This is a genomic window from Microcystis aeruginosa LEGE 91341, from assembly GCF_015206885.1.
In the GTDB taxonomy this organism is placed as follows: Bacteria; Cyanobacteriota; Cyanobacteriia; order Cyanobacteriales; family Microcystaceae; genus Microcystis; species Microcystis aeruginosa_H.
In genome coordinates, this window is record NZ_JADEXY010000014.1 from 1 (window position 1) to 44,443 (window position 44,443).

Annotated in this window: 42 protein-coding genes and 2 CRISPR repeat arrays; of the genes, 23 read left to right on the plus strand and 19 right to left on the minus strand. The window is 43.4% G+C overall.

Going from position 1 to position 44,443, the window contains the following annotated elements:
- Positions 1-240: 240 nt before the first annotated feature.
- The 3 genes from IQ234_RS03860 to IQ234_RS03870 form a co-directional block, all read right to left on the minus strand.
- Positions 241-1,935, minus strand: a complete 1,695-nt coding sequence (locus IQ234_RS03860; RefSeq protein WP_193956109.1) for a Cas10/Cmr2 second palm domain-containing protein — start codon at positions 1,933-1,935, stop codon at positions 241-243.
- A 288-nt stretch (positions 1,936-2,223) separates the two neighbouring features.
- Positions 2,224-3,214: direct repeats of the CRISPR family, unit length 35 nt; unit sequence GTTTCCATTCATACGCTTCACGAATTGGAAGCAAG.
- A gap of 451 nt (positions 3,215-3,665) precedes the next feature.
- Positions 3,666-3,851 carry a type II toxin-antitoxin system RelE family toxin gene (locus IQ234_RS03865; RefSeq protein WP_223210821.1) on the minus strand — a complete coding sequence of 62 codons (186 nt, stop codon included), beginning with the start codon at positions 3,849-3,851 and terminating at the stop codon, positions 3,666-3,668.
- Between the two features lie 72 nt (positions 3,852-3,923).
- Positions 3,924-4,139, minus strand: coding sequence for a hypothetical protein (locus IQ234_RS03870; RefSeq protein WP_002732549.1), 216 nt, complete (start codon positions 4,137-4,139; stop codon positions 3,924-3,926).
- 234 nt (positions 4,140-4,373) lie between these two features.
- Here IQ234_RS03870 and IQ234_RS03875 point away from each other — a divergent pair, with 234 nt between their 5' ends.
- Complete coding sequence (locus IQ234_RS03875; protein WP_002753712.1) at positions 4,374-4,592, plus strand: type II toxin-antitoxin system HicB family antitoxin; 219 nt, start codon at positions 4,374-4,376, stop codon at positions 4,590-4,592.
- 95 nt (positions 4,593-4,687) lie between these two features.
- A complete protein-coding gene (locus IQ234_RS20950; RefSeq protein ID WP_228008365.1) occupies positions 4,688-4,831 on the plus strand; it encodes a type II toxin-antitoxin system HicA family toxin in 144 nt (47 codons plus the stop codon).
- A 52-nt stretch (positions 4,832-4,883) separates the two neighbouring features.
- Here IQ234_RS20950 and IQ234_RS21905 read toward each other — a convergent pair whose 3' ends face one another.
- On the minus strand, positions 4,884-5,054 hold the full coding sequence (locus IQ234_RS21905) for a hypothetical protein (protein ID WP_416209667.1): 171 nt from the start codon (positions 5,052-5,054) through the stop codon (positions 4,884-4,886).
- Between the two features lie 61 nt (positions 5,055-5,115).
- Positions 5,116-6,100: a CRISPR direct-repeat array (repeat unit 35 nt; unit sequence GTTTCCATTCATACGCTTCACGAATTGGAAGCAAG).
- A gap of 237 nt (positions 6,101-6,337) precedes the next feature.
- Entirely contained in the window at positions 6,338-8,506 is a 2,169-nt protein-coding gene (gene ppk1, locus IQ234_RS03885) for a polyphosphate kinase 1 (RefSeq protein WP_193956110.1), read from the minus strand.
- Between the two features lie 701 nt (positions 8,507-9,207).
- Between ppk1 and IQ234_RS03890 the strand changes: the two genes are divergently transcribed.
- The 7 genes from IQ234_RS03890 (at position 9,208) to tnpA (ending at position 13,943) form a co-directional block, all read left to right on the plus strand.
- The gene (locus IQ234_RS03890) at positions 9,208-9,441 is read left to right on the plus strand and encodes a type II toxin-antitoxin system Phd/YefM family antitoxin (protein WP_110578697.1); all 234 of its coding nucleotides are present in this window, start codon (positions 9,208-9,210) and stop codon (positions 9,439-9,441) included.
- Between the two features lie 173 nt (positions 9,442-9,614).
- Entirely contained in the window at positions 9,615-10,415 is an 801-nt protein-coding gene (gene cobA, locus IQ234_RS03895; RefSeq protein ID WP_193956111.1) for a uroporphyrinogen-III C-methyltransferase, read from the plus strand.
- A 10-nt stretch (positions 10,416-10,425) separates the two neighbouring features.
- Complete coding sequence (locus IQ234_RS03900; RefSeq protein ID WP_193956112.1) at positions 10,426-10,845, plus strand: secondary thiamine-phosphate synthase enzyme YjbQ; 420 nt, start codon at positions 10,426-10,428, stop codon at positions 10,843-10,845.
- Between the two features lie 132 nt (positions 10,846-10,977).
- Positions 10,978-11,472, plus strand: coding sequence for a Photosystem I reaction center subunit III (locus IQ234_RS03905; protein WP_193956113.1), 495 nt, complete (start codon positions 10,978-10,980; stop codon positions 11,470-11,472).
- A gap of 45 nt (positions 11,473-11,517) precedes the next feature.
- A complete protein-coding gene (psaJ, locus tag IQ234_RS03910) occupies positions 11,518-11,646 on the plus strand; it encodes a photosystem I reaction center subunit IX (protein ID WP_002738148.1) in 129 nt (42 codons plus the stop codon).
- A 166-nt stretch (positions 11,647-11,812) separates the two neighbouring features.
- Complete coding sequence (locus IQ234_RS03915; RefSeq protein WP_193956128.1) at positions 11,813-13,411, plus strand: peptide ligase PGM1-related protein; 1,599 nt, start codon at positions 11,813-11,815, stop codon at positions 13,409-13,411.
- Between the two features lie 88 nt (positions 13,412-13,499).
- Positions 13,500-13,943, plus strand: coding sequence for an IS200/IS605 family transposase (tnpA, locus tag IQ234_RS03920; protein ID WP_002740761.1), 444 nt, complete (start codon positions 13,500-13,502; stop codon positions 13,941-13,943).
- A 124-nt stretch (positions 13,944-14,067) separates the two neighbouring features.
- Here the strand turns inward: tnpA and sipA are convergent, their stop codons facing one another.
- The gene (gene sipA, locus IQ234_RS03925; protein ID WP_043995397.1) at positions 14,068-14,280 is read right to left on the minus strand and encodes a regulatory protein SipA; all 213 of its coding nucleotides are present in this window, start codon (positions 14,278-14,280) and stop codon (positions 14,068-14,070) included.
- A 189-nt stretch (positions 14,281-14,469) separates the two neighbouring features.
- Between sipA and IQ234_RS03930 the strand changes: the two genes are divergently transcribed.
- The 3 genes from IQ234_RS03930 (at position 14,470) to IQ234_RS03940 (ending at position 16,508) form a co-directional block, all read left to right on the plus strand.
- Positions 14,470-15,651 carry a PEP-CTERM sorting domain-containing protein gene (locus IQ234_RS03930; protein ID WP_193956114.1) on the plus strand — a complete coding sequence of 394 codons (1,182 nt, stop codon included), beginning with the start codon at positions 14,470-14,472 and terminating at the stop codon, positions 15,649-15,651.
- Positions 15,652-15,873: 222 nt separating this feature from the next.
- On the plus strand, positions 15,874-16,167 hold the full coding sequence (locus IQ234_RS03935; RefSeq protein WP_193956115.1) for a nucleotidyltransferase family protein: 294 nt from the start codon (positions 15,874-15,876) through the stop codon (positions 16,165-16,167).
- Positions 16,164-16,508: a DUF86 domain-containing protein gene (locus tag IQ234_RS03940; RefSeq protein WP_002790755.1), complete on the plus strand. Its 345-nt coding sequence runs from the start codon at positions 16,164-16,166 to the stop codon at positions 16,506-16,508. The genes IQ234_RS03935 and IQ234_RS03940 overlap by 4 nt, the downstream gene beginning before the upstream one ends.
- 108 nt (positions 16,509-16,616) lie before the next feature.
- Here IQ234_RS03940 and IQ234_RS03945 read toward each other — a convergent pair whose 3' ends face one another.
- Together IQ234_RS03945 and IQ234_RS03950 are read right to left on the minus strand one after the other, a co-directional pair.
- Complete coding sequence (locus tag IQ234_RS03945; protein ID WP_193956116.1) at positions 16,617-17,516, minus strand: amino acid ABC transporter substrate-binding protein; 900 nt, start codon at positions 17,514-17,516, stop codon at positions 16,617-16,619.
- A gap of 41 nt (positions 17,517-17,557) precedes the next feature.
- A complete protein-coding gene (locus IQ234_RS03950) occupies positions 17,558-17,764 on the minus strand; it encodes a hypothetical protein (RefSeq protein WP_110578704.1) in 207 nt (68 codons plus the stop codon).
- Between the two features lie 414 nt (positions 17,765-18,178).
- Between IQ234_RS03950 and IQ234_RS03955 the strand changes: the two genes are divergently transcribed.
- From IQ234_RS03955 to IQ234_RS03970, 4 genes are all read left to right on the plus strand, one after another.
- Entirely contained in the window at positions 18,179-18,805 is a 627-nt protein-coding gene (locus IQ234_RS03955; RefSeq protein WP_193956117.1) for a TenA family protein, read from the plus strand.
- 15 nt (positions 18,806-18,820) lie between these two features.
- Positions 18,821-19,228 (plus strand): DUF2605 domain-containing protein, encoded by a 408-nt coding sequence (locus tag IQ234_RS03960; RefSeq protein ID WP_193956118.1) that lies wholly within the window; start codon positions 18,821-18,823, stop codon positions 19,226-19,228.
- 99 nt (positions 19,229-19,327) lie between these two features.
- Entirely contained in the window at positions 19,328-19,633 is a 306-nt protein-coding gene (locus IQ234_RS03965; protein ID WP_002732775.1) for a DUF2973 domain-containing protein, read from the plus strand.
- A gap of 11 nt (positions 19,634-19,644) precedes the next feature.
- Positions 19,645-20,292, plus strand: coding sequence for a YqiA/YcfP family alpha/beta fold hydrolase (locus tag IQ234_RS03970; protein ID WP_193956119.1), 648 nt, complete (start codon positions 19,645-19,647; stop codon positions 20,290-20,292).
- 124 nt (positions 20,293-20,416) lie between these two features.
- Here the strand turns inward: IQ234_RS03970 and IQ234_RS03975 are convergent, their stop codons facing one another.
- Together IQ234_RS03975 and IQ234_RS03980 are read right to left on the minus strand one after the other, a co-directional pair.
- On the minus strand, positions 20,417-20,983 hold the full coding sequence (locus IQ234_RS03975; protein ID WP_193956120.1) for a hypothetical protein: 567 nt from the start codon (positions 20,981-20,983) through the stop codon (positions 20,417-20,419).
- 224 nt (positions 20,984-21,207) lie between these two features.
- Positions 21,208-22,785 (minus strand): hypothetical protein, encoded by a 1,578-nt coding sequence (locus IQ234_RS03980; protein ID WP_193956121.1) that lies wholly within the window; start codon positions 22,783-22,785, stop codon positions 21,208-21,210.
- Between the two features lie 467 nt (positions 22,786-23,252).
- On the opposite strand from IQ234_RS03980, the gene psaA reads away from it, so the two are divergent.
- The 4 genes from psaA (at position 23,253) to IQ234_RS04000 (ending at position 29,177) form a co-directional block, all read left to right on the plus strand.
- Positions 23,253-25,502 carry a photosystem I core protein PsaA gene (gene psaA, locus IQ234_RS03985; RefSeq protein ID WP_228008366.1) on the plus strand — a complete coding sequence of 750 codons (2,250 nt, stop codon included), beginning with the start codon at positions 23,253-23,255 and terminating at the stop codon, positions 25,500-25,502.
- A gap of 178 nt (positions 25,503-25,680) precedes the next feature.
- Positions 25,681-27,894, plus strand: a complete 2,214-nt coding sequence (gene psaB, locus IQ234_RS03990) for a photosystem I core protein PsaB (RefSeq protein WP_002757218.1) — start codon at positions 25,681-25,683, stop codon at positions 27,892-27,894.
- A 289-nt stretch (positions 27,895-28,183) separates the two neighbouring features.
- Entirely contained in the window at positions 28,184-28,657 is a 474-nt protein-coding gene (locus IQ234_RS03995) for a DUF4164 family protein (RefSeq protein WP_193956122.1), read from the plus strand.
- 112 nt (positions 28,658-28,769) lie between these two features.
- Positions 28,770-29,177 (plus strand): DUF4164 family protein, encoded by a 408-nt coding sequence (locus tag IQ234_RS04000; protein ID WP_147073155.1) that lies wholly within the window; start codon positions 28,770-28,772, stop codon positions 29,175-29,177.
- A gap of 103 nt (positions 29,178-29,280) precedes the next feature.
- On the opposite strand, the gene IQ234_RS20955 is transcribed toward IQ234_RS04000, so the two are convergent.
- The 5 genes from IQ234_RS20955 to IQ234_RS04035 form a co-directional block, all read right to left on the minus strand.
- Positions 29,281-32,085: a tetratricopeptide repeat protein gene (locus IQ234_RS20955; RefSeq protein ID WP_416209668.1), complete on the minus strand. Its 2,805-nt coding sequence runs from the start codon at positions 32,083-32,085 to the stop codon at positions 29,281-29,283.
- A 162-nt stretch (positions 32,086-32,247) separates the two neighbouring features.
- Positions 32,248-32,652, minus strand: coding sequence for a hypothetical protein (locus IQ234_RS04020; RefSeq protein WP_002765230.1), 405 nt, complete (start codon positions 32,650-32,652; stop codon positions 32,248-32,250).
- Between the two features lie 209 nt (positions 32,653-32,861).
- Positions 32,862-33,782, minus strand: coding sequence for a hypothetical protein (locus tag IQ234_RS04025; protein WP_193956130.1), 921 nt, complete (start codon positions 33,780-33,782; stop codon positions 32,862-32,864).
- A gap of 76 nt (positions 33,783-33,858) precedes the next feature.
- On the minus strand, positions 33,859-34,662 hold the full coding sequence (locus IQ234_RS04030) for a type 1 glutamine amidotransferase (RefSeq protein WP_193956123.1): 804 nt from the start codon (positions 34,660-34,662) through the stop codon (positions 33,859-33,861).
- A gap of 161 nt (positions 34,663-34,823) precedes the next feature.
- A complete protein-coding gene (locus IQ234_RS04035) occupies positions 34,824-36,161 on the minus strand; it encodes a Mur ligase family protein (protein WP_193956124.1) in 1,338 nt (445 codons plus the stop codon).
- A 163-nt stretch (positions 36,162-36,324) separates the two neighbouring features.
- Here IQ234_RS04035 and IQ234_RS04040 point away from each other — a divergent pair, with 163 nt between their 5' ends.
- From IQ234_RS04040 to lptC, 3 genes are all read left to right on the plus strand, one after another.
- Positions 36,325-37,515 carry an HhoA/HhoB/HtrA family serine endopeptidase gene (locus IQ234_RS04040; RefSeq protein WP_193956125.1) on the plus strand — a complete coding sequence of 397 codons (1,191 nt, stop codon included), beginning with the start codon at positions 36,325-36,327 and terminating at the stop codon, positions 37,513-37,515.
- Between the two features lie 493 nt (positions 37,516-38,008).
- Complete coding sequence (locus IQ234_RS04045; RefSeq protein WP_193956126.1) at positions 38,009-39,727, plus strand: DUF262 domain-containing protein; 1,719 nt, start codon at positions 38,009-38,011, stop codon at positions 39,725-39,727.
- A 308-nt stretch (positions 39,728-40,035) separates the two neighbouring features.
- Entirely contained in the window at positions 40,036-41,184 is a 1,149-nt protein-coding gene (gene lptC / locus IQ234_RS04050) for an LPS export ABC transporter periplasmic protein LptC (protein ID WP_193956131.1), read from the plus strand.
- A gap of 67 nt (positions 41,185-41,251) precedes the next feature.
- Here lptC and nuoK read toward each other — a convergent pair whose 3' ends face one another.
- The 4 genes from nuoK to nuoH form a co-directional block, all read right to left on the minus strand.
- Entirely contained in the window at positions 41,252-41,557 is a 306-nt protein-coding gene (nuoK, locus tag IQ234_RS04055; RefSeq protein ID WP_197533180.1) for an NADH-quinone oxidoreductase subunit NuoK, read from the minus strand.
- 25 nt (positions 41,558-41,582) lie between these two features.
- The gene (locus IQ234_RS04060; RefSeq protein ID WP_002734810.1) at positions 41,583-42,179 is read right to left on the minus strand and encodes an NADH-quinone oxidoreductase subunit J; all 597 of its coding nucleotides are present in this window, start codon (positions 42,177-42,179) and stop codon (positions 41,583-41,585) included.
- Positions 42,180-42,279: 100 nt separating this feature from the next.
- A complete protein-coding gene (ndhI, locus tag IQ234_RS04065) occupies positions 42,280-42,852 on the minus strand; it encodes an NAD(P)H-quinone oxidoreductase subunit I (RefSeq protein WP_193956127.1) in 573 nt (190 codons plus the stop codon).
- A 42-nt stretch (positions 42,853-42,894) separates the two neighbouring features.
- A complete protein-coding gene (gene nuoH, locus IQ234_RS04070; RefSeq protein WP_002780019.1) occupies positions 42,895-44,013 on the minus strand; it encodes an NADH-quinone oxidoreductase subunit NuoH in 1,119 nt (372 codons plus the stop codon).
- Positions 44,014-44,443: the final 430 nt, after the last annotated feature.

Consider the following 44,443-nt stretch of genomic DNA (forward strand, 5'->3'; position numbering starts at 1 on the left):
GGTGTGGGGTGTGGGGTGTGGGGTTTTACCAGTTTTGAGGTGGCCAATTACCTAATTTTCAGGGAAAAAGTCCAGGAATTTTACCCCCGATCACTACAATGGTTGGCACTTTTTGAGGGAAAAAAAGTCTAAAAGGTTTACCCAACAAGGTTTTTAGATTTATTCAGCAAACCCTAAGTAGTCGTGCAAAATTAATTTCTTGGTTAGGATAGGCAATAGGCAATAGATTCGGATTTAGGATTATTTTTTGATCGTTTCCCCGATCGAGAGATGCCAACCGATCGCGATCAGTTCGTCTATCCAGCGAATGATCGCCCTAGCGTAATCGGCATTGCCATTGCCGCCCTCTGGGAGGGAGACGATCTGATCATCTTCTTTTTCTAAAATTTTTTTATAGCCGCTAAAGTATAGATCGAAAAACTGTAGGAGTGTGGAGAGGTTATCGAGGATTTTCGAGTCTGCGCCATCGGAATGGCTTCTAGGGTTATCGAGATAGCCCAGACCAAAAGCGTGACGGGCTTTTAGTCGGGCAAAGTCGCCATAGATATGACCCCAATTTTTCCCGCCGTCCCGATCTCGATAGTGGTTTAGGGTGTTCAAGTATTTCCATCTGGTTGTCCATTGAACATATTGCCCGTTGTTAAATAAAACGCGGATGGTCAGGCGATCGCGTCCCAGTTTTTTCGAGCGCTGTTCTGCTTCCCGACAGTGCTGTAAAACGTCTCTCTGGGGAATGCTGTGGGCTGCCCAAACGAAGCCGAGACTTAGAGTCACCCGTTGATTGATTTCTTCAGTTTTTCCAGTTTTCCACTGTTGATCGAGGGTTTGTAGCCAGTGAAAAACTCGATCGAGATCGATCGAGTCGAGTTGTGGATCGGGAAATTGGCTATTATAAACGATGCCCAAAAAATCATCTCCTCCGGCGTAAATTATTCTGCCGAGTTCGGTCTGGTTAAAGTCCCTCTGAAATTGTTGTCCCCACCGACGCATAATCTCGCTGAAATCTCGGATTTTTTGGTCTGAGCCGAGGTTTTTCAGGTAATCGCCCACTTTATCGCCATCTCCCATGAACCAGCCTGTTTTTTGTCCCACTGAGGCGGGGTTATCTTGCGGTCTCCTGATCAGATCTCGAAATCCTCGCTGGCGAAGTTCTTCGGGAAGTTCGATTCCTAGAGAGCGGGCGATATGTGGGAGAGTGATCAACCGTTTGGTTAATTCGGGAATATTCAATCTTTCGTTTCCATCGATGTATTTGCCTTCTGGTTGTTTATCTTTGGGTTGGCCGTCAGGATCGTTAACTCCATCGAGTAGGAGGGCTAATCTTCGGTAGAATAGGGCGATATGTCGGTTTTCTTCGCTCCAGTCAAGCGTTTTCATGTCTTGGTTTTCCCGATCCATCCCGTACCAAGCGATCGCGTCAGTCCCGGACAGACTAGAGCTTTCCCCGACCCAATTCACCCCTTGCCAATTGCGGGCGAGTTTACGATTTTCCAGATCGACCATGGCGGACTCTAGATTGTCCCCTATGCCCCAGAAAAATTCCCAGGTGCGTCTTTCCCACTTTTTCCAGCTTTTTTGCCAATTCCATTCTGAGGATCGATAGTAAGGCGCGAGGGCGTTTTCGACCCATTTTCTACAGGTTGCGAGAATATTTTTCCAACGATTTAAAAAGGCTCGTTGCAGTTCCGCAATGATGTCCTCGGAGGAGGAGGACTGTATTTCGCTATCGATTTTCAGGAGAACACGGTTGGGCATTCCCTGTGGGGAGTTTAGCAGTCCGGGGCTAATTAGGTGGTACTGCTCAGGCCGGTGGGTGACGATTGTACTGGTCAGATCCGAGAGAATCTGAGAGGCTCCGTACAGGTCCCTCAATTTGCGGGATTTTTCAATAAAGCTTTGCACGGGGGAGAAGGTGATGGCTATATATTTGGGCATAAAGCTATAGAAAACTCGATTGTTTAAGAGGTATATTCAACAGCCTTGAAAAGACCTAGAAAGGACTTATCTCTGGCTAAAAAAATAGGATTGTTAGATTAATTGGCTCTTTTGTACTTTTATATCTATCACTAAATTTCTAATTATTGTGTTAATTTTAAATAATTTTTCTTAAACAATCTTTATTTTTATTGATTTTTCTTAATTAAGTATCGTTTCTATTCAGGCACTTAACTAATTGGAATTAAAAAAATTGTAGGGTCAATTCATGAGTTAACCCTACACATTATTTCCATTCATACGCTTCACGAATTGGAAGCAAGAATTTCTCTTTTGAGCCTTTGATTTCGATTATTCTGTTTCCATTCATACGCTTCACGAATTGGAAGCAAGTCTTAGCAGTGATAGCACCGGTCGCGGTCGTATTTAAGTTTCCATTCATACGCTTCACGAATTGGAAGCAAGACGGTTCCACAGAACCCGCTGATATCGTGCTAACCACGATGGTTTCCATTCATACGCTTCACGAATTGGAAGCAAGTTGGCGATTGTTTGTAGTGCTTTGGTGATTGGCTTTTTGGGGTTTCCATTCATACGCTTCACGAATTGGAAGCAAGTCTGTAGATAACATGACCTTAATCGGAGGACTTCTTGGTTTCCATTCATACGCTTCACGAATTGGAAGCAAGGCTACGATTACTGGAACAGCGCCAAGCCAAACACTGTTTCCATTCATACGCTTCACGAATTGGAAGCAAGTTCACTTGTGTATTTTTCAACATGAAAAACATTACCGGAGTTTCCATTCATACGCTTCACGAATTGGAAGCAAGTTTAATTTCAATGTTTCTGGCGTTCCTACAATCAAGCTCGGTTTCCATTCATACGCTTCACGAATTGGAAGCAAGTATCGTTTTATCGTTCGCTTCCTAAAAAAACAGGAAGTTTCCATTCATACGCTTCACGAATTGGAAGCAAGCTTCGGGTTGCCTTTGGGATGGACAGACCCTTGGGAGCAGCGGTTTCCATTCATACGCTTCACGAATTGGAAGCAAGCAGATAACAGTTTTAAACGAATCTGTTACTCAGTCGTTTCCATTCATACGCTTCACGAATTGGAAGCAAGAAGATATGGATGAGTTAGACCGGCAAGTCTTCTATACAAGGGTTTCCATTCATACGCTTCACGAATTGGAAGCAAGCACGACCACCCCCTTGGTCAGTACGTATGGCTGACTGACAAAGTTTCCATTCATACGCTTCACGAATTGGAAGCAAGACTAGCTTTGCAAAACTAGGCCGTACAAGGATTGTACAACGATTTTTCGTGGGATACTGAAAAGCATAGACATTATTAATAATAATTGTCAATAGTCACCTCGGTCATGAGGCTCAAAGCCTTACTGGACAAGGCATCGACGCACCTCAACGAAAACTCTAGATTTTCAGCCATTCTGTCTAACCCGCGAAAAATGTTGATAACCGATAACTAATAACTAATAACTGATAACTGTTCCTATGGACTAATACCCGCAGATTTAAGGGCCTTGTCCATTAAAATTACATGGGTACTGTTTCCTGTCCCTCATTGTCAGGACGACATCGCTTTTTGATGATGAGGAATAGCAATCACTTTTGGGAGAAGCAACTTTTTTGGCGATTTTGATGATGGGGAGTGCGATCGCTTTTGGAAGGAGCAATTTTTGGGAATGGAAGTAATTAAACTAAAACTAATCAGAATAAATATCTCGACGATGACCAACTTGATGAATCGTAATAAAGTCATCATCAAAAGAATATATCACCCTGTAATCGCCAATTCTAAGTTTAAACAAACCGCTTAAATTAGAACTTAAACTTTGATGTCTAATATCATCAAAATTTTCATTTATCCAACGAACTTTTTTAAAAGACACGCTCCCGAACAACTGCCGTAAGCGACTCTAAACCTTCAAAAGCTTTATCGGTAAATTCTATATGGCGACGCATTACCAATCTAATCCTAATCTTTGAGCTACTTCTTCCGCAGAAATTCCCCGTTCTCCATTTCGAGTTCGCTGTAAAGAGTCAGCTAGAGATTGAGAGACTTCGGTTTTAAGTTGTTTATCAATATCAGGATCATTTAGTAGAGATTGAACTGTTTCCGTAACAGTTTCTTGAATCAAAAACTTAAAATCTTCAACACTTAGGTCTTTAACTTGCATTCTTGTAATTAGAACTCACTATTCTGACTATAGCATCGTTTAAGAATAGCGATCACGTTTTGTGGGGATACAATTGGAGGATGCGATCGCTTTTTGATGATGAGGAATAGCGATCACTTTTGGAGAGTCAACTTTTTTGGAGATTTTGATGAGGAGGAGAGGCGATCGTTTTCTTATCAAAGTCCTATAGAAATGAGATAGGATCAGGAAATTCCTGTAAAGTGTCAAGAATTTATGAAATCCATTAAAATCATTGTGGAAAAACATTCTGATGGCTATATCGCCTATCCATTGGGAATTCAAGGCGTAGTAGTCGGTGAGGGTGATACCCATGAAGATGCTCTTAATGATGTGCAATCGGCGATCGCTTTTCATGTTGAAACCTTTGGGGAATCAGTTCTCGAAGCTGACTCATCTTTATTAGAAGCCTTTGTTGTAGAAGCAATAGTCTAACGGCAAAATTTCCCTCTGATACCCCTAAAGCCAAAGTGATTAAAGTTCTTGAAAAATTTGGTTTTTCAATTGTTAGATAAAAAGAGCATATTTCTATGATTAGAAAAAATCCAGATGGAACAAAAACACTTTTAACGCTACCGAATCACAAGCAAATTAAAAGCTCTACACTAAGGAATATTTGCACTCAAGCGGGTATCTCACGAGATGATTTTATTGCTTCCGATGAAAAGATTTAAAGCAAAATCCTTTAAATGTGATTATTTGGTCTTTTGAAAGTGCGATCGCTACTTATAAGGGGTTTGTAGCCAGTGGAGAACTCGATCGAGATCGATCGAGTTGTAGATCGGGAAATTGGCTATTATAAACGATGCCCAAAAAATCATCTCCTCCCGCGTAAATTATTCTGCCGAGTTCAGTCTGGTTAAACTTCCTCTGAAATTGTTGTCCCCACTGACGCATAATCCTGCTGAAATCTCGGATTTTTCTTAACCGATGAGATGGAATTGATCCCTGGCATTCTGTTTCCATTCATACACTTAACTAATTGGAATTAAAAAAATTGTAGGGTCAATTCATGAATTGACCCTACACATTATTTCCATTCATACGCTTCACGAATTGGAAGCAAGCTCTCATCGGAAGCATCGATGCGTACCCTATTGGTCATGTGTTTCCATTCATACGCTTCACGAATTGGAAGCAAGATGGTTCCCTAACGTGGGCAATTCGAGGCATAGGTATTTCGTTTCCATTCATACGCTTCACGAATTGGAAGCAAGACGGTGATGTTATCGTTGAACAAATCCTCGGTACAGCGTTTCCATTCATACGCTTCACGAATTGGAAGCAAGGTACTAGGAACCTTGGCTTTGTCGGGGTTTGTGATGTTTCCATTCATACGCTTCACGAATTGGAAGCAAGCCGGTATCGGGCGGTGATCGCTACGGACGGGACTCCCTATACTGTTTCCATTCATACGCTTCACGAATTGGAAGCAAGATTAGGTGCTAAAAAGTTTGGAGAAAAGCCGATTGATATTGGTTTCCATTCATACGCTTCACGAATTGGAAGCAAGTAGGGTTTTTGAAAAGAGCTTGGATGGACGGGAAGGTTTCCATTCATACGCTTCACGAATTGGAAGCAAGAAGATGTGGGCGTATCGTTGATCCTCGATCAGTAAAAGTTTCCATTCATACGCTTCACGAATTGGAAGCAAGGCTTCAACATCTCAGCAGGGGCGACAATACCGGTTAACGGGTTTCCATTCATACGCTTCACGAATTGGAAGCAAGACACTCCGCGAGGGGTGGCAGGTGGCCTTGTTTAGCGTTTCCATTCATACGCTTCACGAATTGGAAGCAAGTTTCATTTCTGCGACGGCGGTCGCAGAAATGAAATAAGTTTCCATTCATACGCTTCACGAATTGGAAGCAAGAATGTTTGGGAACTAAGCATCGATTGCTATCAAAAGTTTCCATTCATACGCTTCACGAATTGGAAGCAAGACTAGCTTTGCAAAACTAGGCTGTACAAGGATTGTACAACGATTTTTCGTGGGATACTGAAAAGCATAGACATTATTAATAATGATTGTCAATAGTCACCTCGGTCATCAGGCTCAAAGCCTTACTGGACAAGGCATCGACGCACCTCAACGAAAACTCTAGATTTTCAGCCATTGTGTCTAACCCGCGAAAAATGTTGATAACCGATAACTAATAACTAATAACTGATAACTGTTCCTATGGACTAATACCCGCAGATTTAAGGGCCTTGTCCATTAAAATTACATGGGTACTGCTTTCCTGTCCCTCATTGTCAGGACGACGCTGAATATAACTGCCATCGGATTGTAATTCCCATGCTTGTCGGTTATCTGACAACATAATCCCGAGAATTTCTTCCAGTTCCTTGGCGATCGCTGGTTCATCGATGGGTGTCACTGCTTCCACGCGACGACTCAGGTTCCGCGTCATCCAATCGGCGCTACCAATATAAACCTCGTCCTGACCACCATTGTAGAAGTAAAAAATGCGGGAATGTTCCAAAAAACGGCCGATAATGCTAATTACTCGGATATTTTCGCTTATTTCCGGCAATCCGGGCCGTAAACAACAGATGCCGCGAATAATCAAGTCAATCTGCACACCGGCACGAGAAGCAGCGTATAAAGCTTCTATAATCGGTTTATCGACAAGAGAGTTCATTTTTGCCACAATGCGACCCGTACCGCCATTTTTACAGTTTTTGGCCTCGCGATCGATCATTGCTAACATCCGTTTTCGCAAACTCACCGGAGCAATTAAAAGTTTGCGGTAGGATTGCTGACGGGAGTATCCAGTCAGAAAGTTAAATAAATCGGTGATATCTGCCCCTAAATCCTCGCGACAGCTAAGTAAACCCAAATCAGTGTATAATTTGGCAGTTTTTGGGTTATAATTGCCCGTGCCAATATGGAAATAACGACGGATTTTATCCCCTTCCTTTCTGACCACGAGAACCACTTTCGTGTGGGTTTTGAGACCAACTAAGCCATAAACAACGTGAACTCCGGCTTGTTCGAGCTTTTTCGCCCAACTAATGTTATTTTCCTCATCAAAGCGAGCTTTTAGTTCCACTAACGCTGCTACCTGTTTACCATTTTCTGCGGCTGCAATCAGGGAATTGACAATCGGGGAATCTCCGGAAGTACGATACAAAGTCATTTTAATCGCTAAAACATGGGCATCATAGGCCGCCTGGGCGATAAACTGTTGTACTGAGGCACTAAAGGAATGGTAGGGGTGATGAACGAGAATATCGTTATTGCGAATTAAAGTAAAAATATCTTCGCCATCCTGTTCTAGGATACCGTCTTCGTTACCGTCAACTGTTTCTCGCAATCCCTGTAAAACCGGTGGGGTGACAGCATTCCAAGGGGGATCTTTCAGTTCGGGACAGGGTAAAGACAGAAAATAAAATAAATCTTTGTGTCCTAGCAGTCCATCCACATCGTAAACATCGATCTCCTCAAGTCCGAGATCGCGCATGATCCGGTCTTTAATATTGCTAGGAGTAGAACTGTGGATTTCCAGACGTACTGCCGATTTACCGATGCGGCGCTTGCGTACTTCTTCCTCGATCGCTAATAATAAATCATCGGCCTCATCTTCTTCAACGGAGATGTCAGCATTGCGCGTCACCCGAAAAGGATAACATTCTTGGATGATCATGCCGGGGAAAAGTGCCTCTAAATTGTGCATTACCACCTGTTCAAGGGGTACTCCCGTCCAAATCGAAGCTTTTCCATCTTGGTGGCGTAATTCTTTGGATAATGCCAGAAAACGGGGGAAAACCTGCGGCACTTTCACCCTGGCAAATAGTTCTTTATCGGTGTCGGGATCGCGAACGACTACGGCTAAATTGAGACTAAGATTAGAAATATAGGGAAAAGGATGACTAGGATCCACCGCTAGAGGAGTTAAAACGGGGAAAATATTTTGTTCAAAGTAATCGTGGAGATAATTGCGCTGTTCTTGATGTAAATCCACATAGTTAATCAGATGAATTCCCTGTTCTACTAAGAGGTTTTTTAGGGTGTGTTCAAAAAGACGATCCTGCTGTTGCACAAGGGGACGCAGACGTTTACTGATCTCGATTAGCTGTTCTGAGGCAGTCCGGCCATCGGCACTTAAAACGGCTACATTTGCCTCTACCTGTTGTTTAAGCACTGCCACCCGTACCATAAAAAACTCGTCGAGATTGGCACAAAAAATGGCGGTAAATTTTAATCTTTCCAGTAGGGGAGTCCGAGGATCAAGTGCTTCATAAAGCACGCGACGATTAAATTCTAACCAGCTTAATTCTCGGTTAAAGTAATATTGCGAATCTTTAAGATCGATTTCGGAAGTTACGGTAGAAGCTTTAGCCATAGAGTCTAATACCTAAATAATAGATTAAACAGTTAGTAAGAAGCCACTCAAGTCTAAATTTGACTATTTTTGGCGTTTTTTAGGCTAGAATGCCCCAGATTAACCAAAGTTACCCCGATTATCTTGGATGCTAGTCCTACTGATTCTAGCCTGACTGGGGAAAAAATCAATTTATTAAAAGGTTAAGAAATCAGTCCCGACCGATTAAGGTTAAATTAATCTTTCGGTGAAATTAGAGTGCCAAGAAGAACAATAGGCATGATCTGCTGAGAATATTGTTTTTAAAGCCCAGCTTTGATCATAACACAAAATCGAGCCGATCTGACTTGTTAAATATATCATCTCCAAGTTCAGGCAATAAACCGAATCAGCAATCTTGTAGGGTGCGTTCATGAAATGTAACGCACCTTATTTTTGCTTATGTAAACAGTAATTTGAATAGGATGACAATTTTTTAGCTAGACTAGAACAAATTATTGTGCTATGCAATTAAATTATACCTTTCAATCTAGGATCAGCCATGCTAGACACAGCAACTCTTGAACGAAAGAATGTGCTTCAAGCAATGTTCAATCGCGCAATTACATGGGCTAAAACCATTTAATTTTATTTCAATGCTGCAATTATGTAGTCAATAGTCTGATTACTTGAATCGAAAAACCGTTGACAACTGTCCATCAAGTTTGTACTGAGGTAATCTAATGTTGAACGTCACTGTTGATGAAATACAACGCGATCCCTTGAAATATCTTCGTCAAGTAGAAGCAGGTGAAACGCTTGTCATTCTTAGATCTGATAAGCCGATCGCTGAACTTAGACCTATTGCCAGTAGTAAGCAATTGCGACCATTTGGTTTGTGTGCAGGCGAGTTTACCGTTCCAGATGATTTCGATGCTCCTTTGCTGGAAGGTCTTCACCTGTTAAACAAGATTTAGGATCACAGCGATCGCTAGATAAAAGGTTAAGTAATGTTAAGATCATAATTCTTCATGAAGAAAGCGCATGATCGCCGAGTAACTGTAGCCAAAAATACCAAATTTTGTCCCAGTCACAATAAAGTAGGGATCAAGCGCATTCGATCGAAGCAAGAATTTTCTCCCCAGTATCTATGAATCAATCAGAAAGTTGCGGTAAGGTCTATCTCGTCGGTGCGGGTCCCGGGGATCCCGGTTTGTTGACCTTAAAAGCGAAAGTTCTCCTAGAAAATGCCGATGTTGTCCTCTATGATGCCCTAGTCAGCCCCTCGATTCTAGCCATGATTAACCCCCGGGCCGAACAAATCCATGGGGGTAAGCGTCGCGGTCGTCATTCTCTAGTACAGGAGGAAATCACCGCTTTACTGATCCAAAAGGCCCAGACTAATGCCGTGGTTGTTCGTCTCAAGGGAGGGGATCCCTTTGTTTTCGGTCGCGGGGGTGAAGAAATGCTCGATCTGATCGCGGCCGGAATTAGCGTCGAGATCGTGCCGGGGATCACTTCAGGGATTGCCGTGCCTGCCTACGCCGGTATTCCTCTCACCCATCGCAATTATAGTTCCTCCGTTACTTTCGTCACCGGCCACGAGATGGTGGGTAAATATCGTCCCGAGGTTAACTGGTCAGCGATCGCTCATGGTGCGGAAACAATTGTTGTTTACATGGGTGTGCATAATTTACCCTATATTATCGGCGAGTTGACCAAGGCGGGCAGAAGTCCAGAAACACCGATCGCCCTGATTCGCTGGGGAACAACACCGCAACAACAGCAATTAATCGGTACTTTCAGCACGATTATGAACCAGATCGAAGCCACCGGCTTTGAATCCCCTGCGATCGCTGTTATCGGTGCAGTGGTGAACCTTCACGATCTCTTACAAGCGGGACAACCTTTGCTCTCCAGGACAATCCCTCCCACTCCCATTTCTCTCTGATTCGGTTGCCATGCGTCAATATCAAAAATCCCTGACGATTACCACCAGTCCCAAGAATTTCCATCGTCTTACTGCCCCCATAGAAGAGATCGTGGCTGAATCGGGCATAACGACGGGATTATGCAGTCTATTTGTCTGTCACACCTCCGCTTCTTTGCTGATCCAAGAAAATGCCGATCCCGATGTTCTCACCGATTTGGCCAATTTCTTCGCCAAGTTAGTCCCGGAAGATAGCAGTCTCTACTATCATTCTACCGAAGGGCCAGACGATATGCCCGCTCACATTCGCTCGGTTTTAACCCGGACATCGGAACAAATCCCGATCGCTAGGGGTAAATTAGTTTTAGGCATCTGGCAAGGTATCTATCTCTGGGAACACCGTCAGAGTCGTCACCAAAGACAAGTGGTGGTTCATATCACCGGGGTCTGAAGCTTTGCGTATAGTTTTGTAATAGAAACTTTACTCGTACCCCTCATCGGAGTAAGATTTTTTCCGTGTACGATCAAATTGTTCGCTTTTTGAACAAAGAACTTCATATTTCGTAACAAAAGGAAACAATTTATGCGAAAATTGTTCGCTCTGGCCCTGGTGCTATCCCTCTGGTTCACCTTTGCCGCTCCAGCGTCGGCTGATTTGTCCAATCTGACCCCTTGTAGCGAAAATCCCGCTTTCCTACAAAAAGCGAAGAGTTTCCGCAACACCACTCCCGACCCCGAATCGGGAGCCAAACGCGCTCAAACCTACTCCCAAGCTCTCTGTGGACCGGAAGGCTATCCACACCTAATTGTTGATGGTCGTTGGGACCACATGGGCGATTTCTTTATCCCTAGCATCCTATTCCTGTACATTACCGGTTGGATCGGTTGGGTTGGTCGGGCCTATTTAATCGCCGTGCGCGGCAGTAAAGATGCAGAAATGAAGGAAATCATCATCGATGTTCCCCTCGCTCTCAGCAAAATGTTAACGGGTTTTCTCTGGCCCTTGGCGGCTTTACAAGAAGCCACTTCCGGTAAATTAACCGTTAAGGATTCGGAAATTACCGTTTCCCCTCGTTAATTTTTGTGTCAAACCCTTGACTTTTTATTCCCTAGGAGAACTCAGATGGAAGGACTTACTAAATTTCTCTCGTCCGCACCCGTGTTAATTATGGCGCTGCTGACTTTCACAGCCGGGATTTTAATCGAATTTAATCGCTTTTATCCCGATCTCTTATTCCACCCGCTAGGTTAAAGCCAATCTCAGGTGATTAAAAGGGATACAGAGTCCACTGTATCCCTTTTTAATGGCAATGAGCGGAGGGATTGGGGGAATCTTAAGAAAAGAAAGACACTGGGGACGACAGGCTCTCAAAATCGATAAGATACAGGTATCTGCAACCCCAGAGGTGGGACAAACCATGCTGTTAGATAGAGATTTGATGCTAGAAAAGCGGCTGCGGTATCAAGAATTACAAGAAAAATTAAAAGAGATTTGGCAGGGAGAAAACGTTCCCGAATCGGATGAATGCGATTATGATATCCTAGTTGTTCCTTCTTTTAGTATCGATCAGAGAGTCGGTCAAAAAGTGGCGGGTTTTTTACATTACGAAGAAAGATTATTATTTTCTCTGATTCGGTTGCGACACCCGAAAACCCGTTTAATCTATGTAACAGCGCAGCCACTGGCGCGGATGGTGATTGATTATTACCTGCAATTGTTGCCTGGGATTCCTTTTTCCCATGCTAATAATCGTCTGTTATTACTGACAACTCACGATAACTCTTTTCAACCTTTAACCCAAAAAATTCTGGAAAGACCGCGCTTAGTAGCAAGAATCCGGCAAGCGTTGCGTCGAGATCGTGCCTACATGGTTTGTTTTAATTCTACTAATTTAGAGCGAGAATTGTCTTTACAATTAGATATTCCTTTATTTGCCTGTAGTCCAGATTTATTGTATTGGGGTTCTAAAAGTGGCAGTCGCGAGATTTTTGGTCAAAGTAATATTCCCCATCCTGACGGTAGTTTACAGGTAAATACGGTCAAAGATTTGTTATACGAAGCCGCTAGTTTGTGGTTCCGTCAACCGCAATTAAAACGCATGGTAGTGAAGTTAAATGAGGGGTTATCGGGAGAAGGAAATGCGGTTTTAGATTTACGTCCTTTAGGGGAAATTGTGGATAGTAACAGTCTAGATTTAAGCGAGAGAATGAATCTCTTGACCAAACAATTAGACAAGATGAGTTTTCAAGCAAGCGATGAAAATTGGGAGAGTTTTTCTGGCAAAATTGCTGAATTAGGGGGAATTGTTGAAGCTTTTATTGAAGGAGAAGAAAAGCGATCGCCGAGTGTGCAAGGTTATATTACACCCACGGGAGAAGTGAAGATTCTTTCCACTCACGATCAAATTTTAGGGGGTCCCGATGGTCAAATTTATCTGGGTTGTCATTTTCCTGCCGATGAAAATTATCGCCTACAATTACAGGAATTAGGACTAAAAATAGGGGAAATTCTGGCAGCCAAGGGAGCAATTGAACGCTATGGAGTTGATTTCGTCGCAGTGAAAAATCCAGAAACTTTAGTCTGGGATTTACAGGCGATCGAAATTAATCTGCGAAAAGGAGGAACTACCCATCCTTTTATGACTTTGAAGCTTTTAACTAATGGTGAATACGATCAAAAAACCGGATCATTTTTCAGTCAACCTCACCAGGAAAAATACTATATTGCCTCCGATAATCTCCACAAACCCCAATACAAAGGTTTACTTCCCGATGATTTAATGGATATTATTGCTAAACATCACTTACATTTTGATAGTAGCAGTAAAACGGGAACAGTTTTTCATCTCATGGGTGCGCTGTCAGAATTTGGTAAATTAGGGTTAACTTGTATCGGTAATTCTAGTGAGGAAGCGGCGGCAATTTATCAGCGTGTGGAACAGGTTTTAGATTGGGAAACAGAGCATAGTTCCATAAATTTAGGTTATTGTTCTGGATTACCGATTACTTGGATATAACTAGACTGATTTACTGGCTGTAATTTTTTTTCAGAGATTTAATCTCTTCGGGTCTAATTCCCCGCCGCTCGCGGCGTACAATAGAAAAATGAGTGAATACATCCATAAGAGCCATAACGTAAGTGTTTTGCTATATCATTTAGTGTTCCCAGCCAAATATCGTAAAGCCGTTTTCGACGAACAGGTAGATAGCTTGTTGAAAGAAGTCTGTCTAGAGATGGAAAAACGATACGAGATAAAGTTTGTAGAAATTGGAGTGGATAAAGATCATGTGCATTTTCTGGTGCAATCAGTACCGACCTATAGTGTGACAAGGATAGTGACAATGATTAAAAGTATAACGGCGAGAGAAATTTTCAAAAAGTGTCCTCAAGTGAAAAAGCAGTTGTGGGGAGGAGAGTTTTGGAGTGATGGATATTACGCAAGTACGGTAGGAAAGCATGGGGATGAAGGTATGATAGCGAGATATGTAAAAGAACAAGATAAAGAATACCTGCAGCTACACCAAAATCTACAATTGAGTCTATTTTGATTCTGATACCCCGTCCGCTTGCGGCGGGGTAGTTCATTCATCCAAGCAGGCAGTTCCTGGCAGCCAATGACCGATAGTTTTACCTTAGTTAAAAGTTGTCTTGACCGTGATGCACTTAACTGGTTTAAATGGCCTCTAAATATTTGCTATCGAGCAGAAATGAGCCTCGATCGAATTTTACACCCCAATAACCCCCCGGCCGGCGATCAATAACCGTGCCGATATCGTCGATATTGAGTAGCTCTGGCGGCCGTAACATAGGCATAGGATCGGCGGTTTTCAGGTAAGGGGGAATGGCAATCAGACGGACTTTTCCCCCGACGCTAATTTCACTCATGGTACTGGCTAAATGCGATCATGACATAGTATCTCAACTTAGCATATTTCAAATCATTCTAAAGATAGATTTCTCAGGGAATAGGCATTGTGTAAGCTGTCCTTGTCTCCCCTTGGCGTTGGGTTGGGGTGTTGCTTGACCTAGCGGCGAGGGGATAATCGCAATACGAAATCTGCTAGAGCAATAATCATGAAAATCACTCATAAACTCTTGTTCTCTTCCTGGCTCTTACTGGGTGTCACGGTAGCCCCATCCCAAGTATTGGCAGGACCATTTGTTCCTCAAGGACCGTTTGTCCAACCTGTACCTGGACCGGGTATTCCAGGGCCAAAAAATGTTCCGGGTAAAGAATACAGCGATCGCTTCGACAAAGACACTCAAGAACCGCCAGTTCTAGATCCAGAACAGAATATTTACTGGGATGGCAATGGTGGTCGGCAAGATACTTTCGACTATAGTGGCTCTCGCGCAGGTGATACCGATCCAGCTAGAGAAGTAGATGCCTTAGCTAATCATCAAGATGCCCTATTCTGGGATGTCATTGCTAATCGAGCCGCCCTACTATTCTCGACCGGTTCGACAACGCTATTACTCCCCGGTGATTCCCGTGCTGCTGTTTATAACGCAAGTCCTGATTATAACCAGCTTGGAATACATGAAAAAAGTGTTCTTTTTGAATCGATTGGCGGGGAGATTGACTTTTGGGCAAAGCCTCCAGAAATTGATCAAGCGGGAGTTAACGATCTCGATGGTTTGGAGGTATGGAGTTCTGTATCACCAACGTCTTCTCAATACCCTTCTCCAGCAGATCCGACTCCTGATGATGCTGATATGTACTCTTTGCTGGGAGATCCCCTTATTAACGGTACGAGAACATCAGTATGGTACTACAACCCCATTACCCAGATCAGCAACTCCTATATTACTGCTGCTCAGATTGCAGCGGCGATTAACCGCCCTGACATAGCTAACTTAGCAGACATTATTGATTTGGATGGTTTAATGGTCTGGGATGGCGGTAACATTGGCCAATGGGATAACAGCGATCGCATTCTGTTCAGTGTTATGCCCATCGACGCTAATCTTGATGGAATCATCACACCCAATATTAATGGGGGCGATATCGACGGAGGCGAAATTTGGCATTGGCAATTTGGTCAACCACTGGCCCCATTCCTCTTTCACGGTGGGCATCTCTGGGATACAGCTTTCAATGTCAAACTGGCTACTGGAGCAGTGAATGAAAACATAGATGCTTTAGAAGCTGTCGCCGTTCCCGAACCCTCTACATTCCTCAGCTTATTAACCCTTGGCACTCTCGGCGCAGCTTCAACCCTGAAGCGCAAACTAAAATCCTCTAAATCCGACTAAAACTAAACCACAAAAGTAGGCTAAATTGCTTACCAAAGTAGAATTAATGCCCCTTCATTCAGTCGTTTGAGGGGGTATTTTTGGCCTAACTCTCTCAATTCCCATGATTTCAAGGAGTATGGTTTATCCTTTCATCCGATATCTGCTACAATACAGATACAGGAAATAACATTTTGATCAGTAGGGTAGAAGTCTTTTCCGTTATCTTAGAAGGTAAGCATCATGAAAAATTTAGAAGAAATTAAAGCGATTTTGGGTCAAGTTAAGTCCTTAGTAAAAGAAAAGTATCATGTTAGTGAATTAGGTATTTTTGGAGATTATGTAAAAGGAGAAGTGCAGGAAAATAGTCAAGTTAATATTCTGATAGATTATACAGAACCGCCTAGTTTACTAGATTTAGTAGATCTGGAATATTATTTAAGTGATTTACTTAAGGTAAAAGCGGATGTTATCAGTAAAAATGGCTTAAAAGGAAAAAGGAGAGAAAGAATTTTATCCGAGGTTATTTATGTATGACGCAACGGGAATTTAGAGATTTCCTGCAAGACATTCTAGAGGCAATTTGTCAACTAGAAAAGATGACTCAGGATCTAAGCTTTGCAGAATTTTCCACTAAGATAGAAATCTTTCTTTCGGCAGTAAAATTAATTGAAATAATCGGGGAAGCAGTCAAAAATATTCCTGATGAAGTGAGAGTTAATTATCCCAATATTCCTTGGAAAAACATCGCAGGTATGCGGGATAAATTAGTTCATGAATATTGGGCAATTGATGAAAAAGTCGTCTGGAAAGTGATTCAAAACAATCTCCCCCAGCTAAAGAGAATCATTATCAGTATCATTGAGAAATTACAATAAATTTTCCTGCCTCCTTTAAAAACCCACCTCCCCACTTCCTACTTCCCTATTCATAATTCCCACTTGCAAGAGTGCCTTTTTGAACCTTTCCCTAAAAAGGTTTTGATTTTAGGGAAATACAGTTAAAGGAATCCATTCGTAGGTGTTGACAATGCCTTGAAAATAATCATTAATAGTTTCTCTGGAATAGGGAACAACACCATCTTCACCAAACCAACGTTCATAAATTGTCACCGCTTGTTGTTGGTCACTGACGATCCCTTCCATGAATTTTAATAGCGTATAATTCACTGTATCGCGCCATTTAGAATCATTTTCTGGTAAAGTACAGGCATAGGATTCGTAGGCGTAGGGATAGGAGGGAACTATGGCTAAATTATTGGGATTTTTAGCGCTTTTCCTTAAACCTTCTAGGGTAATGCCATCGCTGGCAAAACCATCAATTTCTCCTGCTTCTAGTTTTTGTAAACCCTCGCCACGATTTTTAACTTTGACCAAAATAGCGGCGGGTTGTTGGGTTTTAATTACCGCTTCATTAGTAGTATTGGCAATCACTCCAATGCGTCTGCCTGCCAAGCTACCGATGTCATCAAGATTACTACCTTTGCGGGTGAGTAATTGAGTGCCACTGGCAAAATAACTAACGGAAAAATCCACTTCATTTTCTCTTTTCCAAGTAAAAGTAGTGGAGCCACATTCGATATCTATCACCCCTGTTTTCAACTTTTCAAAACGATTTTGGGGAGTAATCTCAACAATTTTTAACTTAATTGCTTTTCCTAACTTCCGTTCGGTTTCCTTGCGAATTAACTCTAACATATCAAGGCTGTAACCCACCCACTTGCCTTGGGAGTTGACAAAACCAAAGGGAATAGCATCTTTACGAGCGCCAGCAGTAATTACCCCAGTTTTTTGAATGCGATCGAAGATTGCTCCGGCAAGGCTAGAATGGTTACTGGTGACGGTTAAAGCTACTGTCATCGTCATGACGGCAAGTGTACGCTTCATTTTTTTCCCTAATCTGAAAGTGGCTCAAGTCTGGGACTGTTTCAGGAGAGCGAGAGTTTCCTAGAGGAAGATTTTTTAGCGGCGATTGCTGGGGACAAAAAAAGAGGAGAGATGTTACTCTCTCCCCCTTTCAGTTTTTTGGACAACATTTTAAATTGTTTTTTCAGTTGTCGCTGTCGGGCCGAACCGCCTTTGCCTTTGTCGTTACGTCCCTGACGGCGGGGGGACTCCCATCGCTTAAGTCGCATAGTTTTTAATTCCAATTTAGTCAGTTACATTTATCGTAACAGGTTTAACGTCAGTTTGGGTTAAGGAAATCAAGGGATGACAACTCAGGCTCTCTGTCACCCTGTGAGATGCCCAACTCTAGTTAACCAACCTTAAATACTCCCCACTTCCTAATTCATAATACTAAATCCAGTTATTAAAAACTGATTATTTATTCTACCCTTTGCCTTTTGCCTCTTGCCTGAGTGCCTTTCCTGATATGTAGCCTATACTCAACGGATTTAGTATATAGTCATTTCAGATAAGTCTGATACAGTCTAAACCGACAAAACCCTTATGAACTCTGGGATTGATATTCTCAATCTTAATTGAAATGACTATAATTCATAATTCATAATTCATAATTCCCACGTCCACCTAATTAGTATTTTCCCATGCTTAGTCAGCAACTTTGGCAGGGCCATCAAGATCTAGTGCAAGCTTGTCTAGAACACCCTTTTGTGCGAGGTATCGCCACAGGAGAGCTTAAACGGGACTGTTTCGCTTTTTATGTCGGTCAAGATGCTTTTTTTCTGGAATCTTTCACCCGTGCTTACAGTATCGCCGCCGCTAAAGCTCCCGATTGGCAGGGATTTACTAGCTTTCATCGGTTGGCGGCGGGGGTATTAAAGGAGTTAGAATTACATGAAAATTATGCTTTACAGTGGGGAGTTGACCTGAGAAAGGTTCAGCCCGCTAATGCCACCCGTCGCTATACGGATTTTCTTCTCGCTACCGCTTGGATGGGTGACATCGGTGCGATTGCCGTGGCGATGAGTCCCTGTATGCGTCTTTATGCTTATCTGGGTCAACAATTAGCCTTAGAGCCGATTCCTGAGAATCCCTATCAAGCTTGGATTGATAGTTATAGTGGGGATGAATTCGCCGCTTTAGCAACCCAGTTAGAGGAATTAGCCGATAAATACGCCCTGATGACGGAAAATATCTCTGTATCCTATCGTTATGCCCTTAGTTGTGAACAGGACTTCTTTAGTGCCGCCTACAGCCGGGGCAAATCTTAAAATTTTCCCGTCACAATGTTAAGAAATATAAATGACGCTAAGATTAAGGTAAGCAAAATCGTCATTATAAGAGTAATGTTTCCTTCGCAACCCACCGAAAACGAACTACTGAAAACCATCTTGGAACCTCTACTAGAGGATTTCACCTATTGGTTTTCCCGTTCCTGTCTCCTCCTCGAATCCGAGAGATTATCCTTTCTCAGCCTCGAGGAACAAAACGATTTATTAGCAAGAGTCAAAAACGCCCAACAGGAGGTGGCCACGGCTCATTTACTCTTTAAAACCACAGGTGGTCAGGTGGGTATCGAGGCTAAGATGTTGTTGCCTTGGCACCAGCTGGTGGCAGAGTGTTGGGGGGTCAGCAGTCGTCGTCGTCGATTACAGGGTTGGGGAGAATATCAATCTCCTCAAACTGACGCTTAACCTGAAACTTTTTTGGTAAGCTAGAGAGTTGAGCGAATTTTTAGCATAAAGTTTTGGCAATTAGGAATATTCACACATAATTCATGGGAGACTCGGCCAATGTTACATCTGCTCTATATCCTCGCCTTCACAGTTATCGCTTTTTTGACCATTAATAATTTAATTCGGAGTCTGATTACTGTCAGCATGGATTCCCAGAAACGTCCTGCTAAATCGGCTAATTCCTATAATCCCTACGGTTATCCCATGACTTCCCATCCGGAACTTTTGGACGAGGCCGGACAACCGATTAATGAACCTCTGTTAGTGATTCGTTCTCTCACTGTCGAAGATGCTCGTCAACAGTTGGATGCCATTTATAATTCTTCTCCCAGTGCCACCAAAGAGCAAGACGAAGAAATCTAATTGGTTCTAGAATGGCAGTCCTTGAGAACAGATATATTTATCTACACGGTTTTGCTTCTGGCCCCCAATCAACAAAAGCGCAATTTTTGAGACATTGTTGGCAAAAGAAGGGTTTAGCGATGGAAATTCCCGATCTTAACGGTGATGACTTTTCTAGCTTAACTCTCACTCGTCAGATTGTTCAAGTCGGCCAATTGATTGAACAATCTCAGCTTCCTGTTACTCTGATTGGTTCCAGTTTTGGCGGTTTAACGGCAGCTTGGCTGGCAGAAACTTATTTTCAGGTGCAAAGGTTCGTTTTATTAGCTCCCGCTTTTAATTTCGGGCCGATTTGGTTAGGACAATTGGGAGCAGAAACCCTAGCCAATTGGCAAAAATCTGGGAGTTTATCGGTTTATCACCACGGTTATCGTCGTTCTCTGCCAATTGATTACAAGTTTATCGAGGACTTAGCCAATTATCCCCAAGAAAAGTTAATCAGGCAGCTCCCCACCCTGATTATTCATGGCAGTAACGATGGGGTAATTCCCCCAGAAAATAGTCGCTATTATGCTTTTTTTCGTCCTTGGGTACAGTTAATCGAATTAAATAGCGATCATGACCTTACCGATGTTTTAACGAGAATCTGGGCTGAAATACAATTATTTCTCAATTTTTGACTAAAAAAGACCCCCCCTTCTATTGGAAAAAGAGGAGGAGATTTAGTACATTTATATCAAGCCTTGAGAGGATTTTTCAGCTTCTCAGTCTAAGGACAAGACATTTTCTGCTGATGTCTTCCCACTACCAAAGTCCGCGGATAGGAGATACACTAGGCTCAGGAGCGGGTTGAGGAGCAACTTCAGTAAAGGTTCTGGTTTCCGGGGGTAAAGCGGGAAGTCCCCAAGCGGGTTCTTTTTGGTTAACTTCTCTTAAAAGTTGCGAGCGAGTGGCACTGACGGCGATTTCTGATTTTAGTTTCAAGCGGGAAACCCAATAGGGACGAGCTTTACCCACATAAACTAATTTGCCATCTACCACTTGCAATAGTACATCGTCACCACCCGTGGCATCCCCAACAATACGAGCGGTGGTTCCGTCGGTAAAGTCGCCACTGAAAATTTCTTTGCCATCCACTGTCACAGGTCTGATCAATTGGACGAACAGAATCCCACCTACGGTTCCCCGGACGCGACCCAGTACATAGTCACCAGGGTTAAGTTGTGGCTCACCTCTGTAGGTGTTATGGCCGCGCAGTTGACTGATCAAGATTTCGTTATTTTGTGGTCCTGCTTGTGCGGGTACGGTGCCAACGGTAGTTAGGGCAACTAAACCAGCAAAACCAGCGACAAGGGAAATTTTGTTAAACACAATTACCTCAAGCAAAAAGTTAGTAAATTGTCTATAGACGTTTTAGATTATAACTTAGTTCCTGATTTTGTCTATATTGCGAAATATTTGTTTAATAATTTCTCGATCAAGCGGTTGGAGGTTGGGGTTTTAGGGTGTTGGGGTTTTAGGGTGTTAGTTGAAATTCCCCCATTCTCCCACTCCCCACCTCCCCACTTCCCCTGAAAACTGGATTAAGCTAGGCTCTAAGACCGCTCGACATTGCTGAATAATTGAGGATCGAGGGTGGGTAGTTCGATATCTTTTTCTGCTGGGGAAGAGGCCAACTGGAAGCGGTTTAAGGTTTGTTGAACGCGATCAAAAATGGTGATTTTTTGCTCGCTATTGTTCTGGGGTTCGGGAATAGGTTCTACTTCTAGCGGAGGCTGAATACTGGGGGCAGGTTCGTTAATCTCCTCTGTCTCTGGTATGGTGGTTACGGGAGATTCGATCGCTTCAGGGGTTTCCTCTATCTCTTCGACTGTTTCTGTCTCTACTGGTTTTTCCTCAACTATTGGGCTTTCTGGCTCAATAACAGGGCTTTCCTCAACTATTGGGCTTTCTGGCTCAATAACAGGGTTTTCCTCAACTATAGAGGTTTCTTCTTCCTCAATAACAGCGGTTTCCTCAACTATAGAGGTTTCTTCTTCCTCAATAACAGCGGTTTCCTCAACTATAGGAGTTTTTTCTGCTTCAACTACAGGGGTTTCCTCAATAACAGGGGTTTCTTTAACTACAGGGGTTTCCTCAATAACAGGGGTTTCTTCAACTACAGGGGTTTCTTCCTGTGGACTTGGAATAGTTTGATAGTTGGGATCAACAATGCTACGGGCAATTGTAGGGGATAAATCGCCGCGGACTAATTGACCAAGACTGTCTTGGTAAGAGGGATCAAAGCTAATCACGCGCACGCTGGTATTAAACTCGTTTTCGATTTTATTTCCCTTACCATCGATGAATTCTAATTGTACCCAGTTATTGCCCTTGTCAAAACCCTTGAGATAGATTGGTTCCCAAGTATCAAGCAAAAAACTTTCACCGTTGACAGTGACACGAATGCGCCAATCTTGAAGATTATTATCCTCGTTGGCAGTATTGGACAGACGTAGAGGAGCATTACTCAGATAAAAATCGAGCAGGATCGGTTCCGCACCGTAGATTCCTTGCGGACTACTGTAGGTTAACAGGGGTAAGTTATGATCAGGGGCATTTTTGCCTGTTTTTGTCAGAATATGAAAGGTTGTTTCAGCAAATGCCCCATCATTTTTAAAACTTTCCTGCCAAGGACGCAGGGCCAAGACGCGGAGGGTATGAGTACCGGGGGCAAGATTTTCTAGGATAATCGGTTGCTTGAGGTCGTAAATAGCTGCTGCTGGTTCATTATCGACAATTAGACTCAAGTGGGGTCCTAATTTCAGGGTATCGTCTTGGAAAATTGGCAGATCTGACACTTGTAGTTTAACTATCACCTGAGTGTCATCGAAAACTTGTTCGGCCAGAGGACTGAGAATCGTTACTTGGGGAGCGTAACGCTCTAAACTGGGGCGCAGTTCCTGAATTAGGGCCGGGGGGGCAACCTCAGAAATGCGGCCTTGGACGACGGGAAGATTAGAGGTTTCCGAAGTGGGGAGATTGGTAGCCGTCAAGCGATCGCCACAGGCGGTTAACAGAGTGGTCAGTAAACCGATCACAAGACATATGTGAAGGGTTTTGACTGGGATTAATTTATGTAGTAGGGATAGCACGTTCCTCCTAGAGCCAAGGCCAAAATCTATACAAACCATTGGTTTTTGCTAGAGTCATTGAATGCTCTGGTGTCAGCAAAAGCGCGAGAAGATCAGGTTATGGCCTCAATTTTACAGAATTGTTTGATTGTTTTTTGAGAATCTATCTATTGAATTTTCTATATGGTCTGGTGGGGGAGAAAAGGGGGAAATTGGCTTCCGGGGCGACAATTAATAAACTTTTGTAAAGAAAAATCACCGGTCTGACCCTGACTAAGACCGCCCATAGCAGAAAATGTCTCTCCTATCAAGGATTGAGAGAATTTTAATTATTGTTAAGCATAACGAACAGACAAGAGAACAAAGACTTATCATCTACTATTGATGCTTTCGACTGGAATCTCACCCAAGAGGAAAGTCAAGCGACATTAACAAAAGGTGGGTCAGATTTCAACTTGCCTTTTTTAGGTTAAAAAATCTATCCTCAAATAAAACGCTAAGTCTATTGTCGAGAGAGGAGAATCCTCATGGCACTCCCCCCCAAAGAGGCGGTAGCTAAAGTGATTGTAGATAAAGACCCAGTACCTACTTCCTTTGAGAAGTGGGGTCAACCGGGGCATTTTGATCGCACTTTAGCCAAAGGGCCCAAAACCACTACCTGGATTTGGAACCTACACGCCAACGTCCACGATTTTGATAGTCAAACCAGCGATCTCGAAGATATTTCCCGGAAAATCTTCAGCGCCCACTTCGGACATCTCGCCGTTGTCTTCGTTTGGCTAAGTGGAATGTACTTCCACGGCGCGAAATTTTCTAACTATGAAGCTTGGTTAACCAACCCGCTTGCCATCAAACCCAGCGCCCAAGTGGTCTGGCCGATCGTCGGTCAAGGCATCCTCAACGGCGATGTGGGCGGCGGTTTCCACGGTATTCAGATCACCTCTGGTCTGTTCTACCTCTGGCGGGCTTCTGGGTTCACCAACAGCTATCAGCTATACTGCACCGCTATCGGTGGTTTAGTTATGGCGGGCCTGATGCTGTTTGCCGGTTGGTTCCATTACCACAAAAGCGCACCGAAACTGGAATGGTTCCAAAACGTGGAATCGATGATGAACCACCACTTGGCGGGTTTACTCGGCTTAGGTTCCCTAGGTTGGGCCGGTCATCAGATTCACGTTTCTTTACCGGTAAACAAACTCCTCGATGCGGGAATTGCTCCCCAAGATATCCCCTTGCCCCACGAGTTCATCCTCGAACCGAGCAAGATGGCGGATTTATATCCCAGTTTCGCCCAGGGTTTGACCCCGTTCTTTACCCTTAACTGGGGTGCTTACTCGGATTTCCTCACCTTCAAAGGTGGCCTGAACCCCGTGACCGGTGGTCTCTGGCTTTCCGATACCGCTCACCATCACTTGGCGATCGCTGTATTATTCATCATTGCTGGTCATATGTACCGTACCAACTGGGGCATCGGTCACAGCATGAAGGAAATCCTCGAAAACCACAAAGGTCCCTTCACCGGTCAAGGTCACAAAGGACTGTACGAAATCCTGACCACCTCTTGGCACGCTCAGTTAGCGATTAACCTTGCTCTCTTAGGTTCGCTAACCATCATCGTGGCCCACCATATGTACGCCATGCCGCCCTATCCCTATCAGGCGACTGACTACGCCACCCAACTATCCTTGTTCACTCACCACACTTGGATCGGTGGCTTCTTAATCGTCGGTGCGGGAGCGCACGGAGCGATCTTCATGGTGCGGGACTACGATCCAGCCAAAAACGTGGATAACCTGCTCGATCGGGTGATCCGTCATCGCGACGCAATTATCTCCCACCTGAACTGGGTATGTATTTTCCTCGGCTTCCATAGCTTCGGTTTATACATTCACAACGACACCATGCGGGCTTTTGGTCGTCCCCAAGATATGTTCTCGGATACGGGAATTCAACTACAACCCATCTTTGCCCAATGGGTACAAAGTCTCCACACCCTGGCCCCCGGCAACACCGCTCCTAACGCTCTCACTACCGCTAGTTATGCTTTCGGTGGCGACGTGGTAGCAGTGGGTGGCAAAGTGGCCATGATGCCGATTACTCTCGGTACTGCCGATTTCCTCGTGCATCACATCCACGCTTTCACCATCCATGTCACCGTGTTGATTCTCCTCAAAGGGGTTCTCTACGCTCGCGGTTCCCGTCTGATTCCCGATAAAGCGAATCTCGGTTTCCGTTTCCCCTGCGATGGTCCCGGTCGCGGCGGTACCTGCCAAGTTTCCGGTTGGGATCACGTCTTCCTCGGCCTGTTCTGGATGTACAACTCCCTCTCGATTGTAATCTTCCACTTTAGCTGGAAAATGCAGTCCGATGTCTGGGGAACCGTCGCCCCCGATGGTACTGTAACCCACGTTACCCTTGGTAACTTCGCCCAAAGTGCCATCACCATCAACGGTTGGTTACGCGATTTCCTCTGGGCGCAAGCAGCTCAAGTCATTAATTCCTATGGCTCTGCCCTGTCCGCCTACGGAATCATGTTCCTAGCCGGTCACTTCGTCTTCGCGTTTAGCTTGATGTTCCTGTTCAGTGGTCGCGGCTACTGGCAAGAATTAATCGAGTCGATCGTCTGGGCGCACAACAAGTTAAGAGTTGCCCCCGCTATCCAACCTCGCGCCCTGAGCATCATTCAAGGTCGTGCCGTTGGTGTGGCTCACTACCTCTTAGGCGGTATTGTCACCACTTGGGCATTCTTCTTGGCCAGAAGTCTCTCGATTGGCTAAACTTGCCTATAAGGGCTTGCCAGTCCCCCGTAGATTGGCAAGCCTAGGCTCAACAGGCGTCGATTGACCGATACCTCTGTAAGCGTTTCCTATTACAGAAGGTGAATTGAAAAAAGGAAATAACCAGCACTCGTGTAAGAGCCTCAGTTATTTAGAGAGGAGAATTTCCTAAACAGCTATGGCAACTAAATTCCCTAAATTTAGCCAAGATCTAGCCCAAGATCCGACCACCCGTCGGATTTGGTACGGGATCGCCACAGCCCACGATTTTGAAAGTCATGATGGCATGACGGAAGAGAATCTCTACCAAAAGATTTTCGCGTCGCACTTCGGCCACATTGCAATCATTTTCCTGTGGACTTCCGGCACTATATTCCACGTCGCTTGGCAAGGTAACTTCGAGCAGTGGATCAAAGATCCCTTAAATATCCGTCCCATCGCCCATGCGATTTGGGATCCCCAGTTCGGTAAAGGTGCTGTAGATGCCTTCACTCAAGCTGGTGCTTCTAATCCGGTTAACATCGCCTATTCCGGGGTTTACCACTGGTTCTACACCATCGGTATGACCTCCAACCAAGACCTATACCAAGGTGCGGTGTTCCTGCTGATTCTCTCGGCGATTTTCCTCTTTGCTGGCTGGTTACACTTACAACCTAAGTTCCGTCCTAGCCTCGCTTGGTTCAAAAACGCTGAATCTCGCCTGAACCACCACCTCGCCGCTCTGTTCGGTGTTAGCTCTCTGGCTTGGACCGGACACCTGGTTCACGTTGCTATCCCCGAATCCCGCGGTCAGCACGTTGGTTGGGACAACTTCCTCTCCACTCCCCCTCACCCGGCGGGTTTACTACCCTTCTTCACCGGTAACTGGGGTGTGTATGCAGAAAACCCCGATACTGCTAACCACATTTTCGGTACTGCCCAAGGCGCGGGAACTGCGATTCTCACCTTCTTAGGTGGTTTCCATCCCCAAACCGAGTCCCTCTGGTTAACCGATATGGCTCACCACCACTTGGCGATCGCTGTGATCTTCATTGTGGCTGGTCATATGTACCGCACCAACTGGGGCATCGGTCACAGCATCAAGGACATCCTCAATGCACACAGACCCCCCAGTGGTAAGTTAGGAGCCGGTCACAAAAATCTTTATGACACGGTTAACAACTCTCTCCACTTCCAACTCGGTTTGGCTCTCGCTTCTTTAGGCGTGATCACCTCTCTGGTGGCGCAGCATATGTACGCGCTGCCCCCTTATGCCTTTATCGCTAAGGACTACACCACCCAAGCGGCTCTTTATACCCACCACCAATACATCGCTGGTTTCCTAGCGGTGGGTGCTTTCGCTCACGGTGCTATCTTCTTCGTGCGTGACTATGATCCCGAAGCGAACAAAGATAACGTGCTGGCGCGGATGCTGGAGCATAAAGAAGCGATCATCTCTCACCTAAGCTGGGTTTCCCTTTTCTTAGGTTTCCACACCCTCGGCCTCTACGTTCATAACGATGTGGTCGTCGCTTTCGGTACTCCCGAAAAACAAATCTTGATCGAACCTGTGTTTGCTCAATTCGTGCAAGCAGCTTCGGGTAAAACCCTGTACGGCATGAACGTACTGTTGTCTAACCCCGATAGTATCGCTTACACCGCCTATCCCAACTACGGTGATGTTTGGTTACCCGGTTGGCTAGACGCAATCAATAGCGGCACTAACTCCCTATTCTTAACCATCGGTCCTGGCGACTTCCTCGTTCACCATGCGATCGCTCTTGGTTTACACACCACCGTTCTAATCCTGGTTAAAGGTGCTTTAGACGCTCGTGGTTCCAAATTAATGCCCGATAAAAAAGACTTCGGGTATTCCTTCCCTTGCGACGGTCCCGGCCGTGGCGGTACTTGCGACATCTCTGCTTGGGATTCCTTCTACCTAGCCATGTTCTGGATGTTGAACACCCTGGGTTGGTTAACCTTCTACTGGCACTGGAAACACCTCGGTGTCTGGTCGGGTAACGTGGCTCAGTTTAACGAAAACTCCACCTACCTGATGGGCTGGTTCCGCGATTACCTCTGGGCTAACTCGGCTCAGTTAATCAACGGTTACAACCCCTACGGTGTTAATAACCTTTCTGTCTGGGCCTGGATGTTCCTCTTTGGACACCTCGTTTGGGCAACCGGTTTCATGTTCCTGATCTCTTGGCGTGGTTACTGGCAAGAGTTGATCGAAACTATCGTTTGGGCCCACGAACGTACTCCTCTAGCGAACCTCGTTCGTTGGAAAGACAAACCCGTGGCTCTCTCGATCGTTCAGGCTCGTTTGGTTGGTTTAGCTCACTTCACCGTTGGCTATATCTTCACCTACGCCGCCTTCTTGATCGCTTCCACTGCTGGCAAGTTCGGCTAAACCTTAAATTAGGTAACTAAAAAACCCCCCGCCATTTGGTGGGGGGTTTTGTTTATGATTGATCGTAAAAGCACGGCTCATACTAAATCCGTTGAGTAACGCACAGAAAACGGGTTTCTCGGAGAAACCCGTTTTCTACTCATGCAAAAGGCAAAAGGAGAAATAAATAATCAGTTTTTAATAACCAGATTTAGTATTATACGGAGAATAAATAATCAGTCTTTAATAACCAGATTTAGGATTAAAATAAAATTGTTATACTATCATTACTCCCAGGGATGTTACCACAATGTCTAACGAAACCGTTACTTATAGTCTTGAATCTGTCCTCAAGGAAATTAAAGACAGCATCAAGGAAGTTAACCAAAAAATCGATACCTTACAAAGAGATGTCACCCAAAAAATCGATACCTTGCAACAGGATGTTAACCATAAATTTGACAGCCTACAGAAGGAAGTTAACCAAAAAATCGATACCTTACAACAGGATTTTAACCAGAAATTTGATAGCCTACAGAAGGATCTTAACCAGAAATTTGATAGCCTACAGAAGGATTTTAACCAGAAATTTGATAAGATCGACGAACGGTTAACTAAGCTAGAAGTAGGACAAGCAAAACTAACTGAGAAAGTTGATGGAATGGATAGAAGACTAGAAAAGGTGGAAGGAACCCAAAAAAATCAAGTTTGGACGTTAATTATTCTTTTAGGAGGAGCGATCGGAACGGCAGCGTGGCGATCCTTTTTTTCTGGCAATCCTTAGAAATATTAGCATAAGACTAAATTCTAGGCAATAGGTAATCGGTTTTTAATAACCAGATTTAGGATTAAAATAAAATTATTGTACTATCATTACTCCCAGGGATGTTACCACAATGTCTAACGAAACTGTTACTTATAGTCTTGAATCTGTCCTCAAGGAAATTAAAGACAGCATCAAGGAAGTCAACCAAAAAATCGATACCTTTCAACAGGATGTTAACCAGAAATTTGATAGCCTACAGAAGGATTTTAACCAGAAATTTGATAGCCTACAAAAGGATGTTAATCAGAAATTTGATAGCCTCCAGAAGGATTTTAACCAGAAATTTGATAAAATCGATGAACGGCTAACTAAGCTAGAAGTAGGACAAGCAAAACTAACTGAGAAAGTCGATGGGATGGATAGAAGACTAGAAAAGGTGGAAGGAACCCAAAAAAATCAAGTTTGGACGTTGATTATTCTTTTAGGAGGAGCGATCGGAACAGCAGCGTGGCGCTCTTTCTTTTCTGGTAATCCTTAGAAATATTACTATAATTTCTCACTTTAGGGTAGTTATGAGGGGAAATTAGCAGATGTGAAACTCAGGTTAAAAATAAGGGATTCCTAACCCATCCTACCCCTAATTATGCTTTCCTCAACCATCTTTTTAACAATCGCCACAATGCCACTATTATCCCCCCAATTAAAACTAAAGGAAACTTAATCACCCCCAGAAAGAAAGCAACGATTAAGGGATATTTTCGGGTTTCTAATTGCCGAATTTTATCATCGCAATCTTGAACATCCGCTGCTAACCCCAATGCTTGAGATAATTCCCGCGACTGAAGATATGCTTCTTTCGCTTCCGATATACGTTTGAGTTTATAGTAGGTAAGTCCCAGATTAAACCAAGCATTCGCTTCACCCCCCCGATCGCCGATTTCCCGTTTGATTGCTAAAGACTGTTGATGAAACTCGATCGCTTTTTGGTATTCTCCTAGGGAATAGTAAACATTGCCTAAATTATTGTAGGATTTCGCTTCACCCTCCCGATCACCGATTTCCCGTGTGATTGCTAAGGACTGTTGATGAAACTCGATCGCTTTTTGGTATTCTCCTAGGTAATTGTAAACATTGCCTAAATTATTGTAGGATTTCGCTTCACCCCCCCGATCACCGATTTCCCGAAGGATTGCTAAGGACTGTTGATAAAACTCGATCGCTTTTTGGTATTCTCCTAGGGAATAGTAAACAGTGCCTAAATTATTGTAGGATGCCGCTTCACCCCCCCGATCACCGATTTCCCGTGTGATTGCTAAGGACTGTTGATGAAACTCGATCGCTTTTTGGTATTCTCCTAGGGAATAGTAAACATTGCCTAAACCCATGTAGGAATACGCTTCACCCCCCCGATCACCGATTTCCCGTTTGATTGCTAAGGACTGTTGATAAAACTCGATCGCTTTTTGGTATTCTCCTAGGGAATAGTAAACATTGCCTAAATTATTGTAGGATTTCGCTTCAACCTCCCGATCACCGATTTCCCGTGTGATTGCTAAGGACTGTTGATGAAACTCGATCGCTTTTTGGTATTCTCCTAGGGAATAGTAAACATTGCCTAAACCCATGTAGGATTTCGCTTCACCCCCCCGATCACCGATTTCCCGAAGGATTGCTAAGGACTGTTGATAAAACTCGATCGCTTTTTGGTATTCTCCTAGGGAATTGTAAACATTGCCTAAACCTATGTAGGATTTCGCTTCACCCTCCCGATCACCGATTTCCCGATCGATTGCTAAGGACTGTTGATGAAACTCGATCGCTTTTTGGTATTCTCCTAGGGAATAGTAAACATTGCCTAAACCCATGTAGGATTTCGCTTCACCCCCCCGATCACCGATTTCCCGAAGGATTGCTAAGGACTGTTGATAAAACTCGATCGCTTTTTGGTATTCTCCTAGGGAATAGTAAACATTGCCTAAATTACCGTAGGATTTCGCTTCACCCTCCCGATCACCGATTTCCCGATCGATTGCTAAGGACTGTTGATGAAACTCGATCGCTTTTTGGTATTTTCCTAGGGAATAGTAAACATTGCCTAAATTATTGTAGGATGCCGCTTCACCCCACCGATCACCGATTTCCCGTTTGATTGCTAAGGACTGTTGATGAAACTCGATCGCTTTTTGGTATTCTCCTAGGGAATCGTAAACATTGCCTAAATTATTGTAGGATGCGGCATAATTCCAGTTGGTTTGCTCCTCCTGTTGTTGGTAAACAGTGACTAATTCAAGGTAATAATCCGCTAGGGTTTGATAATAACCCCGTCGGGTGAGAAAATCATCGATAGCACGGAGAATATCAAAAGCATTGTCGTACTCGGTTAACTGATAGTGATGATAGAAAATTTCTAGGTAAGGTTGCACATCGTTGAGGATTTCCCAGGAGTCGGGTTGAGCAATAGAAAGATAATAGGCGATCGCTTTTTGGTGTAATTCCCTTTGATCGCCGGCTTTGTATTGTGCATATTCCCAAACTAAAGGCTGAAAACTAAAAATTCGCTGGCGATTTTCCTCTTTTTCTTCTAATAATGATCGTCGTTGCAATTCTCGCAGATCTGCCGTGATCTCGGATAGTTCGATCTCCGGGTAATTATCCATCACCGCTTTAGCTGCTGGAGAATCAAATTCTCGGCGATAAATGCTGGTTTTAGTGAATAATTCCTGCTGTCTTTGGCTAAGTCGCTGAAAACTAGCATCTAAAACTAAAGCAATTCCCACTGTCTCTTGACGATGGCTCCCCACCACCTGCGGATCGCTCAAAAGTTGCGATAAATTTCCTAATCCTAAATCCGCTAACCTTTCTAAACTGGGGTTTTGCGGAAATTCTGCTAAGATTAAATCCGCCACCAATCGCAGGAGTAATGGATGACCATCCACCCGTCGAGAAAAGTTCTCTAGATCCCCTGTTATTTGCGATTCTGCTAACAATTGCGCCCCTTCAGGTGGTTTCAAGCCTTTTAGCTCAATCCAACGGTTAAAACCCATAGGTTTTGGCTTTTCTCTGGTGGTGACTATAATTTTGCTAGTGTCACCTTTTTCTATCCAAGCAGTGAAAAACTGCTGATAAAATTCATTATTCCAAGAACCATCTTCCCCTAATAAACTCTCTAGATTATCGATAATAATTAGGTGGCGATGGCGTTGCAGTTGTCTGATTAAAGCTTCCTGTAAATCTATTTCTTTTTCGGGGACAGGATAACCAAATTCCGTCAGAAGTTGGCGAGCTAAACCACTAAATCCCCCCAGATTTCCCGCTTCCCACCAAAAGCGTTTTGGGAATAAATCTTCATCGTCCCCTAGGGAAGGATCGAGGGGAATTTCCTCCTCAAAAATTTTACTGGCTAGGGTAGATTTGCCAATTCCTCCAACTCCTTTGATGCCAATCATCGCAACATTTTGATCATTAAACCACTGCTTAATTTGGGTGATTTCCTCCTTCCTTCCCTGCCAATAGGCGAGACGTTTTCGAGCATTTCCTCCCTTGAAAATACTCCTTTGACTACTGCGATTATTTTCTATTGCGTCTGCTTTTGCGGGCAGATCCGCCAGTCATTCAGGAGGGATTCCTAGATTTAAATTCCCCTTAACTTCTTGAATGTTCAATTGTTGTTTAATATCTTTGTTAATTTGCGTACCGATTTGAGTTTTCGTTTCTGTTTGATTCTGATTAATTGTCATAATTTGTTGTGCTAGGGTTTGGATTTCTTGGGCAAAATTGGGGTCTTTGAGCATTTCTACCTGTAAAAAAGGAACCACTTGCTGTTCAATCATCGCCTCGGATTTAGTTTGTTCGGCTGCCGCTAAAACCTTGACTGCGGCTGGTTCCTTTTGTAACTTTTGCTTAATTTTTTGCCACAATTCTACACCTTTATCCATTGCTCCTTCCGTTAATTTACCGATAACAGCTTCAAAGGCGATTTTAGCGATTTCGGCGGCGGCTAATTCGGCTAACATAATTATCAATTGCGAGAATTTTTCGCCATTCTAGCACAACTATTTGGGGATGAAAGCAGCAAACTCAATCACTGATGTTATCGGGAATTACCGTTCCTTTGATCCCCCCTTAATCCCCCCTTGATAAGGGGGGTGTCGATCCCCCTTTAATTCTAGAGCCAAAAAAGACAGGCAGGGAGCCTGTCTAGAAAACCAAACAAATTTATCTATCAGTTGGCCAAAAATAGGGAGTTTTTTGCGTCAAATTTCCAAGCAATACCATCGGGATCTCTGATGCGACTCCAATCGGCAAATTCTGTTTCGGATTTATTTTTCTTGTTTCTACCCAAAACGGCCGGGGTAACTCCTAAACGTTTAGCCAAATCCGCCAAACTCATCGATGAGATGGTTTCAGATACAGAGGTTAGTGATTCTTCCCTAACTTCTGATTCTGATTGGGATAAAGAACTGGCAGAACTGTTTAAACTAGGATTAATTATCTCCTCCGGTTCTTGAATTACCGTTTCTTGAACAGAGATTGCTGCAGTATTTTCTTCCTCTTTTTCCTCAAATAATTTACCTAAATTAGTCAGAGATTGGGAGGAGGAAATAACAGGAACCTCCGAGACAGAATTTTCGCTTTTTTCGGCGACAATCAGAGAGGATTTAGCCTCCTGGGATTGCTCTAAATTGGTCAGGGGAGATCTCGAGGCAGTAATCGCAGGAATTTGTTTTTCCTCTATTTCTTCTAAAGAGGGGTCACTCTCATCAAAAATACTACCCAAGGTACTGGCGGTGATAAAGTAATAGGCCATACCTTTATCGCCTACAGCTTTTTTTTGCGCTCCAAATTCCTCAGCTTTTCTGTCTAAAAATTGTCTGGCTAATTTGGCCGTGAGATTGGCTTTTGCCGATAGGTCAATCGGGGTGAGACAACCTTGATTGTCCTGTAAAAGTTGATTGAAATAGGGGTTAATCACCGTCGATAATTTTGACCAGCGATAGTCTTGCCACACCTTGACTGCCAGAGTTAAGAGGAAGACAAGTAGGATCAATGGCCAAGCGGTAAAAAGAAGGATGATTAACACCGCTAGGGGAATGATGAGGACGAGAAACCCCGTCGTCTGACGATCGATAATTTTTCCAGTCATAATTTCATAAGCTGCCACAATTAAAATTCTTAATGGCTAGTTTGACTATCTCCTGCCATAAGTGTATATGACCAGTTTAGGCTTTATTGGTCACGCCGGTTAGTTCTAGTCGTTCAAACATGGCAAATCGTGCTTTCAGGGCCAGAGAATCATCAAGTTTTGTTAAAAAAATCGGTTTTTGATACTTTTGTTCTAAAGCTTTTTGGATTAACCAATCGGCTAAAAAGGGATTTTTGGGTAGTAGGGGACCGTGAGCATAGGTAGCGATCGCATTGTGGTAAAATGCTCCTTCATAACCGTCCTCTCCGTTATTTCCGTAACCGGTAATCACCTTTCCTAGGGGAGAAACGGTCTGTAAATAGGTACGACCCCCGTGATTTTCAAAGCCAATTACTAGCGGTTTTTCCCCGGTCATAGCTTTAATTTCCTCGGCTAAGGGAGAGGCCGTAATTTCAAAAACCACGTTACCGATACAGCGTTTTGCATTGGGTCCAGGATGTTTACTTACTAGGTCTAATAATCCTAATCCTTCGATTCTTTGACCGAAAGCTGGTTCGTAATAATGGCCTAATAATTGTGGGGAACCACAGGTAAAAACCCCCGGTATTCCTGCCGATAATTGTTCTTTCATTGCCGCTGCTTTTCTACCCTGTAAATCCCGCATAACGATCTCCTGTTGCCGATCCTGCGCTCCACCCCCAACAATTATATCTACTTGATAAAATGTCTCGGCTTCTGTTTGAGCATCTAGGGGAATAATTGTCACAGAAATATCACGCCATTGACATCTTCTTTGGATAGTAATAACATTACCTCGATCGCCATAGGTACTCATTAAGGTCGGATATAACCAGCCGATTTTTAGTTCTAGTTCTTGCATAATTTTTTAGGGGATTAGGGAATTAGGGAATAGGGGATAGGAGACAGGCTGCACCGCAAGTTTGTATAAATCAAAAATTATTACAAATATATGAACAACTGCGTGTAAGCATCTCACAAAAAAAGCTAATATACTCTTGCGCTTCTCTACCCCTTTTATTTCTACAAAATCTTTCTACCTGTGAGAATCTCTCGTACTTCTAACATAGCAGAATAGGTGGGTAAAATATGTAAAGTTTCCTCATTTTTGGTGTTATTAAGGGCAATTTGGAGCGCTTTTTTTAGATCAGATTCAACAATTAAATTAACGGGATAAGCGAGACTATCCTGACTATATTGTAAGCGCAAAGCCATGTCATAAAGTCGATCGCCCGTTACTACTAAAGTTGTTCCCAAACGGGTTAATTTTTCTGTATCCACATCCCAAATCCAAGAAACATCCGTACCGTCGGGGATGCGATCATTGAGAACTAAGAGAGTAGTCGAAGACCTTTCTTTCTGTAAAATATCAGCCACTGCGCGAATTGTTTCATTCATACCCACGGGATTTTTAGACAGTAAAATCCTAACTTTTTTACCCTCAATTTCTAATTCTTCCGCTCGACCAAAAGCTGCTTTAAAACCCTGAACTGTCTCAAAAATTTCTCGATCTTTAATCCCTAATTCTTGGGCTACTAAACCCGCCGCTAAAGTATTATATTTATTATAAACACCGATTAAAATCTGCGGCCAATCGTGACTATGGAAAGCAGGACTACTCTTTTTAAAGCCGCAGCTAGGACAACTAAAATCCCCTAAATGGGAGAGATAAACTCCGCGATAATCCAAAGAAGCACCACATTTAGGACAGTAAATAGAATCGACAGCGTGGGGAATTTCTTCTAAATATAATTCTGGCTCACTTAAGCCAAAATATACAACTCTTTGGGGCAGTTGTTGACCCAAATGGGAAAGAGTCGGATCATCAGCATTGAGAATCACTAAAGTATTGGTGGGTAGGGGAGATATGGCTCCTTGCCAACGACGACTAATCGTATCCACTTCCCCATAGCGATCGAGTTGATCGCGAAACAAATTAAGAGCTAAAATAGCGCGAGGACGACAATCTTTTAAAACCAAAGGGAGAATATTTTCATCCACTTCTAAAATGGCATAATCAGCCTTTAAAGTGCCGAATAAATTAGCATCGGCTAATAAAGCAGTGATTAAACCATTAATTAAATTCGCCCCAGTGGTATTATGGGTGACTTTTGCCCCTTGACGCTCTAGAATAGTTCTTAGCAGTAGGGAAGTGGTAGTTTTTCCATTCGTGCCAACCACCAAGATTACCCCCCGTCGGACTTGCCCACAAAGTAGCGGCAACAAACGGGGATGGAGACGACGGGCAATTTCCCCCGGCAAGACGCTGGCAGCCCCTAAACGGAGTCCTTTAACCACAGCAGTAACGGTTTTAGCCACCGCTACGGCTATCCCTAAACGGATGCGATCAAACAATTGCATGAACTGAGATTCTTATAGCTGTTTCGTGATTTTACCGCTAAAAGAAGACCGGTAAACGGGGTAAGTTCCCATTGATTCTTTCCTACCGACAAAAAAGACAGCCTATAATATAGGTAAGTTTGGGGCCGATTCTACCGCACACGACATTTTAGGGCTAGAGCTTATGGGTTTATTGACAAGATTGGGGATTTCACTGGGATTACTCGCCCTAGGCGGTACTGTGGGTGTGCTAGGAAATCAGTATTTAAGCAGAAAAGCACCCCTAGAGGTAAATAAATCGCCGGCAATTCTCCCCGCTTCCCTCTCTCTCCCTGTTATTCCCCAAACCGACGGTAATGTTAATTTTATCGCCCAGGCCGTGCAGAAAGTCGGGCCAGCGGTGGTGCGGATTGACTCGGCCCGGGAAGTGGCCGACCAAATTCCCGAAGAATTTAAACAGCCCTTTTTTCGGCGCTTTTTTGGTAATGAAGTGCCAATTCCCAAAGAGCATTTAGAACGGGGAACCGGTTCTGGGTTTATTATTAGTACAGATGGACTACTTTTAACTAATGCCCATGTGGTGGAAGGGACAACCCAAGTAAAAGTGACTTTGAAAAACGGTCAAATCTATCAGGGTAAAGTTCTGGGGGTTGACAATATGACCGATGTGGCCTTGGTGAAAATTGAGGCGGAAAATTTACCGACGGTGACTTTTGGCAAGGCCGAAACTTTAATCCCCGGGGAGTGGGCGATCGCAATTGGCAATCCCCTAGGCCTGGATAATACGGTGACAGTGGGCATTATTAGCGCCCTAGGACGCACTAGCAGCGAAGTGGGGGTTCCCGATAAACGGGTTCGTTTTATCCAAACCGATGCCGCTATTAACCCCGGCAATTCCGGCGGCCCGTTGCTAAACGCCAAGGGGGAAGTTATCGGTATTAATACGGCAATTCGGGCCGATGCTCAGGGTTTAGGGTTTGCTATTCCCATCGAAACCGCCCAAAAAGTGGCGGGACAGCTATCTAGTAAGGGTAAAGCGGAACATCCCTACATCGGTATCCACATGGTGACGCTAACCCCAGAATTACGGCAGCAATTGAACGAAACTAAAGAATTAAACTTTAATATTGACCAAAATGAAGGGGTAATCGTCCTGCGAGTGGTGGAAAATTCCCCCGCTCAAAAAGCCGGAATGCAACCGGGTGATATCATCGAAACTGTGGCAGGAAATCCCGTTAAAACCGCTTCGGATGTGCAGCAAGGTGTGGAAACCAGTGCGATCGGTGGTAGTCTGGAAATCGAGATTAACCGCAGGGGTAAACAACAAACTCTCACCGTTCAACCGGGGGTTTTTCCCAGCAAAACTAGCGAGTAAAGCAAATACCAGACCATCCTGGCAACTGGGGCAAAAAGTATTAAGTGTACGGTAAAAGGTGGACAGACTTGCGAGCAAGATGTGAGTCAGCATCGTTTCAGTATATAACCATGAGCAGGATGGAAAGGTTGACAAAGCTTTGTCCTAGTGAAACGTCAAGGCAAACGGGAGGGAAAGAACTTTGAGGAGAAGACTTATTTCATCAGTAGTGAAAGATTGTCTGCGGAAGCCTTTTTGAAGCCAATTCAGGGGCATTGGAGTATTGAAAATCAGTTAAACTGGGTGAAAGATGTCACCTTGAAGGAGGATAAACCGCCTCGGTGGGGGTCATTCTCCCGTTAACTGGGCGATTTTATTTAGTTAGTTGATTTCCTTAGTTCGCCGTGGAAGGTTTCGGACGGTTCCCTAAGCTCGGCGTTTATGGGCTAATCAAATTGAGACAATTTTTGCCACTTTTACCAAAGACAAAACGATTACAGGAGCAAATCAAATCATGAAAGCATCAGAAACCAGTCTTCGTAATTTACTTGAAGGTACTAAACAATTTCAAATCCCTCTATTTCAAAGACCTTATTCTTGGGACAAGCAAAAATGGCAGACTTTATGGGAAGATCTAATGAGTCTCTATGATAAGGAGCAAGAACCTCATTTTCTTGGTTCTATTGTCACCCAGTCAATTCCTGGAACAGCCGAAGGTATATCTCCGTATGTCGTAATAGATGGACAACAACGTCTTACTACTCTTGCCATCATCATAGCGGCTTTGCGAAATTATTTACAAGAGAAAAACCATACAGAGTTGGCGGAAGAATTATATGAATACTATCTGATAAATAAGTTTAAAAAAGATGATGATTTTTATAAAATCTTGCCAACTCAAGGTGATCGTGAAGCTTACAAAAGTATCATCAAAAACCAAAATAGCAGAGAATTTGATAACAAAAAAATATATAAGGCATATCAATACTTTAAGGAACGTCTTAAAAAGAAGAATTTTGCAGAGGGAGAACATAAACTCTTCAAAAATATTCTTTTAGAGCGTTTAATTTTAGTCAATATTACTTCTGATAGCGAAGAAAATCCTTATCTTATTTTTGAAAGTCTCAATACAAAAGGACAAGAACTTACCCAAGCAGATTTAGTCCGCAACTATGTTTTTATGAAGTTACCTAGTGAACAACGAGAAGATATATACAAACAAAAGTGGCAACCTCTTGAAGCATCTTTTAAAAGACTAGCTACCACAGAGCCAATAAAAAAAGAGGAAGACTATGCTAAATCATTGACTGACTCTTTTTGGTGCTATCTTCGCAAAGACGGTGAATCAATTAGTCAAAAAGAAGTTTATAAAGAAATTAAAAAACGCCTAGACAAAAATGCGGAAAACAATAGTTTTAACATTAAAGATAAACTAGATGAGTTGATTAACTTTGCTGAATATTATCAGTGTCTTGTTTTTCCCCAAGAAAGTGAAAACAAAGACGAACTAAAAGATCGGTTTATTCGATTAAATCGCCTAGATTTTGGTACTTGTCATATTTTTCTTCTCAATATCTATAAAGATTTTCAAGACAAGCATTTATCTATTCAGGATTTCCTTCAAATTGTTGATTGTTTAGAATCATACTTTGTTCGACGATCCTTTGTTAATAAATCTACAAGAATTTTAGGGAAAATTTTTGAAAATTTATATAAAGACATAAAAAAAGAAACTAACTCTAATAATAAACTGTTTAATCTCAAAAAAGTTCTGAGAGATTATCAAGGAGAAAAGTCATGGCCATCAGACGATGAATTTCGTGAAGGACTAATCAAAAAAGACATCTATAGTAAAAATGCCAAAACAAATGATAGAGTTAAGCTTATTCTGGAAACCATAGAACGCCGCATGACCAAAGAGATGGTTGATACTAAGAACCTGACAATAGAGCATATAATGCCCCAGAAATTAACAGCGCACTGGCAAGATATGCTTGGTGATAATCACGAACAAATACATAAAACTTGGCTACATACTTTAGGTAATCTGACTTTGACGGCCGACAATTCAGGCTTATCTAATAAACAGTTTTTAGATAAAGTTAGTTTGTTGAAAGACAGTAATGTTTCTTTGAACAAATACTTTTATGACAAAAATGTCTGGAATAAGGAAGAAATTGAAAAGCGAGCTAATTATCTAGCTGATCTGGCTATTGAAATTTGGTCAAGATAAAATAACTAAAGATGTGCGAAACGTTTAGGCATCAAATAAGGCTGAAATGCCTGAAATAATTGCCTAGTCAGGTCTTCAGTGAACAAACGGCAGCCAATGGAAGCCTAGAATCATCCGTAGTTAACTTGACCTTGAGTCAACTACAATGATATGTAGACAGCCAATGAATGTCAGGCTGTATCCTTAACAAGGGAACAGTCAAACGAGGAGCCGTATGAGGTAAAAGTCTCATGTACGGTTCTGGATGGGAGGGGATGGAGGCGACTCTATTCTCGACCCCTAATAAAATAGCAGCGGAGCGATCGAAATTGAGGCAGCGGTTACAATTAAAACTATCAATTGGGCGCGAGGCTGCCCTCCTAATCGGTTTGCTGGGATTAACGGCCTGTCAACCGCCGGATCCGCCGAAAATTTCGCCGACAGAATCGCCTAAAATCGAGGAAACTGGCCGCTTAATTCTCAATAATGCCACCTTAGAACAGGCTAACCCCTCCGGACAACCCCTCTGGAAAATTCAAGTCAAAAAAGCTACCTACACCCAAGACCAAAAAATCGCCCGTCTGGAAAATATCAAGGGTAATATCTATCAAGATGGGAAAGTAGTTTTACAGGTTAGTGCTGACCGCGGTGAAGTCTATAAGGAAGGCCAGGAAATTCTCCTCAAAGATAATATTGTGGCTGTGGACCCCCGCAATAAGGCCATTATTAACGCGCCGGAATTGCGTTGGCTACCCAAGGAAGGTGTTTTAATCTCCCCCAAAGGGATCAAAGGTAGTCATCTACAACTAGAAGCTAAGGCCCGCCAAGGACGCTACGACACGCGCCAAGAAAAACTAGAATTACAAGGTCAAGTGGTGGCTACCGCCAAGGAATCTCGTGTTGTCCTGCAAACCGAGCGCCTGTACTGGGAAATTCCGCAACAGGTCATTAGTACCGATCAAAAAGTCGCTTTTGATCGCTATATTAGTAAAACTATTATCGATCGCCTTACTGCTATCGGCGGTCGTTGGGAAAGAAAAAATAATCAGGTTATCCTGCAAGAAAACCTCGAATATCGCTCTTTAGAACCACCTTTACAGATTTCTGGTTCTCAGGCAATTTGGAACTATCAAAATCGTACCCTAACGTCTGATCGCCCCACGGAAATTTTTCAATATCAAGATCAAATCACTATTACTGGTAATCGTGTGGTGGTGGAATTAGGCAATCGCATCGCTTATCTCAAGGATGGGGTTAAGGGGATTAATCAGAAAACTGGGGCGCAATTGTATAGTCAGATTTTAACTTGGAAAATGTCGGAAAAAATTGTCGAGGCCGAGGGGAATATTATCTATGAACAACAGGAACCAAAATTTAATCTCACCGGCGATAAAGCGATCGGCACTTTAGAAGATAATAACATTGTTGTTACCAGTAGTTCCCCCGATCGAGTTGTCACCGAGATTTATCCCCGTTAACAGGGAAAATTGGCCAAAAAAAACTCTCCCCAGAAAAGGGAGAGAGGGGGGGTAAATATTTAAAAGCTTACCATTTGAGCAGATTAAACTGTTCCATATCGATCGTGTCGCGGTTACGATAGATAGTCAGGATAATCGCTAAACCCACGGCTGCCTCGGCTGCCGCTACGGTAATCACGAAAATAGTAAAAATTTGGCCTCGGATATTAGCGGGGTCAAGATAGTTGGAAAAACCCATTAAGTTAATGTTAACAGAATTGAGCATCAATTCGATCGACATTAAAACCCGGACGGCATTGCGACTGGTGACTAAACCATAAATTCCGATACAAAATAAAGCCGCCGCTAATAACAAATAATACTCTAACTGAATCTGCATGATACCTCTTTCTTTGGTCTTATTTAGGGGCGGTTAATTCTCTAGGTCGTTCGGGTAATGTTAAAGCTGTGGCCGTAGGTTCTTCAGCTTTTAGGGTGGGGATAAGGTCACGACGAGCTAAAATAATTGCTCCGACCATGGCCATTAATAATAACACGGAAGCTAATTCAAAGGGTAGCAGGAAATCACTAAAGAAATGCTTACCGATTTCTACTAAAGTATTAGTTACTACTGCGGGAGAAGTGCTAGAAATTGACCAAGGTGTGATTAAAACCATGGTCGATAACAGCACAAATAAACCCACACAAACTAAAGCAGTAGATGCCTGACGGATCCAACGTTTAGGAATATCAGAAAAGTCCTCTTGCTTGTTAACAAGCATAATAGCAAAGAGAATTAAAACGTTAATCGCACCCACATAAATTAGAATTTGTGCCGCCGCTACAAAATCAGCATTTAGTAAGAGATATAAACCCGAAATGCTGATAAAAACACCACCCAATAAAAAGGCGGAATAAACGATATTAGATAATAGCACCACGCCTAAAGCTGTCCCGATTACTAGGGCGGCTAAAATGCCAAAAGATACTATTTGAACGCCCTCGGCTAAATTCACAGTAGTTTCATCTCCTTTTATGTTTGAGAGTTATTAATTATTAGTTATCAGTTATTACTGTTAAGTTTCCAACTCCTGACGGCTGACGGCTGATAGCTAATTAATCAGTAATTTCTTCTGGACGTTTACCGGCGCGTTGACTACCGGCGGGTAAACCGTGGGGTTCGATGACACCTTTAGGCAGATAACCTAATTCCCTCAGAGGTGTTACCATCGGGTCTTGGGTGACTTTGTAGGGTAAACGGCCTAGGGCGACGTTATCATAGTTTAATTCATGACGATCATAGGTCGCTAGTTCGTATTCTTCGGTCATCGATAGGCAATTAGTCGGACAGTATTCCACACAATTACCGCAGAAAATACAGACCCCAAAATCGATACTGTAGTGTTTGAGTTCTTTCTTTTTAATTTCCTTGTTAAAAGTCCAATCCACTACGGGTAAATTAATCGGACAAACTCGCACACAAACTTCACAAGCGATACATTTATCGAACTCAAAGTGAATTCTACCCCGATAACGTTCCGAGGGAATTAACTTTTCGTAGGGATACTGGACGGTAATCGGACGACGACGCATATGATCGAAGGTAACGGATAAACCTTCGCCGATGTATTTCGCCGCTTGAATGCTACCTTTAGCGTAATCGCTGACTTGTTTGAGGATGTTAAACATGATGGTCAGAGGGATATTAAGTTAACAGGGCAAAAACGGGAATTAACCGCCAAAAGCAAAGGGAAAAGCTAGTTTTAGGGCGGCGGTAAGTAGTAGGTTAACTAAAGATACCGGTAGGAGGAATTTCCAGCCTAAATCGAGTAATTGGTCAATGCGAACCCGGGGTACTGTCCAACGCAAGAGAATAGCGATAAAGATGAGGAAATAGGCCTTTAATACTGTCATCGTAATCCCTAGGGAAGCGGTGATAATTTGTAGCCAGGGATTGGTTTCACTCACTCCCAACCAGCCGGCCACAGCATTGACGGGGATAGGAAATTCCCAACCGCCAAGATAGAGAACCGCGAAAACTAGGGCCGACAGCACGAGGTTAACGTAGGAACCCACATAAAAAAGAGCGAATTTCATCCCTGCGTATTCGGTTTGATAACCGGCGACTAATTCCTCCTCCGCTTCTGGTAAATCGAAGGGCAGACGTTCACACTCAGCTAAAGCGGCAATCCAGAAAATCAGAAAACCCACCGGTTGGCGCCAGATATTCCAGCCTAAAATGCCATAACCGGATTGTTGTTCGACAATATCAATGGTACTGAGACTATTAGACATCATCGCGATCGCTAATACCGATAAAGCCAAGGGAATTTCATAACTAATCGATTGCGCCGCCGCCCGCAGGCCTCCCAGTAAGGAATACTTATTATTTGAGGCATAACCCGCCATTAATAAGCCAATGGGGGCAATACTGGACAAGGAAATCCATAAAAAGATCCCCACGTTTAGGTCAGTAATCAGCAGATTTTGACCGAAGGGGACGATGAGATAGGAGACAAACACCGGCATCACCACCAAAATTGGCCCAAAGAGGAATAACCAAGGGTCAGCCTTAGCGGGGACGACATCTTCTTTAAAGACTAATTTCAGACCGTCGGCGACTGGTTGTAAAACGCCTAAGGGCCCTGCGTATTCGGGCCCGATACGCTGTTGGACGGCGGCGGAAATTTTTCTTTCTAACCAGACGCAGACTAAAACCCCCACTGTGGCGGCTATAATCATCAGGAACATGGGTAAAGGCATCCAAATCGCTTTAGCCAGTCCTCCACTTAATCCCAAGTCTGTTAGGGATTTAATGAAACTTTCTTGTAAATCTATGCCTTGATTCATATTTGGCGATCGCTGTACTGTCAATAGTTCGGCATGGTCTGAAGATTTTTAAGCAAATCTTATAGCCTAGTATACAGTTAGTCGGTCTGAGGGTTATCAGTAAAGTGACAAAGGTTTCAACTCATTAGAAGCCAAGAAAGTCAAGCAATCTTGATTCCACCGCCAAGAATAGGTATTAGTCAATAGTTAGACTCTGAATCTATCAATGTTTTCATCTGTTTCTTAGCGCCGACAACCTCAGCTAGTTATCAATTATTCACAGGAAAAAAATCTAGTTAAGTAGCTGGTTATAATTAAATTAAAAATGGATTTTAGGTTCGATCCCCCCTGCCCCCCTTGATAAGGGGGGTGCCGATAGGCGGGGGGATCCCCCTTGATAAGGGGGGTGCCGATAGGCGGGGGGATCCCCCTTGATAAGGGGGGTGCCGAT

What these genes read in the sequence shown, in the direction of transcription:
- IQ234_RS03860 (WP_193956109.1), bottom strand. Translation starts at nt 1,935, where the DNA reads ATGCCCAAATATATAGCCATCACCTTCTCCCCCGTGCAAAGCTTTATT.
- IQ234_RS03870 (WP_002732549.1), bottom strand. Translation starts at nt 4,139, where the DNA reads ATGCAAGTTAAAGACCTAAGTGTTGAAGATTTTAAGTTTTTGATTCAA.
- IQ234_RS03875 (WP_002753712.1), top strand. Translation starts at nt 4,374, where the DNA reads ATGAAATCCATTAAAATCATTGTGGAAAAACATTCTGATGGCTATATC.
- IQ234_RS20950 (WP_228008365.1), top strand. Translation starts at nt 4,688, where the DNA reads ATGATTAGAAAAAATCCAGATGGAACAAAAACACTTTTAACGCTACCG.
- IQ234_RS21905 (WP_416209667.1), bottom strand. Translation starts at nt 5,054, where the DNA reads ATGCGTCAGTGGGGACAACAATTTCAGAGGAAGTTTAACCAGACTGAA.
- ppk1 (WP_193956110.1), bottom strand. Translation starts at nt 8,506, where the DNA reads ATGGCTAAAGCTTCTACCGTAACTTCCGAAATCGATCTTAAAGATTCG.
- IQ234_RS03890 (WP_110578697.1), top strand. Translation starts at nt 9,208, where the DNA reads ATGTTGAACGTCACTGTTGATGAAATACAACGCGATCCCTTGAAATAT.
- cobA (WP_193956111.1), top strand. Translation starts at nt 9,615, where the DNA reads ATGAATCAATCAGAAAGTTGCGGTAAGGTCTATCTCGTCGGTGCGGGT.
- IQ234_RS03900 (WP_193956112.1), top strand. Translation starts at nt 10,426, where the DNA reads ATGCGTCAATATCAAAAATCCCTGACGATTACCACCAGTCCCAAGAAT.
- IQ234_RS03905 (WP_193956113.1), top strand. Translation starts at nt 10,978, where the DNA reads ATGCGAAAATTGTTCGCTCTGGCCCTGGTGCTATCCCTCTGGTTCACC.
- psaJ (WP_002738148.1), top strand. Translation starts at nt 11,518, where the DNA reads ATGGAAGGACTTACTAAATTTCTCTCGTCCGCACCCGTGTTAATTATG.
- IQ234_RS03915 (WP_193956128.1), top strand. Translation starts at nt 11,813, where the DNA reads ATGCTGTTAGATAGAGATTTGATGCTAGAAAAGCGGCTGCGGTATCAA.
- tnpA (WP_002740761.1), top strand. Translation starts at nt 13,500, where the DNA reads ATGAGTGAATACATCCATAAGAGCCATAACGTAAGTGTTTTGCTATAT.
- sipA (WP_043995397.1), bottom strand. Translation starts at nt 14,280, where the DNA reads ATGAGTGAAATTAGCGTCGGGGGAAAAGTCCGTCTGATTGCCATTCCC.
- IQ234_RS03930 (WP_193956114.1), top strand. Translation starts at nt 14,470, where the DNA reads ATGAAAATCACTCATAAACTCTTGTTCTCTTCCTGGCTCTTACTGGGT.
- IQ234_RS03935 (WP_193956115.1), top strand. Translation starts at nt 15,874, where the DNA reads ATGAAAAATTTAGAAGAAATTAAAGCGATTTTGGGTCAAGTTAAGTCC.
- IQ234_RS03940 (WP_002790755.1), top strand. Translation starts at nt 16,164, where the DNA reads ATGACGCAACGGGAATTTAGAGATTTCCTGCAAGACATTCTAGAGGCA.
- IQ234_RS03945 (WP_193956116.1), bottom strand. Translation starts at nt 17,516, where the DNA reads ATGAAGCGTACACTTGCCGTCATGACGATGACAGTAGCTTTAACCGTC.
- IQ234_RS03950 (WP_110578704.1), bottom strand. Translation starts at nt 17,764, where the DNA reads ATGCGACTTAAGCGATGGGAGTCCCCCCGCCGTCAGGGACGTAACGAC.
- IQ234_RS03955 (WP_193956117.1), top strand. Translation starts at nt 18,179, where the DNA reads ATGCTTAGTCAGCAACTTTGGCAGGGCCATCAAGATCTAGTGCAAGCT.
- IQ234_RS03960 (WP_193956118.1), top strand. Translation starts at nt 18,821, where the DNA reads ATGTTAAGAAATATAAATGACGCTAAGATTAAGGTAAGCAAAATCGTC.
- IQ234_RS03965 (WP_002732775.1), top strand. Translation starts at nt 19,328, where the DNA reads ATGTTACATCTGCTCTATATCCTCGCCTTCACAGTTATCGCTTTTTTG.
- IQ234_RS03970 (WP_193956119.1), top strand. Translation starts at nt 19,645, where the DNA reads ATGGCAGTCCTTGAGAACAGATATATTTATCTACACGGTTTTGCTTCT.
- IQ234_RS03980 (WP_193956121.1), bottom strand. Translation starts at nt 22,785, where the DNA reads ATGGTTTGTATAGATTTTGGCCTTGGCTCTAGGAGGAACGTGCTATCC.
- psaA (WP_228008366.1), top strand. Translation starts at nt 23,253, where the DNA reads ATGGCACTCCCCCCCAAAGAGGCGGTAGCTAAAGTGATTGTAGATAAA.
- psaB (WP_002757218.1), top strand. Translation starts at nt 25,681, where the DNA reads ATGGCAACTAAATTCCCTAAATTTAGCCAAGATCTAGCCCAAGATCCG.
- IQ234_RS03995 (WP_193956122.1), top strand. Translation starts at nt 28,184, where the DNA reads ATGTCTAACGAAACCGTTACTTATAGTCTTGAATCTGTCCTCAAGGAA.
- IQ234_RS04000 (WP_147073155.1), top strand. Translation starts at nt 28,770, where the DNA reads ATGTCTAACGAAACTGTTACTTATAGTCTTGAATCTGTCCTCAAGGAA.
- IQ234_RS20955 (WP_416209668.1), bottom strand. Translation starts at nt 32,085, where the DNA reads ATGATTGGCATCAAAGGAGTTGGAGGAATTGGCAAATCTACCCTAGCC.
- IQ234_RS04020 (WP_002765230.1), bottom strand. Translation starts at nt 32,652, where the DNA reads ATGTTAGCCGAATTAGCCGCCGCCGAAATCGCTAAAATCGCCTTTGAA.
- IQ234_RS04025 (WP_193956130.1), bottom strand. Translation starts at nt 33,782, where the DNA reads ATGACTGGAAAAATTATCGATCGTCAGACGACGGGGTTTCTCGTCCTC.
- IQ234_RS04030 (WP_193956123.1), bottom strand. Translation starts at nt 34,662, where the DNA reads ATGCAAGAACTAGAACTAAAAATCGGCTGGTTATATCCGACCTTAATG.
- IQ234_RS04035 (WP_193956124.1), bottom strand. Translation starts at nt 36,161, where the DNA reads ATGCAATTGTTTGATCGCATCCGTTTAGGGATAGCCGTAGCGGTGGCT.
- IQ234_RS04040 (WP_193956125.1), top strand. Translation starts at nt 36,325, where the DNA reads ATGGGTTTATTGACAAGATTGGGGATTTCACTGGGATTACTCGCCCTA.
- IQ234_RS04045 (WP_193956126.1), top strand. Translation starts at nt 38,009, where the DNA reads ATGAAAGCATCAGAAACCAGTCTTCGTAATTTACTTGAAGGTACTAAA.
- ndhI (WP_193956127.1), bottom strand. Translation starts at nt 42,852, where the DNA reads ATGTTTAACATCCTCAAACAAGTCAGCGATTACGCTAAAGGTAGCATT.
- nuoH (WP_002780019.1), bottom strand. Translation starts at nt 44,013, where the DNA reads ATGAATCAAGGCATAGATTTACAAGAAAGTTTCATTAAATCCCTAACA.